The organism is Achromobacter sp. RW408, from assembly GCF_003184165.1.
GTDB lineage: Bacteria > Pseudomonadota > Gammaproteobacteria > Burkholderiales > Burkholderiaceae_B > Achromobacter > Achromobacter xylosoxidans.
Genome location: NZ_QHHO01000046.1, coordinates 213,990 through 255,975, shown reverse-complemented (window position 1 = coordinate 255,975; position 41,986 = coordinate 213,990). Strand labels below are relative to the sequence as shown.

At 68.6% G+C, this 41,986-nt stretch carries 36 protein-coding genes; 18 read left to right on the top strand and 18 right to left on the bottom strand.

Translation table 11 applies throughout. The features are described from left to right. The 3 genes from DK459_RS30770 to DK459_RS11210 all read left to right on the top strand — a co-directional run. Positions 1–911: alpha/beta hydrolase (locus DK459_RS30770; protein WP_233256796.1), on the top strand; the 911-nt coding region annotated here is incomplete at its 5' end. A 426-nt stretch (positions 912–1,337) separates the two neighbouring features. After that, positions 1,338–2,207 (top strand): RNA ligase family protein, encoded by an 870-nt coding sequence (locus DK459_RS11215; RefSeq protein WP_110134723.1) that lies wholly within the window; start codon positions 1,338–1,340, stop codon positions 2,205–2,207. Next, on the top strand, positions 2,204–3,340 hold the full coding sequence (locus tag DK459_RS11210; protein ID WP_054448465.1) for an AAA family ATPase: 1,137 nt from the start codon (positions 2,204–2,206) through the stop codon (positions 3,338–3,340). The genes DK459_RS11215 and DK459_RS11210 overlap by 4 nt, the downstream gene beginning before the upstream one ends. Positions 3,341–3,408: 68 nt before the next feature. On the opposite strand, the gene DK459_RS11205 is transcribed toward DK459_RS11210, so the two are convergent. Further along, on the bottom strand, positions 3,409–4,161 hold the full coding sequence (locus DK459_RS11205) for a GntR family transcriptional regulator (RefSeq protein WP_233256795.1): 753 nt from the start codon (positions 4,159–4,161) through the stop codon (positions 3,409–3,411). 93 nt (positions 4,162–4,254) lie between these two features. Between DK459_RS11205 and DK459_RS11200 the strand changes: the two genes are divergently transcribed. From DK459_RS11200 to DK459_RS11190, 3 genes are read left to right on the top strand one after another with little or no spacing between them, the layout of a single operon-like run. Beyond that, positions 4,255–5,610, top strand: coding sequence for an adenylosuccinate lyase family protein (locus tag DK459_RS11200; protein WP_110134722.1), 1,356 nt, complete (start codon positions 4,255–4,257; stop codon positions 5,608–5,610). 50 nt (positions 5,611–5,660) lie between these two features. Further along, the gene (locus tag DK459_RS11195; RefSeq protein WP_054439946.1) at positions 5,661–6,641 is read left to right on the top strand and encodes a tripartite tricarboxylate transporter substrate binding protein; all 981 of its coding nucleotides are present in this window, start codon (positions 5,661–5,663) and stop codon (positions 6,639–6,641) included. 12 nt (positions 6,642–6,653) lie between these two features. Then, a complete protein-coding gene (locus DK459_RS11190) occupies positions 6,654–8,156 on the top strand; it encodes a fumarate hydratase (protein ID WP_110134721.1) in 1,503 nt (500 codons plus the stop codon). A 12-nt stretch (positions 8,157–8,168) separates the two neighbouring features. Here the strand turns inward: DK459_RS11190 and DK459_RS11185 are convergent, their stop codons facing one another. The 7 genes from DK459_RS11185 to DK459_RS11155 all read right to left on the bottom strand — a co-directional run bounded on the left by DK459_RS11185 (position 8,169) and on the right by DK459_RS11155 (position 15,245). After that, positions 8,169–9,017, bottom strand: a complete 849-nt coding sequence (locus tag DK459_RS11185; protein ID WP_076468347.1) for an IclR family transcriptional regulator — start codon at positions 9,015–9,017, stop codon at positions 8,169–8,171. A gap of 28 nt (positions 9,018–9,045) precedes the next feature. After that, the gene (locus DK459_RS11180) at positions 9,046–9,900 is read right to left on the bottom strand and encodes a fumarylacetoacetate hydrolase family protein (protein ID WP_024069772.1); all 855 of its coding nucleotides are present in this window, start codon (positions 9,898–9,900) and stop codon (positions 9,046–9,048) included. Positions 9,901–9,937: 37 nt separating this feature from the next. After that, the gene (locus tag DK459_RS11175; protein ID WP_110134720.1) at positions 9,938–10,708 is read right to left on the bottom strand and encodes an SDR family oxidoreductase; all 771 of its coding nucleotides are present in this window, start codon (positions 10,706–10,708) and stop codon (positions 9,938–9,940) included. 258 nt (positions 10,709–10,966) lie between these two features. Beyond that, on the bottom strand, positions 10,967–12,565 hold the full coding sequence (locus tag DK459_RS11170; protein WP_110134719.1) for a GMC family oxidoreductase: 1,599 nt from the start codon (positions 12,563–12,565) through the stop codon (positions 10,967–10,969). Between the two features lie 19 nt (positions 12,566–12,584). After that, complete coding sequence (locus DK459_RS11165) at positions 12,585–13,394, bottom strand: shikimate dehydrogenase (protein ID WP_054507126.1); 810 nt, start codon at positions 13,392–13,394, stop codon at positions 12,585–12,587. Positions 13,395–13,442: 48 nt separating this feature from the next. Beyond that, entirely contained in the window at positions 13,443–14,429 is a 987-nt protein-coding gene (locus DK459_RS11160) for a transketolase family protein (RefSeq protein ID WP_060721636.1), read from the bottom strand. After that, on the bottom strand, positions 14,430–15,245 hold the full coding sequence (locus DK459_RS11155) for a transketolase (protein ID WP_102964990.1): 816 nt from the start codon (positions 15,243–15,245) through the stop codon (positions 14,430–14,432). It lies immediately after the preceding gene. Positions 15,246–15,422: 177 nt separating this feature from the next. Between DK459_RS11155 and DK459_RS11150 the strand changes: the two genes are divergently transcribed. Continuing rightward, positions 15,423–16,127 (top strand): GntR family transcriptional regulator, encoded by a 705-nt coding sequence (locus tag DK459_RS11150; RefSeq protein ID WP_006387160.1) that lies wholly within the window; start codon positions 15,423–15,425, stop codon positions 16,125–16,127. Between the two features lie 9 nt (positions 16,128–16,136). Continuing rightward, positions 16,137–17,204, top strand: a complete 1,068-nt coding sequence (locus DK459_RS11145) for a glycerol dehydrogenase (RefSeq protein WP_110134718.1) — start codon at positions 16,137–16,139, stop codon at positions 17,202–17,204. 138 nt (positions 17,205–17,342) lie between these two features. Here the strand turns inward: DK459_RS11145 and DK459_RS11140 are convergent, their stop codons facing one another. The 3 genes from DK459_RS11140 to DK459_RS11130 are packed head-to-tail and all read right to left on the bottom strand — an operon-like array spanning position 17,343 to position 20,015. Further along, positions 17,343–18,278 carry a 3-keto-5-aminohexanoate cleavage protein gene (locus tag DK459_RS11140; RefSeq protein WP_024069782.1) on the bottom strand — a complete coding sequence of 312 codons (936 nt, stop codon included), beginning with the start codon at positions 18,276–18,278 and terminating at the stop codon, positions 17,343–17,345. Next, positions 18,271–19,233 carry a 3-hydroxyacyl-CoA dehydrogenase gene (locus DK459_RS11135; protein ID WP_024069783.1) on the bottom strand — a complete coding sequence of 321 codons (963 nt, stop codon included), beginning with the start codon at positions 19,231–19,233 and terminating at the stop codon, positions 18,271–18,273. Before DK459_RS11135 ends, DK459_RS11140 begins: the two co-directional genes overlap by 8 nt. Further along, positions 19,233–20,015, bottom strand: coding sequence for an SDR family oxidoreductase (locus tag DK459_RS11130; protein ID WP_026383327.1), 783 nt, complete (start codon positions 20,013–20,015; stop codon positions 19,233–19,235). Before DK459_RS11130 ends, DK459_RS11135 begins: the two co-directional genes overlap by 1 nt. Before the next feature lie 380 nt (positions 20,016–20,395). Between DK459_RS11130 and DK459_RS11125 the strand changes: the two genes are divergently transcribed. The 6 genes from DK459_RS11125 to DK459_RS11100 all read left to right on the top strand — a co-directional run bounded on the left by DK459_RS11125 (position 20,396) and on the right by DK459_RS11100 (position 26,843). Further along, positions 20,396–21,547, top strand: a complete 1,152-nt coding sequence (locus DK459_RS11125) for an ABC transporter substrate-binding protein (protein ID WP_194957170.1) — start codon at positions 20,396–20,398, stop codon at positions 21,545–21,547. Positions 21,548–21,696: 149 nt separating this feature from the next. After that, the gene (locus DK459_RS11120; RefSeq protein WP_006387153.1) at positions 21,697–22,563 is read left to right on the top strand and encodes a branched-chain amino acid ABC transporter permease; all 867 of its coding nucleotides are present in this window, start codon (positions 21,697–21,699) and stop codon (positions 22,561–22,563) included. 22 nt (positions 22,564–22,585) lie between these two features. Then, positions 22,586–24,367 carry an ATP-binding cassette domain-containing protein gene (locus DK459_RS11115; RefSeq protein ID WP_110134717.1) on the top strand — a complete coding sequence of 594 codons (1,782 nt, stop codon included), beginning with the start codon at positions 22,586–22,588 and terminating at the stop codon, positions 24,365–24,367. Continuing rightward, on the top strand, positions 24,360–25,064 hold the full coding sequence (locus DK459_RS11110; RefSeq protein WP_006387150.1) for an ABC transporter ATP-binding protein: 705 nt from the start codon (positions 24,360–24,362) through the stop codon (positions 25,062–25,064). The genes DK459_RS11115 and DK459_RS11110 overlap by 8 nt, the downstream gene beginning before the upstream one ends. 19 nt (positions 25,065–25,083) lie before the next feature. Then, entirely contained in the window at positions 25,084–26,079 is a 996-nt protein-coding gene (locus DK459_RS11105) for an NAD(P)H-quinone oxidoreductase (RefSeq protein ID WP_110134716.1), read from the top strand. Further along, complete coding sequence (locus DK459_RS11100) at positions 26,076–26,843, top strand: SDR family NAD(P)-dependent oxidoreductase (protein WP_049073021.1); 768 nt, start codon at positions 26,076–26,078, stop codon at positions 26,841–26,843. The genes DK459_RS11105 and DK459_RS11100 overlap by 4 nt, the downstream gene beginning before the upstream one ends. Before the next feature lie 61 nt (positions 26,844–26,904). On the opposite strand, the gene DK459_RS11095 is transcribed toward DK459_RS11100, so the two are convergent. Both DK459_RS11095 and DK459_RS11090 read right to left on the bottom strand, forming a co-directional pair. After that, a complete protein-coding gene (locus DK459_RS11095) occupies positions 26,905–29,106 on the bottom strand; it encodes a TonB-dependent siderophore receptor (protein WP_110134715.1) in 2,202 nt (733 codons plus the stop codon). A gap of 284 nt (positions 29,107–29,390) precedes the next feature. Further along, a complete protein-coding gene (locus DK459_RS11090) occupies positions 29,391–30,365 on the bottom strand; it encodes a pirin family protein (RefSeq protein ID WP_054443846.1) in 975 nt (324 codons plus the stop codon). Positions 30,366–30,483: 118 nt separating this feature from the next. On the opposite strand from DK459_RS11090, the gene DK459_RS11085 reads away from it, so the two are divergent. Next, the gene (locus DK459_RS11085; RefSeq protein WP_006387145.1) at positions 30,484–31,392 is read left to right on the top strand and encodes a LysR substrate-binding domain-containing protein; all 909 of its coding nucleotides are present in this window, start codon (positions 30,484–30,486) and stop codon (positions 31,390–31,392) included. Positions 31,393–31,402: 10 nt separating this feature from the next. On the opposite strand, the gene DK459_RS11080 is transcribed toward DK459_RS11085, so the two are convergent. From DK459_RS11080 to DK459_RS11070, 3 genes are all read right to left on the bottom strand, one after another. Continuing rightward, positions 31,403–32,380: a tripartite tricarboxylate transporter substrate binding protein gene (locus DK459_RS11080; RefSeq protein ID WP_053497072.1), complete on the bottom strand. Its 978-nt coding sequence runs from the start codon at positions 32,378–32,380 to the stop codon at positions 31,403–31,405. A 63-nt stretch (positions 32,381–32,443) separates the two neighbouring features. Continuing rightward, complete coding sequence (locus DK459_RS11075) at positions 32,444–33,955, bottom strand: AMP-binding protein (protein WP_024069790.1); 1,512 nt, start codon at positions 33,953–33,955, stop codon at positions 32,444–32,446. Next, on the bottom strand, positions 33,952–34,839 hold the full coding sequence (locus DK459_RS11070) for an SDR family oxidoreductase (protein WP_054448509.1): 888 nt from the start codon (positions 34,837–34,839) through the stop codon (positions 33,952–33,954). The genes DK459_RS11075 and DK459_RS11070 overlap by 4 nt, the downstream gene beginning before the upstream one ends. A gap of 118 nt (positions 34,840–34,957) precedes the next feature. On the opposite strand from DK459_RS11070, the gene DK459_RS11065 reads away from it, so the two are divergent. Beyond that, entirely contained in the window at positions 34,958–35,887 is a 930-nt protein-coding gene (locus DK459_RS11065) for a LysR family transcriptional regulator (protein WP_024069792.1), read from the top strand. A gap of 304 nt (positions 35,888–36,191) precedes the next feature. Beyond that, a complete protein-coding gene (gene acnA / locus DK459_RS11060) occupies positions 36,192–38,897 on the top strand; it encodes an aconitate hydratase AcnA (RefSeq protein WP_020928786.1) in 2,706 nt (901 codons plus the stop codon). Between the two features lie 246 nt (positions 38,898–39,143). On the opposite strand, the gene DK459_RS11055 is transcribed toward acnA, so the two are convergent. Both DK459_RS11055 and DK459_RS11050 read right to left on the bottom strand, forming a co-directional pair. Beyond that, the gene (locus DK459_RS11055) at positions 39,144–40,091 is read right to left on the bottom strand and encodes an OmpA family protein (RefSeq protein ID WP_233256794.1); all 948 of its coding nucleotides are present in this window, start codon (positions 40,089–40,091) and stop codon (positions 39,144–39,146) included. Between the two features lie 167 nt (positions 40,092–40,258). Next, on the bottom strand, positions 40,259–41,152 hold the full coding sequence (locus DK459_RS11050) for a LysR family transcriptional regulator (protein ID WP_035182867.1): 894 nt from the start codon (positions 41,150–41,152) through the stop codon (positions 40,259–40,261). Positions 41,153–41,249: 97 nt separating this feature from the next. Here DK459_RS11050 and DK459_RS30765 point away from each other — a divergent pair. Next, positions 41,250–41,986: TolC family protein (locus DK459_RS30765; RefSeq protein WP_199234277.1), on the top strand; the 737-nt coding region annotated here is incomplete at its 3' end.

Sequence of the window (41,986 nt, the reverse complement as noted above, 5' to 3'; positions counted from 1 at the left end):
CCCCCAGCGCCGCTCCCTTCGCCGGCATCCGCCAGATCCGCGCCGGCGACCTGGACATCGGCTACGTCGACGCCGGCCCGGCCGGCGGCCCGGTCGCCATCCTGCTGCACGGCTGGCCCTACGACATCCACAGCTTCATCGACGTCGTGCCGCGCCTGACCGCCGCCGGCTACCGCGTCGTCGTGCCGTACCTGCGCGGCTACGGCTCGACCCGCTTCCTGTCGGCCGGCACCGCCCGCAACGGCGAGCAGGCGGTGGTGGCGGTCGACATCATCGCCTTGATGGACGCGCTGAAGATCGGCAAGGCCGTCATCGCCGGCTTCGACTGGGGCGCGCGCACCGCCAACATCATGGCCGCCCTGTGGCCGGAACGCTGCCAGGCGCTGGTGTCGGTCAGCGGCTACCTGATCGGCAGCCAGGAAGGCAACCGCAAGCCGCTGCCGCCGCAGGCCGAATTCCAGTGGTGGTACCAGTTCTACTTCGCCACCGAGCGCGGCGCGGCCGGCTACGCCGCCAACGTCGACGCCTTCAACAAGCTGATCTGGCAACTGGCCTCGCCGCAATGGCGCTTCGACGACGCCACCTACGCGCGCAGCGCCCGCGCCTTCGCCAACCCCGACCACGTCGCCATCGTCATCCACAACTACCGCTGGCGCCTCGGGCTGGCCCAGGGCGAGGCGCGCTACGACGACCTGGAGCGGCGCCTGGCGGTGGCGCCGAAGATCGCGGTGCCCACCATCACGCTGGAAAGCGACGCCAACGGCGCGCCGCACCCCGCGCCCGCCGCCTATGCCGGCCAGTTCAGCGGCAAGTACCGTCACGTCGACGTGACCGGCGGCATCGGCCACAACCTGCCGCAGGAAGCGCCCGAGGCCTTCGCCGACGCGGTGCTGCAGGTGACGCGGCTGTGACGTCAGGAAAACACGATTGTGATATAAACGTGATAGCAAAGTGATAGCACCGCGATACGGCGATGGCGCCCGGCGCCACGCCATGCCGGCGCGAAGCTGGCCGCAGCGCCGCGTGTCCGCCGGACAACAACCGGCGGACACGGCGTTGACAGCGTCATCCCCGTTGCCTTAGGATGCGCCCTTGCCTTTCAACAACCCCTTTTTTCCCGGGTGCCAACGTGTCTGCCATTCGTCAATTCGCCTAAACGCCGACGACTACCTTCCGGTAATCGCGGTCAGCCTGTCCATTCACGCGGCTCGACCTTCCCGGTCTTGAGCGCGACCCGCGGCAGGCGCGGTTCCGGAACGCGCAACACATCCCCCCCCTCGCTTCCCTTCCCCGCAAGACCGTGTCGTCGGCTTCCCCACTTTTCCTGGAGAAGACCCATGACGCCGGATTTCCGCGCCTGTGCGCAATCCCTTGAACTGTTCCGCTACCCCCGCACCCCGCACCTGGAAGGCTCGCGGCTGCAGGAAGGCGACCACGGCCACGACCACGTGCCTTACCGCGACCTGCGCGGCCTGCGCCTGGTGGTGGAGGAGAAACTCGATGGCGCCAACACCGGCATCAGTTTCAGCCCCGCGGGCGACCTGCTGCTGCAATCGCGCGGCCACTACCTGGTGGGCGGCGGACGCGAACGCCAATTCAACTTCATCAAGGCCTGGGCCCAGGCCCACGCCGGCTGGCTGCTGCAACGGCTGGAAGACCGCTACGTGATGTACGGCGAAACGCTGTCGAAAAAGCACTCCGTGTTCTACGACGCGCTGCCGCACCACTTCTTCGAGTTCGACGTGCTCGACCGCCGCACCGGCGCCTTCCTGTCCACCGAGGCGCGGCGCGAACTGCTGGCCGGCGGCCCGGTGCTGTCGGTGCCTGTCCTGTACGACGGCCTGGCGCCCGCGCGCCTGGCCGACCTGAAGGCCCTGCTGCGGCCGTCGCTGGCCAAGACGGCGCGGTGGCGCGACGCGTTCGAGGCCACCGTGCGGCGCGAGGGCCTGGACCTGGCGCTGGCCTGGCGGCAATGCGACAAGTCGGACCTGTCGGAAGGCCTGTACATCAAGGTGGAGGCCGACGGCAGGACGCTGGGCCGATACAAATGGGTGCGCGCCGACTTCGTCCAGGCCATCCTGGCCGCCGACAAGCACCATTCCGAGCAGCCCTACGTGCCCAACCAGCTCGCGCCCGGCGTCGACCTGTACGCCCCGCGACCGCGGGTGGATTGGGACACACTGCGCGGCGACAGGGAGACATCATGAACTACGAGCAACTGCGGGCCCTGGCGCCCGCCGCCGGCCAGGCGCCGGACTTCGCCGCCTGCCTGGCGGCCTTTCCGGCGCTGGAGCTGGCCAAGGCCACGCCGCAGGACCCGCGCTACCACGGCGAGGGCGACGTCTGGACCCACACGCGCATGGTGGTCGAAGCGCTGCTGGCGCTGCCCGATTACCAGGCCGCCAGCCGCGCCGACCAGGAGATCGTGTTCCTGGCGGCGCTGCTGCACGACGTCGCCAAACACGCCACCACGGTGATCGACTCGGCCAGCGGCGCAATTTCGCAACCCGGCCATTCCGCCCGGGGCGCGATCGACGCGCGCATCGCGCTGTGGGACGCGGGCGTGCCCTTCGCCGTGCGCGAGGCCATCTGCCGCCTGATCGCCGTGCACCAGGTGCCGTTCTTCGCCTTGTCCGGCTCGCGCCGCGGCAAATCGGTGGAATTCATCGTGCGCGAGCTGTCGTGGCAACTGAGCATTCCGCTGCTGGCGATGCTGGCCGAGGCCGACATGCGTGGCCGCATCTGCCGCGACCAGCGGCAGGTGCTGGACAACATCGCGCTGTTCCGCGAGGCCGCGCGCGAGGAAGACTGCTACGGCCAGCCGCGGCGCTTCGCCGATGCGCACACCGCCGTCAGCTACTTTCGCGGCGCCGACGTGCATCCGGACTATCCCCTGTTCCAGGAGCCCGGCTCGCGCGTCATCGTGATGGCGGGCCTGCCGGCCAGCGGCAAGAACAGCTGGGTGGCGGTGCACCACCCCGACCTGCCGGTGGTGTCGTTCGACGACGCGCGCGAAGCGCTCGGCCTGGCGCACGGCAAGAACGAGGGCAAGGTGGCGCACCTGGCGATCGACCAGGCCAAGGCATTGCTGCGCCAGCGGCGGCCGTTCGTCTGGAACGCCACCAACCTCAGCCAGCTGATGCGCAAGAAGACGCTGGACCTGCTGTACGCCTACCACGCCGAGGTCGAGCTGGTGTACCTGGAACAGCCGCGCGCCGAACTGCTGCGGCGCAACGCCCGGCGCGACACGTCGCTGCCGAACAAGACCTTGCTGGGCATGCTGCACCGCTGGGACCTGCCGCTGCCGACGGAGGCGCACCGGGTGGTGTACGCGGTGTAGGCGCATCGGCGCCGATTGTTGCAGCGTCGGCGCGGGTTTGGCGCGCGCCCGCGTGCCGCGGACGCGGCTCAGTGCTCGCGGATCAGCGTCGTCGAGAACTCGTAGCGTCCGGCCGGATGGTACGAGCACGATGCTTCCACGATCTGCCCGGCCTGGTCCTTGTAGTGACGCAGGATCAGCAGGCCGGGCGATTCGGGCGCCACCTGCAGCTCGCCCGCCACCGCCGCCGGCATGGCGCAGGCCGAGATGGTCTGCTCGACCGAGGCAATGCGGCGGCCGTAGTGTTCCTCGATCAATTCCGACACCAGCCGGTCGGGGTGCTGCCGCGCCAGCTTGCGCACGCCCTTGTAGTGGGCATCCACGTACAGCTCGGTCCACACCACCGGCGGCTGCCCCGGCGCGCCGCGGGTGGAGGCGAAGCGCAGCCAGCGCGTGCCCGGCCCGACACCCAGGCGCGCGGCCAGGTCCAGGTCGGCCACGATCTCCTGCACCTGCAGGATGGTGCGCGGCGTGCGCGCGGCCAGTTGCACCAGGTCTTCCAGCGAACGCAGCGACTGGCTGAAACCGGCCTTGGGCCGGGCCGCCGTGACCACGGTGCCGCTGCCGCGCCGGCGCGCGATCAACCCCAGGTCCTGCAACTGGCGCAACGCCGCCCGCAGGGTGTGGCGGCTGGCGTCGAACTCCTCGGCCAGGGCGTTCTCGGACGGCAGCACGGCCCCCACGGCATACACGCCGCCGGCGATCCGTCGTGCCAGTTCTTCGGAGATGCGGGTGTACAGCGAGATGGACATGGAACCGGGGGTGTTTGCGACAGGCTCCATTCTATCTGCTGCCGGGCGCGGGTATTCCCCGGCATTGACGTCCGCCGACGGCCCTGCTTAAATGTACGTACAACTTTTTAAGAGCGTACATTTATGCCAGTCTCGGTCCTCGAATCCGCCCTGTTCAAAGACATGTTCGGCACCGCCGCGATGCGGGCCGTGTTCGACGATGCCGCCACCGTGCGGCGCTATGTGGAAACCGAAGTCGCGCTGGCGCGGGTGCAGGGCCGGCTGGGCGTGATCCCGGCCGAGGCCGCCCGCGCCATCGAGGCGCGCGCCGACGCCGCCGCCCTCGACATGGCGCTGCTGCGCGAGGAAACCGAGATCGTCGGCTATCCGATCCTGCCGCTGGTGCACCAGCTGTCGCGCCAATGCGGTCCGGAAGGCGAATATCTGCACTGGGGCGCGACCACGCAGGACATCATGGACACCGCCACCGTGCTGCAGGTGCGCGAGGCGCTGGATCTGGTGGACGCCGACCTGCAAGCGCTGGATGGCATCCTTGACGGCCTGGCCGGGCAATACCGCGACACGCCCATGGCGGGCCGCACGCACCTGCAGCACGCGCTGCCGATCACGTTCGGCTACAAGGCCGCCGTCTGGCTGCTGATGCTGCGGCGCCATCGCGAGCGCCTGGCGCAGTTGCGGCCGCGGGTGCTGATCGGGCAATTCGGTGGCGCGGCCGGCACGCTGGCCTCGCTCGGCGATCAGGGCCTGGCGGTGCATGGCGCGTTGATGCGTGAACTGGGCCTGGGCGCCGCGCCGGTCACCTGGCACGTGGCGCGCGACGGCCTGGCCGAAACGGTGCAGTTCCTGGCGCTGGTGTGCGGCTCGCTGGGCAAGATCGCGGTCGATATCATGCTGATGATGACCAACGAGCTGGGCGAAGCGTTCGAGCCTTTCGTGAAGGGCCGCGGCGCCTCCAGCACCATGCCGCAAAAGCGCAATCCGATCTCGTGCGAACTCATGTGGGCCGCCTCCAAGACGGTGCGCCAGCACGCCGGGCTGGCGCTGGACGCCATGCTGCAGGATTTCGAGCGCGCCACCGGCCCCTGGCACATCGAGTGGTCGGCCGTGCCCGAAGCCTTCGTGCTGACGGCCGGCTCGCTGCGCCAGGCCCGCTTCATGCTCGGCGGCCTGGAAGTGGACGCCGCGCGCATGGCGCGCAACCTGGACCTGTCCGGCGGCCTGATCGTGGCCGAGGCCGTGATGATGGGCCTGGCCCCGCACATCGGCCGCCAGACCGCGCACGACGTGGTCTACGACGCCTGCCGCGAAGCGGCCACGTCGCGCCGCCGCCTGGCCGACGCGCTGCGCGAGGACGCGCGGGTCGCGCAGCGGCTCGGCGCGGACCAGATCGAACGGCTGTGCGATCCGGTCCACTACCTCGGGGCCGCGCCCCGGATGGTGGACCGCATGCGCGCCCATCTCAACCCCGGCGCCGCCTGAACCGCGGCGCCGGCTTTCCCCCGAAAAAAAAACACCCACGGAGACAAACCATGAAGAACTGGCTCGCGGCGGTCACCGCCACGGCGGCGTTCGCCCTGACACCGGGCGCGCACGCGCAGGACACCTACCCCAACCGCGCCATCACCTGGATCGTGCCGTTCGCGGCCGGCGGCCCCACCGACGCGATGGCGCGCAACATCGCCAACCGCGTCGCGCAGGAACTCAAGCAGACCATCCTGATCGAGAACGTGGGCGGCGCGGGCGGCACCATCGGCGCGGCCAAGGCGGCCAAGTCGACGCCCGACGGCTACACCTTCCTGGTCGGCCACATCGGCTACATGGCCGCCGCGCCATCGCTGTACCCGCGGCTGCCGTACGATCCGACCAGGGACTTCCAGGCGGTGTTCCGCTTCCCCGACACGCCGCTGGTGCTGCTGGTGGGCGAAAGCTCGCCGTACAAGTCGGTGTCCGAACTGATCGCCTTCGGCAAGCGGCACCCGGGCAAGCTCAACTTCAGTAATGCCGGGGTCGGCTCGACCTCGCACCTGGTGGCCGCCATGTTCGCCAGCCAGGCCGGCATGGAGATCACGCCCATCGCCTACAAGGGCGCCGGGCCGGCGCTGAACGACCTGATGGGCAACCAGGTCGATGCCATGTTCGACCAGACCAACACCGCGCTGCCGCAGACCCGCGGCGGCAAGGTGCGCGCGCTGGGGCTGACCTCCGCCAGCGCCATGGCGCAGTTCCCCAATGTGGCGCCGATGGGCGAGCAGGCCCTGCCGGGCTTCCAGGTATCCACCTGGTACGGCCTGTATGCGCCCAAGGGCACGCCGGACGCGGTGGTGCAGACGCTGTACCAGGCCTGGCAGAAGGCGCTGGCCGACAAGGACTTCACCGGCAAGATGGTGGAACAGGGCATCCAGTTGCTGCCCGAGGGCCAGTACGCGCCCGCCGCCTTCCAGCAGTTCACCGCCGACGAAGGCAAGCGCTGGGCCGGCGTCATCAAGCAGGCCGGCATCACGCTGCAATAGGCCCGGCACATCATGCGCGTCCTGCTCGCTTCCGATATCGAGACCAGCATCGCCCAGGCCCTGCAGGCGGTCAGCCACACGCACCCGCCCGATTTCGTGCGGGCGCTGAAAGCCGCCCACGAGCGCGAGACCGCGCTGGCCGCCCGCCACGCGCTGCTGCAATTGCTGGTCAACAGCAAGATGAGCGCGCGGGCGCGGCGCCCGGTCTGCCAGGACACCGGCGTGGCCCACGTGTATGCCCGGCTCGGCATGGACGCGCGCATCCGCGCCGACGGCCCCGGCCCCACGCCCAGCCTGCAAAGCCTGGCCGACCGGGCCGTGGCGCGCGCCTATGGCTGTGCCGCCAATCCGCTGCGGGCATCGATGGTGCGCGACCCGCTGGGCCTGCGCCGCAACACCCGCGACAACACGCCCGCCGTGCTGCACGTGGAACTGGTGGAAGGCGACGGACTGGAGTTGACCGTAGTCGCCAAGGGCGGCGGCGGCGACGTCAAGGCGCGCTATGCCATGCTCAATCCCAGCGACTCGGCCGCCGACTGGGTGGTGGCGCAACTTCCCGGCATGGGCGCCGGCTGGTGCCCGCCGGGCGTGCTGGGGCTGGGCGTGGGCGGTTCGCCGGAACAGGCCATGGCCCTGGCCAAGCGCGCCCTCTTCACGCCGATCGACATGCCCGAGCTGCTGGCGCGCGGCGCGCAAGACCCGGTCGAGCGCTTGCGGATCGAGGTCCACCAGCGCGTCAACGCGCTGCGCATCGGCGCCCAGGGCCTGGGCGGCGACACCACCGTGCTCGACGTCAAGGTCGCGACCGCCGCCTCGCACGCGGCGCTGCTGCCGGTGGCGCTGCTGCCCAACTGCGCCGCCACCCGCTTCGTGACGTTCACGATGCCCGACAGCGGGCCGGCGGTACTGCCGCCGCCCGATCCCGCGGCCTGGGACGGCATTCCGGACGCCCTGCCGGACAGCGCCGGCCGCCGGGTCGATCTGGACTCACTGACGCGCGCCGAGGTCGCCTCGTGGCAAGCGGGCGAAACGCTGCTGCTGTCCGGCAGGTTGCTGACTGGCCGCGACGCCGCGCACAAGCGCATGGATGAATTGCTGGGGCGGGGCGAACCGCTGCCGGTGCCGCTGCAAGGGCGCGCGCTGTACTACGTCGGCCCGGTCGACCCGGTGGCCGGCGAAGCGGTGGGCCCGGCCGGCCCTACCACCGCGGCCCGCATGGACAAGTTCATGCCGCGCCTGCTGGCCGACAGCGGCCTGCTGGTGACCATCGGCAAGGCCGAGCGCGGACCGCTGGCGGTGCAGGCGATCCAGTCCCACGGCGGCGCCTACCTGAGCGCGGTGGGTGGCGCGGCCTACCTGGTGTCGCAAGCGGTGCGCGCGGCGCGCGTGGTCGCCTTCGCGGACCTGGGCATGGAGGCGATCTATGAGTTCGAGGTGCGCGACATGCCGGTGACGGTGGCGATCGATGCGCGCGGCCGCTCGGTGCATGCGGTGATCCCGATCCAGGCGGCGTGAGCGCGCTCTCCCTCAGGCCTGCTCCGGCAGGTAGCCGCTGTAGCCCATCAAGGTCGACAACCGCTGGGCGACGTTGCCGACGATCTCCTGCACCTGGGCGATGCTGGGCGATTCCTTGCGGTCGATGCGCTCGATGTGCGGCACGTTGATCGCGGCGATGACCTGGTTGCCCACGCCCATCACCGGATAGGCGACGTTGGTGATGCCGCGGATCTGGCGGCTGGCCATGCAGGCGCAGCCGTTCTTGCGCACGTCCGCCAGGATCGGGAACAGTTCGCCCGGGTCGGACTCCAGCTCGCCTTCCACCTTGATGTGGGCGGCCAGCATGCGGGTGCGCTCGACCTCGTCGCGGAACGCCAGCAGCACGTGGCCCGAGGACGTGTCGGTCAGGCCCATCATCACGCCCACCTTCAGGCCGAACGACCAGCGCTCGGGGCTGTCGACCTGCGCGATCACCACCACCCGGCCGGCCTGGTAGACCGCCAGGTGGCACGACTGGCGCGCGCGGTTGGCCAGTTCGCGCAGCAACGGCAGCGCCACGCTCACCAGCGACTTGAGCGGTTGCTGGCGGTGCGCCAGCTCGAACATCTTCAGCGTCAGCGTGTAGCGGTCGTTGTCGTCGACCTGCACGAAGCCGCGCCGCTGCAGCGTCACCGCCATGCGGAAGATCTCGCTGACGCTGCGGCCGATCTTCTGCGCCAGCTCGGCCAGCGTGTAGCCGGCCGGGCTGGCGGCCAGCGCCTCCAGGATGTCCAGCCCCTTTTCCAGGGCGGGCGCGGCGTAGCGTTGCGCGCCCGGCGAGTCCGCGGCGTCGGCCTCGGGCGTGGCGGGATCGGGAACGGGAATCTTGGATGCGGTCATGGCGGCGGCAAAGGAGTGGAACCCGATTTTATTCGGCGCGGACCCAGGCCTGCAGGGCCTGGCGCTGCTCGCCCAGTCCGGCGATGCCCAGGCGCATCTCGTCGCCCGCCTTCAGGTACACCGGCGGCTTCTGGCCCAGGCCCACGCCCGGCGGCGTGCCGGTGCTGATGATATCGCCCGGCATCAGCGACATGAAGCGGCTGATGTAGCTGACCAGCGTCTTCACGCCGAACACCATGGTGCGGGTGCTGCCGTTCTGGAAGCGGTGGCCGTTCACTTCCAGCCACATGTCCAGGTTCTGCGGATCGGCGATCTCGTCGCGCGTCACCAGCCACGGGCCGACCGGCGCGAAGGTGTCGCAGCCCTTGCCCTTGTCCCACTGGCCGCCGCGCTCGATCTGGTATTCGCGCTCGGACACGTCGTTGACCACGGTGTAGCCGGCCACGTAGTCCATGGCCTCGCTTTCTTCCACGTACGAGGCCTTCTTGCCGATGACCACGCCCAGCTCCACTTCCCAGTCGGTCTTGACCGAGCCGCGCGGGATGATCACCGGGTCGTTCGGGCCGCTCAGCGACGAGCTGGGCTTGAGGAACAGCACCGGCTCGGCCGGCACCGGCAGGCCGGACTCGGCGGCGTGGTCGGCGTAGTTCAGGCCGACGCAGACGATCTTGCCGACGCCGTTGACCGGGCAGCCGTAGCGCACCGCGCCGTCCACGCGCGGCAGGCTGGCGGGGTCGAGCTTGGCCAGCCGGGCCAGCTCGGCCGGGGCGATGGCGGCGGTGTCGATGTCGGCGACCACGCCCGACAGGTCGCGCAGCGCGCCCTGGGCGTCGATCAGGCCGGGTTTTTCCTGGCCGGGCTGGCCGTAGCGTACGAGTTTCATGCGGAATCCTTGAAAGGGAACAAAGCGGGACGGCGGCTCAGTTGGACCAGCCGCCGTCGATAACCTGGATGGTACCGGTGGTGAAGCCGGATTCGTCGCTGGCCAGGTAGACCACCAGCGCCGCGACCTCCTCGACCCGGCCGACGCGGCCGATGGGTTGGCGCGCCACGAAGGCGGCGCGCACCGCGGCCTCGTCACTGCCCTGCTGGCGCGCCTGCGCGGCGATGCGCTCGCGCAGCGAGGGCGATTCGACCGTGCCGGGGCAGATGGCGTTGCAGCGGATGCCGCGCGCCACGAAGTCGGCCGCCACCGCCTTGGTCAGCCCGATCACGGCGGCCTTGGAGGCGCCATAGACGAAGCGGTTGGGCACGCCCTTCACGCTGGAGGCGGCCGAGGCCATGTTGATGATCGAGCCGCCGCGCTCGAGCATCAGCGGCAGGTAGGCGCGGATGGTGTGGTACATGGTCTTGACGTTCAGGTCCATGCTGAAGTCCCAGTCGGCCTCGTCGCAGTCCAGCACGGTGCCGGCGTGGACGAAACCCGCGCAATTGAACAGCACGTCCACCGCACCGGTCTCGCGGGCGCAGTCGGCCACGGCCGCCCCGTCGCGCACGTTCAGCACGCGGGTGCGCAATCCGTCCAGGCCGGCCGCGCGGGCCTCCTTGGCCAGGTCGGCCAGCGCGGCCTCGTTGATGTCGGTGGCCCAGACCTGGGCGCCCTCGCGCGCCATGGCCAGGGCGCTGGCGCGGCCGATGCCGTTGCCGGCCGCGGTCACCAATGCGCGCTTGTCTTGCAAACGTAGGGTCATGTCTCGTCTCGTCGGTGGGGAACGTGGCGCGGCGCCGGAGCGGCGCGCATTATCGTGAAATTCAATTTTATTAATGAAAAAACATTAGAAGAATTTCAACGTCCCCACAAGACAGGGATTTTAAGTATTTACCCTATAAATCCTACCGCTTCGGAGCTTTCCCATAGATTTTTCGTGGCCAAAATACGGAAAATCATTTTTATCAATGAAATTTTTACGCTTGCGCATGCCGCCCGATTCACCGGCCGCCACACCGCATCACGTGGCGGCAACATCCTCCAGGATCAGCTCGGCGCCGCGCTCGGCCACCATCATCACCGCCGCCTGGGTGTTGCCCGACACCATCTTCGGCATCACCGAGGCATCCACCACCCGCAGGCCGTCGATGCCGTTGACCCGCAGGCGCGGATCGGTCACCGCGCCGCCATCCGAGCCCATGCGGCAGGTGCCGATCGGGTGGTAGATGGTCTGGCCGTTGCGGCGCGCGAAGTCCAGCCATTGCTCGTCGCTGTCCACATCCGCCCCCGGGCTCAGCTCGCGCTCGATATAGCGCTGCAGAGCCGGCTGCTGCACGATGCGCCGCGCCACCCGCATGCCGCCCACCAGGCTGTCGCGGTCGATCTGCGCCGACAGGAAGTTGGGCCGGATCGACGGCGCGGCCAGCGGATCAGCCGACTTCAGGTGGATCGACCCGACCGACTCCGGCCGCAGCTGCGCCACGCCGATGGTCATGCCCGGCTCGCGATCGAGAATGCGCTCGGCCGCGTTGGCGTAGCTGGCGTGCACGAAGAAATACTGCACGTCGGCCGCCGGCAGGTCCGGCGCGCTCTTGACGAAGCCGTGCGCCAGCCCCGTGCCCAGCGTCAGGATGCCCTTGCGGCGGGTGTAGTAGCGCGCCACCTGTTGCGCCAGGCGCCAGCCGCGCGACATCTCGTTGAGCGTCACGGTGTTCCGGACCCGCCAGTTCATGCGCGTGGCGAAGTGGTCGATGTAGTTCTCGCCCACCTGCGGCTGCGCGTGCACCAGCGGAATGCCGAAGGATTGCAGCAGCGCGGGATTGCCCACACCCGACAGTTCCAGCAGCTGCGGCGACTGCACCGCGCCCAGGCACAGCAATGTCTCGCGCCGCGCCCGCACGGTGAATTCCTGGCCATTCTTGCGATAGGCCACGCCGACGCAGCGCTTACCTTCGAACAGCAGCCGCGTCACGTGCGCGCCGCACTCCACCGTCAGGTTCTTGCGGCCGGCGGCGGGCTTGAGGTAACCGTCGACCACGCTCCAGCGGCGGCCGTGGCGCTGCACCACTTGGTAGTAGCCGACCCCATCCTGGCGGCCGGCGTTGTAGTCCGGGTTGAGCGGCAGGCCGTCCTCCTGCGCCGCGCGCAGGAAGGCGTCGGACAGAGGAAAGCGCTCGGCCACTTCCTCCAGGTGCATCGGCCCGGACTTGCCGCGGGTCTCGCCGCCGGGCTCATAACATTCAATCTTGCGGAACACCCGCTCGGCGGTGCCGCCGCCCCAGCCGGTGGCGCCGGCGGCCTCCCAGCCGTCGTAGTCCTGCGGCCGGCCGCGCACGTAGATCATGCCGTTGATCAGCGTCGAGCCGCCCAGGCCCTTGCCGCGCGGCACGGCGATGGTGCGGCCGTAGACGTTGTCCTCCGGCTCGGTGGCGAAGCGCCAGTTGTAGTCCGGATTCACCAACAGCTTGGAAAAGCCCGCCGGGATCGAGATCCACATGCTGCGCGCCTCGTGCCCCGCTTCCAGCATCAGCACCCGGTGGCGGCCATCGGCCGTCAGGCGGTTGGCCAGGATGCAGCCGGCGGTGCCGCCGCCCGCGATAATGAAGTCGTAGTCGCCCATCGTCTCGTCCGTCGCCGCCTCAGCCCTGCGCGGCCGGCGCCACGCCCATCATTTCCGCCATCAGCTCGATCTGCCCGGCCAGCATCGGCGCGCCGTAGTGCACCTTGCAGCCGCGCGCCCGCGCCGCCACCAGCAGCGGCGTGTCGGCCGGCTGCATGATGACCTCGCACACCAGTTGGTCCGGCGTCAGCCGCGCCGCGTCCAGCGGCAGCGCGTCGTCCGGTTTCATGCCGAGCGAGGTGCCATTGACCACCAGGTCGTGGCCCGACGGATCGGCCGTGCCGACGCTGATGCGGGCCTCGGGGTGCAGCGACAGGATGCGTGCCTTAAGATCCTCGGCCTTGGCCGGCGTGCGGTTGGCAATCGTCAACCGCGACACGCCCGCCTGCGCCAGCGCGAAGCCGATGGCATTGGCCGCGCCGCCGGCGCCGGCCAGATAGGCGCTCTTGCCCTCGGGCGCCACGCCGTGCGTGCGCAGGCCGCGCACGAAGCCCTCGCCGTCCAGCATGTGCGCCACCAGGCGGCCGTCGGCCTCGCGCCGCACCACGTTGGCCGCGCCGATCTTGCGCGCCACCGGCGTGGCCTCGTCGGCCAGGGCCAGGATCGCCGTCTTGTGCGGCATGGTGACGATCAGGCCGCCCAGGTTCTCCAGCCGCCGCAGTCCGGCCACCACCTCGGCCAGGTTGTCGGGCCGCGCATGGAACGGCACGCAGACGCCGTCGAAGCCGATGCGGGCGAAATGCTCGTTCATGCGCTGCGGGGTTTTGACGTGGTAGATCGGGTCGGCCAGGATGCCGAACAGGCGGGTGTTGCCGCTGATTTCCTTCATTGCTGTCTCCGTGTCGTGGCGCCACGCCGGGCGCCCTTCAATGCTGTCCTAGCGCCGCACCAATTCCCGCGCCACCGCCTCGATGCCGGCGCCGTCCAGCCGGTAGTGGGCGTACAGCGTGGTGGGCGGGGCAATCAGGCTGTATTCGTCGTAGATGCCATGGCGCCGCAGCCGCGTGCCGCTGCCGGCATCGGCCAGCACCTCGGCCACCGCCGAGCCCAGGCCGCCCATCACATTGTGCTCTTCCACCGTCAGCAGGACGGAGGCCTGCCCGGCCGCCGCCAGCACCGCCTCGCGGTCCAGCGGCTTGAGGGTGGGCATGTCGATCACGCCCACCGACAGGCCGTCCTCGCGCATCCGGGCGGCCGCTTCCAGCGCCGCGTGCAGCGTGATGCCGCAGGCGATGATGTTCAGGTCGCTGCCGGTCGAATGGACGATGGCGCGGCCGAACGCGAACGGCGCGCCGTCTTCATACACCTGCGGGTCGCGGCCGCGGCCGATGCGGAAATAGATCGGCTCGGGCCAGTCCACCGAGGCCTTGATGGCGGCGGCCAGCTGCGGCCCGTCGGCCGGCGACACCACGGTCAGGCCGGCGATGGCGCGCATGGTCGAGATGTCCTCGGTGGCGTGGTGCGAGGTGCCATAGAAACCCAGGCTGATGCCGGTGTGATGGCCGATCAGCCGCACCGGCAACTTGGTGTAGGCCACGTCCATGCGGATCTGCTCGCAACACAGCAGGCCCAGGAACGAGGCAAAGGTCGCCACGAACGGCATCGCGCCGGTGGTGGCCAGCCCGGCCGCCGCCGACACCATGTTCTGCTCGGAAATGCCGAACTGCACGTAGCGGTCGGGATAGGCCGAGGCGAAGCGGTTCAGGCCGTTGGAATACTGCAGGTCGGCCGAGCCGGCCACCACCGGATGCCCGGCCCGCGCCAAATCGATCAGCGCGTCGGAAAGATACGACAGCCCGGGGTTCACCGCGTTCAGCGCGCGGTACTGCCAGGAATCGGGGGAAAGCGTCTGTGCCTGTGCCATTCAGATCTCGCGGGTCATGATTTCGTCGATGGCGGCCTGCGCGTCCTGCGGCGCCAGGTAGCCCAGATGCCAGCCGGGTTCGGTCTCCATATAGGAAACGCCCTTGCCCTTGATGGTTTTGGCGATGACGCAGGCCGGCCGCGCGCGCGCCTCGTCCGCGCGCAGCCGCCGCAGCAGCGCGGTCAGCGCCGCCAGGTCGTGGCCGTCGACCTCGTGCACCTCCCAGCCGAAGGCCTGCCACTTGTCGCGCAGCGATTCCACGCCGATCACGTCGTCGACCTTGCCGTCGAGCTGGTAGCCGTTGCGGTCGATGATGGCCACCAGGCGCGACAGCTTGTGGTGCGCGGCGAACAACGCGGCCTCCCACACCTGCCCTTCCTGCATCTCGCCATCGCCCAGCATCACGAACACGTTGAAGTCGCGCTGGCTCATGCGGCCGCCCAGCGCCATGCCGGCGCCGTTCGAGAGCGCATGGCCGATGGAGCCGGAACTGAAATCGACGCCCGGCACCTTGGTCATGTCAGGGTGGTCGCCCAGGGGGCTGCCCAGGCGGGTGTAGCCGTCCAGCAGTTCATGCGGAATGAAACCGTGGTCGGCCAGCACCGGGAACAGGCCCACGGCCGCGTGGCCCTTGCCCATCAGGAAGCGGTCGCGATCCGGCCAGCCAGGCTCGCCCGGCCGCAGCCGCATCACGTCGTAATACAGGGCGGCAAAGATCTCGGCGCACGAAAAGACCGAGCTGTAGTGCCCGACCTTGGCGATCTCGATCAGCCGGATGGTTTCCAACCGGATGTGGCGGGCCTTTTCCCGCAGCATCCGGACCTCGTCTTCGCTTGGGTCTCCCCGGTCCTGGCGCATGGCGTCTCCTTCGCTTATCAGAATATATGATATATAATATACCAATCGCGCTTGAATTGGCCAGGGCGGGATAGAATTCAGCCGGGCGCCGTTTCACGGCCTCCGCCATTCCATCGAACCCAAGCCTCGACCGTCATGCCCAGCCTTAAACCGGTAAAAAAAGAGAACCTCTCCGTCAAGGTCTACAACGAGATCCGTAACGCCCTGATCAACGGGCAGTACGAACCCGGAGAGCGCCTCATCATTGGCGAGCTGGCCCAGGAAATGGGCGTCTCGATCACGCCCGTGCGCGAGGCCATCTTCCGCCTCATCAGCGAACAGGGCCTGGAAATGCAGGCCGCCACCGCGGTCTACGTGCCCTATGTCAACTCGGAAAAGCTGCGCGAGATCCAGCAGATCCGCTTCCACCTGGAAGGCATGGGCGCGGCCGAGGCCGCCAGGAACATCACGCGCAAGCAACTGGACAACCTGATCGCGCTGCAGAAGGACTTCATCTCCTGCACCTCGACCGACCCCAAGCGCGCCAGCTACCTGAACCGCAAGTTCCACTTCGGCATCCTGGAAGCCAGCAACAAGCCCATCCTGCGCAACACCGTGGAATCGTTCTGGGTCATCACCGGCCCGATCCTCAAGGTGTTCCACATCAAGACGGCGGGGCTGGACTACTCCCAGGACGAACACCGCCACGAGGCCGTGCTGGCCGCGCTGGAGGCGCGCGACCCCGAAGCCGCCACCAAGGCGATCCAGGCCGACCTGGTGTGGGGCGGCAAGATCATGATCGACTGGCTGGTCGAACGCGAAAAAGAACTCGACTACCGCCCGCCCGGGCCTCGCAAATAGGAAGACTCGATGCTGAAGATTTTTGGCGCTCCCGGCCGCTACATCCAGGGAGCCGGCGCGCTCGACGCGCTGGGCGGATACGCCGCCCTGTTCGGCCGCCGCGCCGCCCTGGTCATCGACCGCTACGTGCAGGGCGTGCTGGGCCCGAGAATCGAGGCATTGTGCGGCGCCCACGGCGTGGCGCTGACGGCCCTGCCGGTCGAGGGCGACATCACGCCCGAATCGATCGCGGCGCTGCGCGCGCAGGCCGCGGCCGCCGGCGTCGACATGGTGATCGCGGTGGGCGGCGGCAAGGCGCTGGACGCCGGCAAGGCGGTGGCCAAGGCCGAGCACTGCCACCTGGTCACGGTGCCCACGGTGGCCTCCAACGACGCCCCCACCAGCAAGAACTACGTGCTGTACGACGCCCATCACAACCTCCTGGCGGTCGAGCACATGCTGTTCAACCCCACCATCGTGCTGGTCGACACCGCCGTCATCGCCACCGCGCCCGCGGCGTTCTTCCGCGCCGGCCTGGGTGACGCCATCTCCAAGAAATTCGAAGCCGAACAATGCGCCCGCAACGGCGGACGCAACATGTACGACGGCGTCCCGCCGCTGACCGCCCAGCTGATCGCCGACGGTTGCCTGCGCACGCTGCTGGCCGACGGCACCGACGCGCTGGCCGTGGCCGGCAGCGGCCAGCCCACGCCCGCCTTCGAACGGGTGGTGGAAGCCATGATCCTGATGAGCGGCCTGGGCTTCGAGAGCGGCGGCCTGTCGATCGCCCACGCCCTGACGCGCGGCCTGCCGAAGATCGCCGGGCTGGCCAGCGCGCCGCATGGCCTGCAGGTGGCCGTCGGCCTGCTGGTGCAGCTGGACCTGGAGGCGCGCCAGGACGGCATGCTGGCCACCCTGACGCAGTGGTATGAACAGGTGGGGTTGCCCACCACGCTGCAAGCGCTGGGCGCGGCCGCGCCGTCCGACGCCGAACTGGCGCGGGCGGCCGAGTTGACGCTGGCCGCGCGCCATGCCGCCAATTTCGATCGTCCCCTGGACATCAAGACCCTCGTCGCCGCCCTGCGCCGCCACGCCTGACGCCCCGCCGCTCGCGCTGGCGGCGTCCCGCGGGCGGCGCCAGCGAGCGCCGCGACCCGCATCCGGCGGGCCGCGCGCCTCCCCATCGGCGGGGGCATCAATCCGGCGGCGGCGCGCACGCCCTTGCCCGGCCTGGCGTCAGAACGCCACGTTGTCGCCGCCCTTCAGGCCCAGCTTGGCGCGGGTATCGGCGGGCGTGGCCACTTCCAGGTTGAGCGCCTCCAGGATGGTGCGGATGCGTTCGACCTGCGAGCGGTTCGACTCGGCCAGCTGGCCCGGCCCGATCCACAGCGAATCCTCCAGCCCCACCCGCACGTTCGAGCCCATGGCCGCGCCGATGGTGGCCAGCGGCATCTGGTTGCGGCCGGCGCCCAGGATCGACCATTCGTATTCATTGCCGAACAGGCGGTCGGCGGTGCGCTTCATGTGCATCAGGTCTTCGGGGTGCGGGCCGATGCCGCCCAGGATGCCGAACACCGACTGGATGAACGGCGGCGACTTCACCAGGCCGCGGTCCACAAAATGCGCCAGGTTGTACAGGTGGCTGATGTCGTAGCACTCGAACTCGAAGCGGGTGCCGTTGGCGTTGCCCAGCTCCAGAATCGATTCGATGTCCTGGTAGGTGTTGCGGAAGATCAGCGAACGGCTGTTCTCCAGGTGCTCGCGCTCCCACTCGTGCTTGAAGTCCTGGAAGCGGCCCAGCATCGGGAACAGGCCGAAATTCATCGAGCCCATGTTCAGCGACGCCAGCTCCGGCTTGAAGGTGGTGGCCGGCCGCATGCGCTCCTGCACCGTCATGTGCGGGCTGCCGCCGGTGGTGATGTTGATGATGGCGTCGGTCTCGGCCTTGATGCGCTTGAGGAACGGCTCGAACAGCGCCGGGTCCTGCGACGGCTTGCCGGTCTGCGGGTCGCGCGCGTGCAGGTGCAGCACGGCGGCGCCGGCGCGGGCCGCGCCGATGGCGGCCTCGGCGATCTCGTCGGCCGTCACCGGCAGGTGCGGCGACATGCTGGGGGTATGGATGGCGCCCGTCACGGCGCAGGTGATCACGACCTTCTGCTTGGCTTTAGCCATTTTCGTCTCCGTTGTCTTGCTGTTGCTTGTGGCGCATCAGGCGCATCAGTTGTTCGTCGCGCCAGTAGCGGCGCGCCGTCAGGTCATCGTCCGGCAGCAGGCCGCGCCGCTCGGACGCCAGGGCCTCGACCAGCGCGCCGTCCCAGGGCACGGGTTCGCGCTGGCTGGCGCCGATGGATTGGTACAGCCCGCCGTAGCGCGCGCAGTAGTCGGCAAGGCCGCCGGGCGCGTTCAGGTCGATGGTCTCGAACGGCCCCATGAACGACCAGCGCAGGCCCAGGCCGTCCTTGACCGTGGTGTCGATGTCCTCGGCGCTGGCGATGCCGGCGGCGGCCAGGCGGAAGGCCTCGTGCAGCAGCGCGCCCTGCAGGCGGTTGAGGATGAAGCCCTCGATCTCGCGCCGCATCGTCACCGGCTTCTGGCCGATATCCAGCATGATGTCGCGCGCCGCCTGCATGGCGGCCTCGCTGGTCCAGGGCGCCGGGCACAGCTCCACCACCGGGATCAGATAGGGCGGATTGACCGGATGCGCCACCAGGCAGCGCGCCCGGCCGGGCAGGCCTTCGGTGAATTCGCTGGCAGGAATGCTGGAAGTGGAACTGCCGATGATGGCGTCGGGATCGGCCGCCGCGTCCAGTTGCGCGAACAGATCGCGCTTCAGAGCCAGCCGCTCGGGCGAGTTCTCCTGGATGTAGCGGGCGCCGGCCAGCGCCTCGGGCAGGCTGGCGGCCACCTCGATGCGGGCGGCGGCCGCCGCCGCGTCGCGCAGCAGGCCGTGCGCCTGCAATGCATCCAGCTGGCGCCGGATCAGCGCGCCGGCCTCGGCCAGCATGGCGGCGTTGACGTCGTACAGCCGCACCTGCCAGCCCTGGCGCGCGAACACGATGGCCCAGGCCTGGCCGATCAGTCCGGTGCCGATGATGGCGGCGCGGCGCCGCCGCGGATCGGCCGCCATCAGTAGAGCTTCTGCGTGAAGCCGTCCACCACGATGGCCTGCCCCGTGACGCTGCGGGCGGCCTCGCTGGCGTTGAACAGCACCATGTTGGCGATGTCGCGCGCCGTGACCATGCGGCCCAGCGCCGCCTGGTTTTCGTAGAGCGCGGCAATTTCCTCGACCGGCTTGTCCAGCGTCCTGGCCTTGGCCTCGATCACGGCGCGGATGCGCGGGCCTTCGACCGCGCCCGGCAGGATGGCGTTGACGCGGATGCCGTGGCCGCCCAGCTCGATCGCCAGCGACTTGGTGAAGCCGATCACCGCCCACTTGGACGCCGAATAGACCGAGCGCCCGGCAAAGCCCAGGTGGCCCGCGGCCGACGACAGGTTGATCATGACGCCGGCGCGCGACTGCTTGAGCAGCGGGATGGCCTGGCGCGCGCACAGGAACTGGCCGGTGATGTTGACCGCCAGGGTGCGATCCCAGTCGGCCTTGGACAAGGTCTCGACGAAACCGGTGGGGCCGGCCACGCCAGCGTTGTTGACCAGGATGTCCAGGCCGCCCAGCTGCTGGCGCACGGCGTCGAACAGGGCGGCCACGCTGTCTTCATCCGACACGTCGGCATGCACCGCGCGCACGCCGGGCAATTCGGCCGGCAGCGCGGCCAGCCGCTCGCGGTTGACATCGCACACCAGCACCGACGCCCCGGCCCGGTGGAACACCTGCGCCATTTCCAGGCCCAGCCCATCGGCGCCGGCGGTGATCAGTACCTTTTTTCCGGCGAAATCCACTTCCTCGAACATGCTCTTTGTCTCCTGGATTCTTGTGCTCAAACGCCTTTTGATCATATAGGATATATGATTCAAAGGGGAGTTTTCTTGCCATCAAAGCAGCCATGAAAAGGGCCGCGAAACAGCGTCCGGACAGCGGAATTTGACCTGCCGCGCAGCGGAAAACTGCCCGCAAACGCTTTATTCATGCGGCTTGAGGGAAATCCCCGATTCAGCCGGCCAAGTCCGGCACTAGAATCCAGGACGAGGTTCTCACACCCCACCGGCGCATATATCATATATTCAAAAACAGACGGACGACTCAGACAACAGTCCGCATCCAAACCCACAAAGGAGCGTAGACAGTGTTCAAGATCAAACAATTCGCCATCGCGCTGGGCCTGTGCGGCGCCATGGCCAGCGGCACCGCGGCGGCCGACATGAAAGTGGGCGCGCTCTTCCCGTTCAGCGGCGCGCTGGCGCTGCTGGGACAGGAGAGCTATCGCGGCCTGGAGCTGGCCGTCAACGAAATCAATGCCGCCGGCGGCATCAACGGCGAGAAGATCCAGATCATCAAGGCCGACGCGGTCGACCCGACCCAGGCGGTGTCCGAGACCAAGCGATTGATCTCATCGAACGTGGTCGGCGTGTTCGGCAGCTACGCCTCGGGCATCTCATACGCGGCCTCGCCCGTGACCGAACTGGCCGGCGTGCCCTACTTCGAGCTGGGCGCCACCGCCCACAAGATCACCACGCGCGGCTACAAGTACCTGTTCCGCAGCAACCCCAACACCGCGCTGTACGGCGTGTCGGTGGTCAACGCGCTGCACGACATCATCGGGCCGGGCATGGGCCTGAACCCGAAGGAAGTGCGCATCGGCATCATCCACGAGGACGGCCCCTACGGCACCGACGTGGCCGCCACCGAGAAAAAGCGCGCCCAGGAACTCGGCTACACCGTGGCCGAGGTGCTGCCCTACTCGGCCAAGACGGTCGACCTGTCCTCGCTGATCCTGCGCCTGAAGGGCGCCAAGGTCGACGTGGTGCTGCAGACCGCCTACCAGAACGACGCCATCCTGTACTTCAGCCAGGCGCGCGCCGCCGGCTTCAAGCCCAAGGTGGTGATCGGCGCCGGTGGCGGCTATTCGCTGGCCGACACTGCCAAGGCCGTGGGCGCCGACATGAACGGCGTGTTCGACCTGGACTTCCCGCAATCGTCCATCAATCCGGCCGGCGCGCCCGGCCTGGACAAGTTCCTGGAAGCCTACAAGACCACCTACAAGAGCGACCCGCAGTCCGGCCACAGCCTGACCAACTACGTCGGCGCCAAGGCCTTCTTCGAAGCCATCGCCAACGCCAAGTCGACCGACAAGGACAAGATCCGCGCGGCCGTGCTGGCGTACAAGAAGCCGGCCGGCCAGACCGCCAACGGCTGGGCCTTCGACTTCGGCGAGGACGGCCAGAACAACGCCTCGACCTTCTACGTGATGCAGTGGCAGGATGGCAAGCTGGTCACCATCGCGCCTGACAACCTCGCGCTGGGCAAGCCCGTCTTCAAGAAATAGAACGCCGGGGCCGCCACCCGGCAGGCCCGGCACGGCAAGCCAGCAAACCGGACGCTCGGGGGCGTCCGGCGTTTCACTGGGGCCCGCGGCCCCGGCCCCGCCGGCGACGGCGCGCGGCCGGGACGCGCCCCGTTCCAAGAGGTTGCACCATGGATATCTTCATTCAACTGGTCATCAACGGCCTGTTGCTGGGCGGCGCCTACACCATCATCAGCCTGGGGCTGACGCTGATCTTCGGCGTGGTCCGCGTCGTCAACTTCGCGCATGGCGAATTCCTGATGATCGGCATGTACGCGGTCTACCTGATCGCGGCGCAGTTCGGCGTGCACCCGTACATCGGCCTGGTGCCGGTGGCGGTCATCCTGTTCGCGCTGGGCGCGCTGACGCAGAAAGGCATCATCCAGCCGCTGCTCAACGCCGACCAGCACATCCAGATCTTCGCCACGGTGGGCGTGTCCACCATCCTGCTGAACCTGGCGCTGGTGATCTTCGGCGCCAACGTGTTCCGCGCCCCGGTGCAACTGGGCACCAGCACCCTGGACGTCGGCAACTACTCCATGGTCACCGGCCAGTTGGTGACCTTCGTGGTCGGCCTGAGCCTGGCCGTGCTGCTGCACCTGTTCATGCACCGCACCTACCTGGGCCGCGCGCTGCGGGCGGTGGCGCAGCACCGCTACGCCGCCACGCTGATGGGGGTGAACGTCAACAACGTCTACGCCATCGCCTTCGGCCTGGGCACCGCCTTCGTCGGCATCGCCGCGGGCCTCCTGGCGCCGCAGTATCCGGTGTTCCCGACGGTGGGCACGTACTTCGTGCTGACCGCCTTCGTGATCGTGGTGCTGGGCGGCCTGGGCAGCCTGTACGGCGCGGTGGCCGGGTCCATGATCATCGGCATCGTCGATACGCTGGCCGGTTACTACATCGCCCCCGACCTGAAAGAGGTCGTCTATTTCGGGATCTTCCTCTTGATCCTTGTCCTGCGTCCGACCGGCCTGTTCGGCGTCGGCACAGAGTGATCAGAGCCACAAGGAGCGAGACGTGTTTCCCGACTTTCGAAGCCCCAAAGCCTACGTCAGCCTGATTCTGCTGATCGTCATGTTCATCGTGCCCGTCGCCACGGGCACGCCGTTCTGGACCAACCTGTTCGTCCTGCTGTTCGTCTTTTCCGCGCTGTCGGTGGCCTGGAACATCGTCGGCGGCTACGCCGGCCAGCTGTCGCTGGGCCACGCGGTGTTCTACGGCATCGGCGGCTACACCGCCACCCTGCTGACGCAGAACTTCGGCATCTCGCCGTGGTTCGGGATGCTGGCGGGCGCGGCCATCTCGGCGGCCGTGGCCATCATCATCAGCTATCCCACGCTGCGGCTGCGCGGGCCGTTCTTCGCGCTGGCCACCATCGCCATCCTGGAAGTGGTGCGGCTGCTGGTGATCCACGAGGAAAGCTGGACCGGCGGCTCCAGCGGCATCAGCCTGCCGCTGAACATCGGCTGGGCCTGGATCGTGTTCCGCGAGAAGATCAACTACGTGATCATCGCCTTCGGCCTGTTCCTGCTGGTGACCTGGGTGTCGTGGTACATCCGCAAGTCGCGCATCGGCCATTACCTGATCGCCATCCGCGAACGCGAGGACGCGGCGCTGGCGGTGGGCATCCACACGGTGCGCGTCAAGATCATCGCCGCGGTGGTGTCGGCCATGCTGACCAGCATCATCGGCACCTTCCACATCACCTACCTGACCTTCGTCGATCCCAGCTCGGCGTTCTCGCTGGAACTGTCGATCCAGGTGGCGATGTTCGCGCTGATCGGCGGCCTGGGCACGGTGGCCGGCCCCATCGCCGGCACCTTCCTGGTGCTGCCGATCGCCGAGCTGGCGCGCGGCTGGCTGTCCAGCGTGGGCAACGGCATGCACGGGCTGATCTACGGCCTGATCCTGGTGGCGGTGGTGCTGACCATCCCGCGCGGCCTGGCCGGCGCTTTCGGTCCGGCCATCGAGCGCGCCCTGGCGCGGCTGCCCTACCTGGGCACGCCGCGCGCCCGGCGCCAGCTGGTCGAGGCGGCCCGCCCGACCGACGCGGCGCGGCGCGAGCAGCCGGTGCTCAAGGCCGAGAACCTGTTCAAGAGCTTCGGCGGCCTGCGCGCCACCAACGACGTGTCGCTGACGCTGAACCAGTACGAGATCCTGGGCATGATCGGCCCCAACGGCGCCGGCAAGACCACGGTGTTCAACCTGCTGTCGGGCTTCCTGTCGCCGGACAAGGGCGCGGTGTCGATGGTCGACGCCAAGGGCAACTGGGTCTCTTGCAGCACGCCGGACCAGTTCGCCCACCAGGGCCTGGGCCGCACCTTCCAGATCGCCAAGCCGTTCACCGGCCTGACGGTGCTGGAGAACATCATGCTGGGCGCCTTCATCCGCACGTCCGACCGCGAGGAGGCCGAGCAGATCGCGCTCAAGGTGGCCGAGGAAACCGACCTGCTCAAGTACCTGAACACCGAGGCCCGCAGCCTGACGGTGGGCGGCATGAAGCGGCTGGAGATCGCCCGCGCCCTGGCGATCCGGCCGCGCATCCTGCTGCTGGACGAGGTCATGGCGGGGCTGAACCCCACCGACATCGAGAAGTCGATCAAGATGATCCGCCGCATCCGCGATTCGGGCGTGTCGGTGCTGCTGATCGAGCACATGATGCAGGCCACCATGGCGCTGTCGGACCGCATCATCGTGCTGAACGAAGGCGCGGTGCTGGTGAGCGGCGCGCCGAAGGACGTGGTCGAGAACCCCGCCGTCATCGAGGCCTATTTGGGCAAGGAGTACCAGGATGCTTAAGGTTTCGGATCTGTCGTCGGGCTACGGCAAGAGCCAGGTGCTCAACGGACTGAACTTCGAGGTCAATGCCGGCGAGATCGTGACGCTGATCGGCGCCAACGGCGCCGGCAAGACCACCACCCTGAAGACGCTGTGCGGCGTGGTTCCCGCCACCGCCGGCCGGGTCGAGTTCGAGGGCCGCGACCTGACCAACCGCACGCCCTACGACATCGTCGACGCCGGGATCACCATGATTCCCGAGGGCCGCCAGCTGTTCCCGCACTTCACGGTGCGCGACAACCTGCTGATGGGCTCGTACAAGCGCGCCGCCCGCCCCATCGTGCAGCGCAAGCTGGAGGAAGTGCTGCAGATCTTCCCGCGGGTGCGCGAGCGCCTGGGCCAATACGCCGGCTCGCTGTCCGGCGGCGAGCAGCAGATGGTGGCGATCGCGCGCGGCATGATGGCCGATCCCAAGCTGCTGGTGTTCGACGAGCCTTCGCTGGGCCTGTCGCCGCTGCTGGTGCAGCAGATGTTCGACATCATCCGCGACGTCACCTCGCACGGCGTCACGGTGCTGCTGGTGGAGCAGAACGTGTTCCGCACGCTGCGCCTGGCCGACCGCGGCTACGTGCTGGAGAACGGCGCCATCGTGCGCACGGGCACCGGCGCCGAGCTGCTGGCCGATCCCCATGTCAAGAAGGCCTATCTGGGCCACTGAAATCCGAAGGACCGCATTCATGTCTCTACGCTGCACATTCATCGACCACGGCACCGGCGGCGCGCCCGATTGCCTGCGCCTGGCCGAACGCGAGATGGCCGCGCCCGCCGGCCGCCAGGTGCTGATCGAGGTCGCCTACGCCGGCGTCAACCGCCCCGACGTGCTGCAACGCTCGGGCTCGTATCCGCCGCCGCCCGGCGCCTCGCCCTACCTGGGACTGGAGGTCGCCGGCACCATCGTCGCCGTCGGTCCCGAGGCCACGCGCTGGCAGGTCGGCGACCGGGTCTGCGCGCTGACGCCCGGCGGCGGCTACGCGCAGTACTGCCTGGCCGACGAACGCCACTGCCTGCCGGTGCCGCGCGGCCTGGACCTGCTGTCGGCCGCCGCCATCCCGGAAAACTATTTCACCGTCTGGACCAACGTGTTCGAACGCGCCCGCCTCGCGGCCGGCGAGAAGTTCCTGGTGCACGGCGGCTCCAGCGGCATCGGCCTGACCGCGATCCAGCTGGCGCGCGCCTTCGGCGCCGAGGTCTGGACCACGGTGGGCAACCAGGAAAAGGCCGAGGCCTGCCTGAAGGCCGGCGCGCAGCACGCGCTGATCTACCGCGACACCGACTTCGAGGCCGACATCCGCCAGGCCACCGGCGGCCAGGGCGTGGACGTGATCCTCGACATGGTCGGCGGCGCCTACATCAACAAGAACATCCGCCTGCTGGCGGTGAATGGCCGGCTGGTGCAGATCGCCTTCCTGGAAGGCAGCAAGGCCGAGATCGACGCCCTGCCCATCATGACAAAGCGGCTGTCGTTCACCGGTTCCACCCTGCGTCCGCGTTCCGACGAAGACAAGGGCGCCATCGCCCGGGCGCTGGCCGACAAGGTGCTGCCGCTGATGGAACAGGGGCGCTGCCTGCCGCTGATCCACCAGGTGTTCCCGCTGGAACAGGCGGCACAGGCCCATGCGCTGATGGAAAGCAGCAAGCACATTGGCAAGATCATGTTGAAGGTGCGGGCATGAGCGCGCGCTTCCAGGATCAGGTCATCATCGTCACCGGCGCCGTCGGCGGCATCGGTTCGGCCATCGTCGAGGGCTTCCTGGCCGAAGGCGGCAAGGTCGGGCTGATCGACTTCAATTCGCAGGGCGGCCAGGCCTACGAGAAGGAACTGAAAAAGCGCGGCCATGCCGTGACCTTCGTGCACGCCGACGTCTCGCACTTCGACCAGTGCCAGGCTGCGTATGACCGCATCACCCGCGACCTCGGCCCGGCCACCATCCTGGTCAACAACGTCGGCATCTCGCCCAAGACCGACGGCCGCGCGCTGAAGGTGTGGGAGATGACGCCGGGCGAATGGGACAAGGTGGTGGCGGTCAACCTGAACAGCGTGTTCTACATGACCCACCTGGCCACGCCGCACATGGTGCGCCAGCGCCAGGGACGCGTGATCAACATGTCGTCGGTGGCGGGCAAGGCCTATTGCGACATCGTCGCCGCGCACTACGCCGCCACCAAGGCGGCGCTGCTGGGCCTGACGCGCCACTGGGCCGCGGAACTGGGCGAACACGATGTCACCGTCAACGGCCTGGCGCCGGGGCGCATCAGCACGCCGCTGCTGAAAAGCGTGCCCAAGGAGATCAACGACGCGGTGGCCGAGGTCACCGCGCTGCGCCGGCTCGGCACGCCCGAGGAAGTGGCCGACGCCTGCCTGTTCTTCGCGTCGGACCAGGCGCGGTTCGTGACCGGGCAGGTGCTGGACGTGGCGGGCGGCTGGCTGATGACCTAGACCGCCGGGGCGTTGCCTTTCCTGGCCTGCGCGGCGCCCGCCTGGCGGCGGGCATCCGCGCTCAGAAGTCCATGCTGGCGCTCAGCGAGAACGTGCGCGGGCCGCCCAGCACCAGGTAGCCGTTGCCCGGGTAGCCGCCCACCGACGACCAGTAGTTGCGGTTGGCGATGTTCTCGACGCGGGCGCGCAGCGTCACCACGTGGCCGTCGACGTCCATCATGTAGCGCAGGCCGGCGTCGAAGCGGGTCCAGCCGGGCACCTTGAGGGTGTTGGCGTCGTCCGCATAGGAGGCGCCGGTGTAGACCACGCGCCCGTCCACCGTCAGGCCCTGCACGCCGGGAATGTCCCATTCCGCGCCCAGGTTGGCCTGGAAGCGCGGCACGCCGATGACGCGGTTGCCGTCGATGGCGCTGTTGCCGGTGGAGCGCTGCTTGGCGTCCAGGAAGGTCATGCCGCCCAGCACGCGCACGCGATTGACGGGTTCGCCGAACACCGTCAGTTCGATGCCCTGGTGGCGGTCCTTGCCGGAGGCGGTGAATGCGTTGCTGGCGTTGTAGGCCGCGCGCGGCTTGTCGGTGGAGAACAGCGCCAGGCCGGCGCCCAGGCCGCCGCCGTCGTACTTGACGCCGATCTCCTTCTGCTTGGACACGTAGGGCTGCAGGCTCTGGCCGGCGTTGGGCACGGGCTTGCCGTTGGCCGTCTGCGGCGCCGTATCGCCGGCCACCAGGGCTTCGATGTAGTTGGCGTACAGCGACACGCTCGGCGCCACCTTGAAGACGATGCCGGCGGCCGGCGAGTTGCGGCTGGCGTCGTAGGCGCTTTGCTCCTTGCCGGTGTTGTAGGCGTAGTCACGCTGCGACAGGCGCTGGTGGCGGATGCCCAGCGTCAGCAGCACCTTGTCGTCCAGGAACGACATGGTGTCGCCGAACGCATAGCTGCTCAGGCGGGTGCGGCCCTGCAGCGCCGGATCGTCCAGGTCGTTGCCGAACAGCGCCTTGGAGCCGTAGGCGGGACGGTCGTAGCTGACCGGGTCGTAGATGTTGGTCGGGAAGGTGTTCAGGTAGTCCATGACGTACGCGTTCTTCTTCTTGAGATCGAAGAAGGACGCGGACGCGACGAATTCGTGGCCGACCGGACCGGTGCGCACCTTGGCGCGCAGGCCCAGTTCGCCCGTGTTCACGCTGTCTTCACGGGTATTGTCGAAACGGTAGAAGTTGCCGTCGCCCGTGCTGCCATTGGTCACGGTGACGTTGCCGAGCGAATTGGCCTCGTCGCTGCGGCGCATGCCGAAGGCGGCCCAGCCGGTCAGCTTGTCGCTGAAATCGTGCTCGGCGCGCACCGTGCCGAACACATCGCGTTCGTTCGAGTACGACCAGGGTTGGGCGTAGTTGGAACTGGCATCCGGAGCGTCCGGCACGCTGGTCACGCCGCGCAGCGTGACGTTCGGCCGCGCGCGCTTGAGCTTGTTCTCCTGCCAGCCGATATCCGCCGACAACCGCGTGTCGGCCGAGCGCCAGTCCAGGCCCAGCGACACCAGGCTGGTGCGGGAATGTTCGTCATCGATGCCGGTGTCGCCGCTGCGGTTGGCCACGTTCAGGCGGATGCCGGTGCTGTCGTCCGGCCCGAAACGGCGCGCGATGTCGGTCGACACGGAGAACTGGCCGCCGCCGGACACGCCGGTGGTGAAGCGGGTGAGCGGCTCGTTGGGCGCGCGCTTGGGCACCAGGTTGATGACGCCGCCGATGCCGCCGCCACTGGGCGCCGCCCCCGTCAGGAAGGCCGACGCCCCGCGCAGCACTTCGACGCGCTCGAACAGTTCGGTGGCGATGTACTGGCGCGGCAGCAGGCTGTACAGGCCGTTGTAGGCCACGTCATCGGAGCTCAGGATGAAGCCGCGGATGAAGTACGACTCCTGGAAGTTGCCGAAGCCCCGCGCCACGCGCACGCCGGCATCGTTCTGCAGCACGTCGCCGACGCTGCGCGCCTGCTTGTCCTGGATCAGCTCGTTGGTGTAGCTGGTGACGCTGAACGGCGTGCTCATGATGTCTTGCGTGCCCAGCACGCCGACGCGGCCGCCGCGGGCCACCTGGCCGCCGGCATAGGGCTGGGCCAGGCCGCCGGCCGAGGCGTCGGCGCTGGCCTCGACTTTGATCGCTTCCATCGAGACGACGGAACCGTCGGCGGCGGGCGCGGCGGACTGGGCGTGGACGATGGCGGTGTACGGCAGGGCCGCAACCACGCACGCAAGAGTTCGTATTTTCATATCGGGAGTCAGTAGACGGGCGCTTCGCGAGAAGCTGGGAATCGCAAAAATCCCGATGGGGGGTCACGCGGGTAACGGCTTGCCACTCGAACTGCGGCAGGGCCGGTCGTGCCGGCCTTGTCGAGCCCGTTCACCATGGGAGGGATTGAGATCGTGCGTTTTGAATTCTATATAAAGAGAAATCATTCTCATTGCGTCCCTTATATAGAAAGCCATTTTGTTGCCATCACACAACAGATCTGTCCCCTATCCTGACAGCCCGCTGTCACCGGGCGGCGCCTTGCTCAGCCCGGCACGCCGCTCTCCTGGCGCAGCTGGCCGAAGTCGCCCGCTTCGTAGGCCGCGACGGCCTGCGCCAGGGCGCGCGCGTCCGTCATGACGAAGGGGCCGCGCTGGATCACCGGCTCGTCGATGGCCGCTCCGGCCACCAGGATGAAGTGCGCCGGCGCGCCCGCCGCCAGGAGTTGAAGAAAGCCGTCGCGGTCCGCCGTGGCGGTCAGCGCCGCGCCCGGGGGCAGGACGGCGAAATCGGGATCGGCCGCGCGCCGATCGGTCGTCGCCGCGCGCCCGGCGGGGCGGAACCGTGCCGCCGGAATGACCGGCGCCGCTTCTACCGGCGGTCGCGGCGGCGGCGTGGTCTCATGCCGTGCCCGCACGCCCACTTCCCCCTGCGCCGCGTACAACCAGGCGTTCCAGCCCGCCGGCAGCGGCACCAGGCGCGACGCTCCCGGCCGCAGCCAGCCGTCCAGGATGAGCAGCGGCTCGGGCGTCGCCAGCGGCGCGTCCCAGCCGTCGTAGCGGCCCGACACCACCCGCACCCGGCCCGCATCGCTTTGCAGCACCGGCATTTCCCAGCCCCGCACCAGCGTTGCCGATGGTGGCATCGATTTCAGTCGCGCCGGCAGGTTGACGTACAACCGCAGGCCATTGAGCCGCGCCGCGCCCACCAATTCGTGGCCGTGCACGATGCCGCGACCTGCCACTGTCCAGTGCAGGTCGCCCGCCCGGGCTTCGTGTTCGTTGTCCAGGCTGTCGCGGATGCGCAGGCCGCCTTGGGTGTCTTCCAGCAGCAGCGTCACCGTCGATATGCCGGCGTGAGGGTGCGGCGCGACCGCCGGCCCGGTCATGATGAAGTGGTCCACCAGCACCAGCGGCGACATGCCCTGGGGGAAATCGGAATGCCGAAAATGCCGGTACGAACAGATGTCGCCCTCGGGTTCGAACGGGCGGGCGACGGGCGGGCTGAGGCGGATGGTCAAGGATGTATGGCCTGATGACAAATTGGCGCAGAGCTTATGGGTTCCGCCATCGGCACAGTAGAGCCAAATTTCAGGAATAATTGTCCTGCGCTACAGGACAATCACTCGCCCAGCCCCCATGCATTCCTATATCCATCACCTCGACGATCTGCTGCTTTTCACCGAGGTGGTGGAAAAAGGCGGCTTTTCCGCCGCCGCCCGCGTGCTCAACATGCAGCGCTCCAAGCTCAGCCGGCGCGTGGCCGAGCTGGAGGCGCGCCTGGGCCTGCGGCTGCTCCAGCGCAACACGCGGCGGGTCTCGCTCACGCCCATGGGTGAACAGATCTACGTGCATGCGCTGGCGATGGCGCGCGAGGCCCGCAGCGCCTTCGACCTGGCGGCCGCCATGGGCGACACGCCCAGCGGCCTGCTGCGCATGACGGCGCCCTCGGCGCTGGCGGTGACGCTGCTGGGCGAACTGGTGGCTCGCTTTTGCCTGCAGCATCCCGGCGTGCGGGTGCTGCTGGACACCCGCGACCAGGTCATCGACCTGGTGGGCGAAGGCTACGACCTGGCCTTCCGCGCCCAGGGCGCCTCGCTCACCGACTCGCGGCTGGTGGCGCGCGAACTGGCGCCGGTGCCGCTGATCCTGGTCGCAGCCCCCGCCATGGCCCGGGCCGCGCCGCGCCATCCGCGCGACCTGAACGCGCTGCCGCTGCTGGCCCATGCGACCCAGGACAGCCCGCAGAGCTGGCACTTCGTCGGCCCGGCGGGCGAGGCCGAATCGATCGAATTCCGCCCCCGCTGCCTCAGCAGCAACCTGGCGGCGCTGCGCGAAATGGCGCGCGCCGGACTGGGGGTGGCGCTGCTGCCGCACTACCTGTGCGCCGGCTCCCTGGCCAAAGGCGACCTGGCGCAATTGCTGCCCGCCTGGCGCGCCGCGCCGGCACGCATCTACGCCGTCATGCCCGCCCGCCGCGGCGCGCCCTTGGCCTTGCGGCGCTTCCTGGATTTCGCGGCCGCCGAAATGCCGGCGTTGCTGGCCTGACGCGCGCCTCTCAATCCAGGCGGATATGGTTGGCCTGGATCACCCCATTCCAGCGCTCGCGATCCTCGGCCAGATAGGCGTCGACCTCGGCCTGGCCGCGCGGCGCCTGGATCACCAGGCCTTGCGCCTGGAAGCGGTCGCGGAAATCCGCCTGGCGCATCACCGCGGCCACGGCCTCGCGCAGCCTGTCCGCCTCGGCCGGCGGCGTGCCGCGCGGCACGGCCACGCCGAACCAGGTCGCGGCGCGAAAGCCGGCGAACCCGCTCTCGGCCACGGTGGGCACGTCAGGCAGCACCGGCAGCCGCTGGGCGCCGGTCACGGCCAGGGCCTTGATCTTGTTCTCGCGAACCAGCGGCAATGACGTGCTGATGACGTCCACCATCAGCTGGGTGTCGTTGGCCATCAGCGAACTCAATGCCGGCGCGCTGCCGTTGTAGGGAACATGCGCCACGTCGATGCCGGTGCGCGACTTCAGCAGTTCGGTCGCCAGTTGCAGCGGATTGCCGATACCCACGGAGGCATAGTTCAACTTGCCCGGGCGGGCGCGGGCGTAGTCGACGAATTGCGCCAGCGTCGAGGCCGGCACGCTGTTGTTGGCGACCACCACCAGCGGCAATTCCGCCACCACCGACAGCACCCGGAAGTCCCGCTGCGCGTCGTACGAGATCTTGCGATAGAGCATGGGGTTGAGCACCATGCTGGCATTGCTGGCCAGGAACAGCGTGTAGCCATCGGGCTGGGCCCGCGCCACTTGCGTGGCCGCGATCATCGTGTTGGCGCCCGGCTTGTTTTCCACCACCACCGGTTGCGCCAGTTCCTGCGACAGCCTTTCGGCCAGCACTCGCGACAACAGGTCGGCCGCGCCGCCCGGCGTATACGGCACGACCAGCTTGACCGGCCGCTCCGGAAACGCCGCCTGGGCGGGCGATACGGCGGCCATGCACAACAGCAGCGCGGCCGCGGCGCGGCCTATCCCAGAATTCTTCATGAACATGCTTGTCTCCCCTGTGGTGATGGCGTACGGCCCGGGATGCGCGCCGCCTTGGTATTCCTAGACCTTCCTGTCGCGCTCGGCCCAGAACGCGTCGCGCAGGCGGCGCTTGGCGATCTTGCCGTTGTCATCGCGCGGCAGGCTCTGCCGCAACCGCAATTCGCGCGGCACCTTGTAGCGCGCCACCCTCGTGGACAGCCAGCGCAGCACTTCCTCGGGCGCCAGCGCGGTGTCCGCCGCCGGCTGAACCAGTGCCAGCAAGCGCTCGCCGAACTCGTCGTCAGGCACGCCGAACACCGCGCAATCGGCCACGCCCGGGTACTGCGTCAGGTGGTGTTCGATTTCCGCGGGATAGATGTTCACGCCGCCGGAGATCACCATGTCCGATTCGCGGTCGCACACGAACAGGTAGCCGTCGTCGTCCAGGTAGCCCAGGTCGCCGAGGCCGATCAATCCATCGCGTTCGATCCGGCTGCGCGCTTCCGGGTTATTGCGGTAGGTGAAGTCGGCGTAGGCCGGCTGGCGCACATGGATGCGGCCGATCTGGCCGGGCGCGCAGAGCGCGCCGTCGTCGCCGTAGATCCGAATCTGCGCGCCGCCGATCGGCCGGCCGGCGCTGCCCGGCCGGGCCAGCGCTTCGTGCGAATCGATGACCGTCACCATGCCGGCCTCGCTGGAGGCATAGGTCTCGTGGATCACCGGCCCCAGCCAATCGATCATGGCGCGCTTGAGCGCCGGCGCGCAGGGGGCCCCGGTCGAGGCCACGAAGCGCAGCGAAGACAGGTCGAAGGCGGCGCGCTGGGCCGGATCCAGCTTGAGCAGGCGCACGTACATGATGGGCACCAGGTAGACCGTGTCGATGCGATGGCGCTCGATCAGGCGCAACACCTCCAGCGGATCGAACCGCGGCGCCAGCACCAGGGTCTCGCAGACCCGCAGCGCCACCTGGGCGAACACGCTGGGCGCGCTATGGTAGACCGGCGCGGGCAGCAATGCGCGGCAGCCGGGCCGCAAACCGTACGCCTGCTCCACCACCGCCTCGACCGCCGCCAGCCGCTGCGCCAACTGGTCCAGCGGAAACGGCGCGCGCACCACGCCCTTTGGCCGGCCGGTGGTGCCGGAGGTATAGGCCATGTGGCCGCGCGGCGCGACCACCGGGCCGTCGTAGGGCGCCTGCGCCTCGCGCCAGCTGGCGTAATCCTCGGACACGGCAGCCGCGCCCACGCGACGCGACGGCAGGTCCGCCGGCAGCGCCGCCCTGGCGGCCTGCCACAAGTCTTCCTCGGCGATCAGCAGGCGCGCGCCGCTGTCGCGCACCAGGTAGGCAACCTCGTCGGGCGTGTAATGCCAGTTGATCGGGCAGTAATAGCAGCCCAGGCGCTTGCAGGCCTGGATGATCTCCAGGTAGGGCATGCCGTTGCGCAGCAGCACCGCCACCACGTCGCCCTGCCCGATCCCCATGGCCGCCAGGCCCGCCGCGACCTGCTCGCCGCGGCGCATCAGGGCCGCGCGGTCCAGCTGGCAGTCGCCGGCGATGATGCGGCCGGCCCCTTGCGTGACGGATGCGCTCATGCCTGGCCCGCCGGGCGTTGCGCCTTGTCGGCGGCGGTGCGCGCCTCGATGGCGGCGCGCGCGGCGGCCCAATCGTCGTCCGACCAATCGAAATACTGCTTGAAGTACGCGCCATTGGCCAGGTAGTCGCCACCGTCCAGGGCGATGGTCTGGCCGTTGATCCAATCGTTGCCCGGCGCCAGCAGGAACGCGGCCAGTTCGCCGATATCCTGGCCCTGCCCCAGCCGCTGCATCGGATTCTGCTTCACCAGCGCGTCGGTGCCGCTGTCGTTGGGCCGCAGCCGCGCCGATGCGCCCTCGGTCGGGATGACGCCCGGCGCAATGGCGTTCAGGCGGATGCCGCGCCGGCCCCATTCGACGGCCAGCGATTTGGTCATGGCGTCGATGCCGGCCTTGGACATGGCGGACGGCACCACGAACGGCGAGCCGGTCCAGACCCAGGTCACGACAATGGACACCACCGCCCCGGACGCGCCGCTGCCGATCCAGCGCTTGCCCACGGCCTGGGTCATGTAGAACGTGCCACGAAAGACCGTGTCGGCGATGGCATTGAAGCCCCGTTCGGACAGTTTTTCGGTGGGGCTGATGAAATTGCCGGCGGCATTGTTCACCAGCGCATCCAGCCCGCCATGCTGGTCCCAGATGCGCGCCACCATCGCGTCCACCGCGCCGGCGTCGCGAATGTCGACCGGATGGACGTGGACCTGGCCGCCGGACTCGCCCCGCAGCGCCTGGGCGGCCTGCTCCAGCACCGCCAGGCGGCGTCCGCACAGGTGCACGGTGGCGCCCAGCGCCGCCAGCTGGCGGGCCATGGCATAGCCCAGGCCGGTGCCGCCGCCGGTGATCAGGATGCGCTGGCCCTGGAACAGGTCGGCGCGGAACATGGTTTGCCGCATGGGGTGTCTCCTTGGTTTTTTTTCAGAATATCCACGAACCCTTTCCGCGACAATCCTTCAGGATGGGTAAACTCTGTTTCCTCACAGGCAACAATGAAGACTGCCCATGACCACCCCGCCCGTGCTCGACCTGAACCTGATCCAGCTGTTCGTGACGATCGTCGAGGCCGGCACGCTGAGCGAGGCGGCGCTGCGCCAGGGTGTGACGCGCTCGCATGTGAGCCGCAACCTTCAAAAGCTGGAGCGGGCCTTCGGCGCGCAGTTGATCCGCCGCACCACCCGGCGGCTGGAACTGACGCACGAGGGTAGCGTCCTGTACGACCATGGCGCCCGCATGGCGCGCGAAGTGGAATCGGCGCGCCATGCCCTGCAGAAGCTGGGCGCCGAGCCCACCGGCCACGTGCGGCTGAGCCTGCCCACCGGCCTGGGCGAACTGGACATGCTGCGGCCCCTGCTGGTGCGCTTCGCCCTGGAACACCCCAGCCTGAGCCTGCGGGTGCTGTTCTCGAACCGCGTCAGCGACCTGATTTCTTCGGAGATCGACGTGGCGCTGCGGGCCATCTCGGTGCCGCCGCAAGACTATGTGGCGCGCGAACTCGGCCGCATCAAGTGGCACCTGTGCGCCGCGCCCGAGTACCTGGCGCGCATGGGCATGCCGGCCCATCCCCGCGACCTGGGGCGCTTCGATTTCCTGGGGCCGCCCGGCGCCCGCCCCCAGGCAACGCTGCGCCTGCGCGGCAAGGGCCAACCGCATGAAGTCAAGCTGGCCACTCGCCTGCAATCCGAGTATTTCCCGTTCCTGGCCCAAGCCGCCCGCGAAGGCGCGGGCGTGGCGCTGTTGCCGGCCTACATCGTGCGTCCCGACCTGGAGGCCGGGCGCCTGCTGCAGGTGCTGCCCGCCTACCAGGCCGAAGGCCCGGGCGACAAGCTCTATATCCTGACCTCGCCAACCCCTTATCCCTCGAGCGCCCAACGCGCCCTGGTCGATTTCCTGAAACGGGAACTGGAACCCCTGCTGCGCACCTTCCTGGCCTGAGCGGGGGGCTGCCACCCGGTGGCGCGCCACGGCGGCGGCCCTCCGTCCCCCGCCATGCGCTTGTAGGACTTCTTTGTTAAAAAACGGGGGACTTGCAGGGATGGCGCGGCTGCCGCACAGTAGGGGTTTGCGCGGCCGCCGCGCAACCCGCAGGCCGGCGCGGGCGGGAACTTTGACGCGCCCCTCAAGTCTTATATAAGATATAAGACATAGACCGAACCCGCGCCGCTGTCGCCCGGAATGACAAACGCGCCGAAACGCCTGAAAATGCCGGCTTTACGCGGGCAAAACCACGGAGTCCATCATGCCGCACAACACCCTCGATACACTCAAGAATTTCAAGATCGGCAACAAGTCCTGTCAGTACTATTCGCTGCCGGCGCTGGGCAAGGCCCTGGGCATCGACGTGCAGCGGCTGCCGGTCTCCATCCGCATCGTGCTGGAATCCGTGCTGCGCAACTGCGACGGCAAGAAGGTCACCGAGGAACACGTGCGCCAGCTCGCCAACTGGCAGGCCAACGCCAAGCGCGAGGATGAAATCCCGTTCGTGGTGGCCCGCGTGGTGCTGCAGGACTTCACCGGCGTGCCGCTGCTGGCCGACATCGCCGCCATGCGTTCGGTAGCCGACAAGATGGGCAAGAGCCCCAAGAGCATCGAGCCGCTGGTGCCGGTGGACCTGGTGGTGGACCACTCGGTCATGATCGACTACTTCGGCACCAAGAATGCGCTGGACCTGAACATGAAGCTGGAATTCAAGCGCAACCAGGAGCGCTACCAGTTCATGAAGTGGGGCATGCAGGCCTTCGACACCTTCGGCGTGGTGCCCCCGGGCTTCGGCATCGTCCACCAGGTCAACCTGGAATACCTGGCGCGCGGCGTGCACCAGGACAAGAAGAACAACGTCTACTATCCGGATTCGCTGGTGGGCACCGACAGCCACACCACCATGATCAACGGCATCGGCGTGGTCGGCTGGGGCGTGGGCGGCATCGAGGCCGAGGCCGGCATGCTGGGCCAGCCGGTGTACTTCCTGACGCCTGACGTGGTCGGCGTGGAACTCAAGGGCAAGCTGCGCGGCGGCGTCACCGCCACCGACCTGGTGCTGACCATCACCGAAATGCTGCGCCGTGAAAAAGTGGTCGGCAAATTCGTCGAGTTCTGTGGCGAAGGCACGGCCAGCCTGTCGGTGGCCGAACGCGCCACCATCGGCAACATGGCGCCCGAGTACGGCGCCACCATGGGCTTCTTCCCGGTCGACGGCCGCACCATCGACTACTTCCGCGGCACCGGCCGCACCGAAGACGAAATCGCCGCGTTCGAGGCCTATTTCAAGGCCCAGGACATGTTCGGCGTGCCCGCCGCCCAGGACATCAACTACACCAAGCTGCTGACGCTGGACCTGTCCACCGTGGCGCCGTCGCTGGCCGGCCCCAAGCGCCCGCAGGACCGCATCGAGATCGGCAACGTCAAGAGCACCTTCATCGACCTGTTCTCCAAGCCGGTCGCCGAGAACGGCTTCAACCAGCCGGCCGAGAAGCTGCAGCAGACCTTCACCACCAGCACCGGCACCAAGGTCAAGAACGGCGACATCCTGATCGCCGCCATCACCTCGTGCACCAACACGTCCAACCCCAGCGTGCTGCTGGCGGCGGGCCTGCTGGCCAAGAAGGCCGTCGAAGCCGGCCTGAAGGTGCCCAAGCACATCAAGACCTCGCTGGCCCCCGGATCGCGCGTGGTCACCGAATACCTGACCAAGACCGGCCTGCTGCCCTACCTGGAGAAGCTGGGCTTCGACGTGGCCGCCTACGGCTGCACCACCTGCATCGGCAACGCCGGCGACCTGACGCCCGACCTGAACGAGGTCATCACCAGCAACGACCTGGTGTGCTCGGCGGTGCTGTCCGGCAACCGCAACTTCGAGGCGCGCATCCACCCGAACATCAAGGCCAACTTCCTGGCCTCGCCGCCGCTGGTGGTGGCCTACGCCCTGGCCGGCACCGTGACGCGCGACCTGATGACCGAACCGGTCGGCCGCGGCAAGAACGGCGACATCTGGCTGGGCGACATCTGGCCGACCACCGAGGAAGTCGAGGCGCTGCTCAAGTACGCGCTGGACCCCAAGGCGTTCGAGGCCAACTACGGCCAGGTCAAGAGCAACCCCGGCAAGCTGTGGGAGAACATCAAGGGCGTCACGGGCGAGACCTACAACTGGCCCGACTCCACCTACATCGCCGAGCCGCCGTTCTTCGAGGGCTTCGGCATGACCCCGGGCGCGATGCCGACCGTCAAGAACGCCCGCGCGCTGGGCGTGTTCGGCGACTCGGTCACCACCGACCACATCTCGCCGGCGGGCTCCATCAAGGAGACCTCGCCCGCGGGCAAGTGGCTCAAGGAAAACGGCGTCATGAAGGCCGATTTCAACAGCTACGGCTCGCGCCGCGGCAACCATGAAATCATGATGCGCGGCACCTTCGCCAACGTGCGCATCAAGAACCTGATGATCCCGGCGCGCCCCGACGGCAGCCGCTTCGAGGGCGGCGAAACCCTGTTCCAGCCCACCGGCGAACAGATGTCGATCTACGACGCGGCCATGAAGTACGTGGCGGCGGGCACCCCCACCGTGGTGTTCGGCGGCGAAGAATACGGCACCGGCTCGTCGCGCGACTGGGCCGCCAAGGGCACCCAGCTGCTGGGCGTCAAGGCCGTCATCACGCGCAGCTTCGAGCGCATCCACCGCAGCAACCTGGTGGGCATGGGCGTGCTGCCGCTGCAGTTCAAGGGCAGCGACAGCGTGCAGTCGCTGGGCATCACCGGCGAGGAAACCTACGACATCTCGGGCCTGGAGAACGGCATCAAGCCGATGCAGGACGTGACGCTGACGATCACCCGCAAGGATGGTTCGAAGCAGGACGTGACGCTGCTGCTGCGCATCGACACCCCGATCGAGGTCGACTACTACCAGCACGGCGGCATCCTGCCCTTCGTGCTGCGCCAGCTGCTGGCCGCGTAACGCCCGGGCCGCAAAGGCAAAGCCCCTGGAACCGCGAGGTTCCAGGGGCTTTTTCATCGCCGAGCCGCCTCAAGATGAAAAATGCCCCCTCGGGGGGCAGCAAGCCGAAGGCGCGGCGTGGGGTCCCTTTTCATCGCCGAGCCGCCTCAAGATGAAAACGCCCCCTCGGGGGGCAGCAAGCCGAAGGCGCGGCGTGGGGGCCCTTTTCATCGCCGAGCCGCCTCAAGATTAGGCAGGCTCACCGCGTCATTGCGCGACCAATTCGACCCGCCGGTTCTTGGCGCGGCCGGCCTCGGCGTCGTTGGCCGCCACCGGCGCCAGCGAGGCCACGCCGCGCGCCGACAGGCGCGCGGCCGGGATCTTGTAGTCCGCTTCCAGCGCCTTGACCACGGCGTCGGCGCGCTTTTGCGACAGCTCCAGGTTGCCGGCCAGCGTGCCCTGGTTGTCGGTGTGGCCGACCACGTAGACCTTCAGCTTGGGGTTGGCGTTGAGCAGCTTGCCCATCTCGTCCAGCGCCGCCTTCGATTCGGCCTTGACCTCCGCCTTGTCGGTATCGAAGTACACGCCGTAGACCGCGACGCGGCCCGATTCGGCCAGTGATTTCTGCATGGCGGCCATGTCCAGCACCTTGACCTGGCCGGTCTGCATGGGCTTGGTCTCGATCACCTGCTGGAACACCGGCGTGATGTTGTTGGAGCTGTCTTCCATCACGTCCAGGAACACGTAGATGTCGCCAGTGGGCGCCTCTTTCTTTGCCAGCACGACGTAGTACTTGCCGCCGAACGCGGCGTCGCCCTGGCCGGGCTGGCTGACCTTGCCGCTGTTCAGGACGAACGACTGGAAGTCGCCGCCGCACTGCTCGTCGCCCTTGCATTCGAACACGGTCTTGAAGCCGCCGGCCTGCAGCGCGCCCTGGTAGTTGCGGTAGACCTCCAGCGCCGACTTCTTGCCGTCGATGCGATAGGCGATGCGCGTCAGCTTGCCTGCCAGCGTCAGGCCCTTGGCCTCGGATTCCCGCGCGACGGGCCGGTCGGGCATCAAGGCTTCGTCGTAGTCCTTGTGTTCGTAGGCGCGGATCTCGGCGCCCTCGAAGCGGGTCAGGGCGGGATGGTCGCGCGAGCCCTCGACGTCCTCGGCCCAGGCCGGCGATGCCGTCAGCGTGGCGGCGACGATGGCCAGACTCGCGACTTTCACGATATGCGCTTTCACGATCTCTACACTCCCGGCCGGCAGGCACCGGCATGCGTCCAGAACAAGGAAACGCCCGCGATGCGGGCGGCAGCCATTATGCATAGACGGTCCACCGTTTGGAACCGCATCGGGTAACCAAACGTTGGTCGCGGTGACCAACGCCGACAGCGTCACCGGCCGCTGATCGCCAGGCTGATCCGGTGCACCATCTGCCGGATGGCGCGATGGGCCGGGTCTTCGTTGAAGCGCGGATGCCAGGCCTGCGAGATGGTCACGGCGGGGGTGTCGAAGGGCAAGGCGCGCATCTGCAGATCGTCGCGCAGGTGCAGCGTGAGCAGGTCCGGCACGGTGGCGACCAGATCGGATTTGCGGGTGATCGCCAGCGCCTCGGCAAAGGAATGCGTGACGGCGCTGATATGGCGCGCCAGGCCGACCTTGCCCAGTTCGATGTCCACCGGACCGCTCAGCACGCCGCGGCGCGAGACCGTGGCGTGGCGCGCCCTGGCAAAGCGTTCGGGGGTGAGCTTGCGATGCCGCGCCAGGGGATTGGCCGGCCGGAACACCGCCACGAAACGATCGGGAAACAGGCGTTGCCGCACGATCTCGGGCCCCATGTCCTCGATCACGCCGATGTCCAGGTCGATGGCGCCTTCGCGCAGCGACAGCACGTCCTGCTTGCCCTGCGAGATGAAGCGCACCGTGACCCGCGGCGCCTCTTTGGCCAGCGTGTCGAGCAAGGCCGGCCCGAGCGTGCTGACGGCGCCGTCGTCGGCGCGGATGGTGAACACGCGCCGCAGGGTCTTGAGATCGAAGGCGGCATCCTGCGCCAACAGTTCCCGGGCCTGCGCCACCAGGGCGCGCACCGGTTCGCGCAGGGCTTCGGCGCGCGGCGTCGGCACCAGGCCGCGCCCGGCCCGCACGAACAGCGGGTCGCCCATCATGCGGCGGATGCGCTCCAGCGTGCGGCTCATGGCGGGCACGCTCAATTGCAGGCGTTCGGCGGCGCCGGTGACGCTGCCCTCGGCCAGCAGCGCATCGAGCGCGACCAACAGGTTCAGATCCATCAGTTGCACCAAACGCAAGTATTAGTTATCAGCTTGTCCATATACGCAACTGTAGCGCAGCGGCACCATGGCGGCCAGTTCAACACGGAAGCACGCCATGATTCACTCAAAACGGTATCGCCCCGACGCCCGGCCCGCGCGCCGCATGCGTTTGCGGCATGCCCCGCTCGCCGCCGCGCTGGCGGCGCTTGTCGCCGTCGCGGGATGCGCAAGCCACGACGGCCTGCGCCCCGCCGGCAAGCCCCTGGACCTGGCCGCGCTGGATGCCGGCCAGGATATCGCCGCCGCCGTCCGCGACACGGCCGACGACGCCGCGCCCTGGTGGCGCGCGTGGGGCGACGATCAACTCGACCGCCTGATGGCGGATGCGCTGCGGCAGGCGCCGGGCGTGCGGGCCGCCCAGGCCCGCCTGGGCCAGGCCGAAGCCGTCTTCGGCAGCGTCGACGCGAACCGCCAGCCGACACTGGACGGCAGCGCCACCATCACCGCCGACCGCTACCCCGGCCATTACACCTACGGCGCCCCCTACGCCGACAACACCGGCGGCAGCGGCTCGCTGCTGGCTTCGCTGCGCCTGCGCCTGGACATCTGGGGCAAATGGCGCGCGCTGGCCGATGCCGCGCGGCTCGATGCCGAAGGCGCGGCGCTGGCCCATGCGGATGCGCAACTGGCCTTGCAACAAGGCATCGCCGCCGCCTACCTGCGCCTGGACGCCGCCTTCCGGCTGCACGAGCTGGCGCGGCAACAGCGCGAGCGGCAGCGGCAAGCGCTGGAATTGCACCAGACGCGCCGCCAGGCCGGCCTGGGCAGCGACGCCCCCGTCGCCGACGCCCG

What these genes read in the sequence shown, in the direction of transcription:
- DK459_RS11215 (WP_110134723.1), top strand. Translation starts at nt 1,338, where the DNA reads ATGACGCCGGATTTCCGCGCCTGTGCGCAATCCCTTGAACTGTTCCGC.
- DK459_RS11210 (WP_054448465.1), top strand. Translation starts at nt 2,204, where the DNA reads ATGAACTACGAGCAACTGCGGGCCCTGGCGCCCGCCGCCGGCCAGGCG.
- DK459_RS11205 (WP_233256795.1), bottom strand. Translation starts at nt 4,161, where the DNA reads ATGGAGCCTGTCGCAAACACCCCCGGTTCCATGTCCATCTCGCTGTAC.
- DK459_RS11200 (WP_110134722.1), top strand. Translation starts at nt 4,255, where the DNA reads ATGCCAGTCTCGGTCCTCGAATCCGCCCTGTTCAAAGACATGTTCGGC.
- DK459_RS11195 (WP_054439946.1), top strand. Translation starts at nt 5,661, where the DNA reads ATGAAGAACTGGCTCGCGGCGGTCACCGCCACGGCGGCGTTCGCCCTG.
- DK459_RS11190 (WP_110134721.1), top strand. Translation starts at nt 6,654, where the DNA reads ATGCGCGTCCTGCTCGCTTCCGATATCGAGACCAGCATCGCCCAGGCC.
- DK459_RS11185 (WP_076468347.1), bottom strand. Translation starts at nt 9,017, where the DNA reads ATGACCGCATCCAAGATTCCCGTTCCCGATCCCGCCACGCCCGAGGCC.
- DK459_RS11180 (WP_024069772.1), bottom strand. Translation starts at nt 9,900, where the DNA reads ATGAAACTCGTACGCTACGGCCAGCCCGGCCAGGAAAAACCCGGCCTG.
- DK459_RS11175 (WP_110134720.1), bottom strand. Translation starts at nt 10,708, where the DNA reads ATGACCCTACGTTTGCAAGACAAGCGCGCATTGGTGACCGCGGCCGGC.
- DK459_RS11170 (WP_110134719.1), bottom strand. Translation starts at nt 12,565, where the DNA reads ATGGGCGACTACGACTTCATTATCGCGGGCGGCGGCACCGCCGGCTGC.
- DK459_RS11165 (WP_054507126.1), bottom strand. Translation starts at nt 13,394, where the DNA reads ATGAAGGAAATCAGCGGCAACACCCGCCTGTTCGGCATCCTGGCCGAC.
- DK459_RS11160 (WP_060721636.1), bottom strand. Translation starts at nt 14,429, where the DNA reads ATGGCACAGGCACAGACGCTTTCCCCCGATTCCTGGCAGTACCGCGCG.
- DK459_RS11155 (WP_102964990.1), bottom strand. Translation starts at nt 15,245, where the DNA reads ATGCTGCGGGAAAAGGCCCGCCACATCCGGTTGGAAACCATCCGGCTG.
- DK459_RS11150 (WP_006387160.1), top strand. Translation starts at nt 15,423, where the DNA reads ATGCCCAGCCTTAAACCGGTAAAAAAAGAGAACCTCTCCGTCAAGGTC.
- DK459_RS11145 (WP_110134718.1), top strand. Translation starts at nt 16,137, where the DNA reads ATGCTGAAGATTTTTGGCGCTCCCGGCCGCTACATCCAGGGAGCCGGC.
- DK459_RS11140 (WP_024069782.1), bottom strand. Translation starts at nt 18,278, where the DNA reads ATGGCTAAAGCCAAGCAGAAGGTCGTGATCACCTGCGCCGTGACGGGC.
- DK459_RS11135 (WP_024069783.1), bottom strand. Translation starts at nt 19,233, where the DNA reads ATGGCGGCCGATCCGCGGCGGCGCCGCGCCGCCATCATCGGCACCGGA.
- DK459_RS11130 (WP_026383327.1), bottom strand. Translation starts at nt 20,015, where the DNA reads ATGTTCGAGGAAGTGGATTTCGCCGGAAAAAAGGTACTGATCACCGCC.
- DK459_RS11125 (WP_194957170.1), top strand. Translation starts at nt 20,396, where the DNA reads ATGGCCAGCGGCACCGCGGCGGCCGACATGAAAGTGGGCGCGCTCTTC.
- DK459_RS11120 (WP_006387153.1), top strand. Translation starts at nt 21,697, where the DNA reads ATGGATATCTTCATTCAACTGGTCATCAACGGCCTGTTGCTGGGCGGC.
- DK459_RS11110 (WP_006387150.1), top strand. Translation starts at nt 24,360, where the DNA reads ATGCTTAAGGTTTCGGATCTGTCGTCGGGCTACGGCAAGAGCCAGGTG.
- DK459_RS11105 (WP_110134716.1), top strand. Translation starts at nt 25,084, where the DNA reads ATGTCTCTACGCTGCACATTCATCGACCACGGCACCGGCGGCGCGCCC.
- DK459_RS11100 (WP_049073021.1), top strand. Translation starts at nt 26,076, where the DNA reads ATGAGCGCGCGCTTCCAGGATCAGGTCATCATCGTCACCGGCGCCGTC.
- DK459_RS11095 (WP_110134715.1), bottom strand. Translation starts at nt 29,106, where the DNA reads ATGAAAATACGAACTCTTGCGTGCGTGGTTGCGGCCCTGCCGTACACC.
- DK459_RS11085 (WP_006387145.1), top strand. Translation starts at nt 30,484, where the DNA reads ATGCATTCCTATATCCATCACCTCGACGATCTGCTGCTTTTCACCGAG.
- DK459_RS11080 (WP_053497072.1), bottom strand. Translation starts at nt 32,380, where the DNA reads ATGAAGAATTCTGGGATAGGCCGCGCCGCGGCCGCGCTGCTGTTGTGC.
- DK459_RS11075 (WP_024069790.1), bottom strand. Translation starts at nt 33,955, where the DNA reads ATGAGCGCATCCGTCACGCAAGGGGCCGGCCGCATCATCGCCGGCGAC.
- DK459_RS11070 (WP_054448509.1), bottom strand. Translation starts at nt 34,839, where the DNA reads ATGTTCCGCGCCGACCTGTTCCAGGGCCAGCGCATCCTGATCACCGGC.
- DK459_RS11065 (WP_024069792.1), top strand. Translation starts at nt 34,958, where the DNA reads ATGACCACCCCGCCCGTGCTCGACCTGAACCTGATCCAGCTGTTCGTG.
- acnA (WP_020928786.1), top strand. Translation starts at nt 36,192, where the DNA reads ATGCCGCACAACACCCTCGATACACTCAAGAATTTCAAGATCGGCAAC.
- DK459_RS11050 (WP_035182867.1), bottom strand. Translation starts at nt 41,152, where the DNA reads ATGGATCTGAACCTGTTGGTCGCGCTCGATGCGCTGCTGGCCGAGGGC.